41 protein-coding genes and 1 pseudogene are annotated in these 43,755 nt (G+C 63.5%); 16 read left to right on the top strand and 26 right to left on the bottom strand.

All coding sequences use genetic code 11. From position 1 onward, the window contains the following. Nucleotides 1-77: 77 nt before the first annotated feature. From QMX89_RS18145 to QMX89_RS18110, 8 genes are all read right to left on the bottom strand, one after another. Nucleotides 78-401 carry a DUF3392 domain-containing protein gene (locus QMX89_RS18145; protein WP_282349272.1) on the bottom strand — a complete coding sequence of 108 codons (324 nt, stop codon included), beginning with the start codon at nt 399-401 and terminating at the stop codon, nt 78-80. 11 nt (nt 402-412) lie between these two features. Then, nucleotides 413-1,600, bottom strand: coding sequence for a radical SAM family heme chaperone HemW (hemW, locus tag QMX89_RS18140; RefSeq protein WP_282349271.1), 1,188 nt, complete (start codon nt 1,598-1,600; stop codon nt 413-415). After that, on the bottom strand, nt 1,597-2,193 hold the full coding sequence (rdgB, locus tag QMX89_RS18135; RefSeq protein ID WP_282349270.1) for an RdgB/HAM1 family non-canonical purine NTP pyrophosphatase: 597 nt from the start codon (nt 2,191-2,193) through the stop codon (nt 1,597-1,599). Before rdgB ends, hemW begins: the two co-directional genes overlap by 4 nt. A gap of 168 nt (nt 2,194-2,361) precedes the next feature. Beyond that, nucleotides 2,362-2,982 (bottom strand): methionine biosynthesis protein MetW, encoded by a 621-nt coding sequence (metW, locus tag QMX89_RS18130; protein ID WP_043191520.1) that lies wholly within the window; start codon nt 2,980-2,982, stop codon nt 2,362-2,364. A 7-nt stretch (nt 2,983-2,989) separates the two neighbouring features. After that, nucleotides 2,990-4,129: a homoserine O-acetyltransferase gene (locus tag QMX89_RS18125; protein ID WP_049861692.1), complete on the bottom strand. Its 1,140-nt coding sequence runs from the start codon at nt 4,127-4,129 to the stop codon at nt 2,990-2,992. A 151-nt stretch (nt 4,130-4,280) separates the two neighbouring features. Further along, nucleotides 4,281-4,871, bottom strand: coding sequence for a YggT family protein (locus tag QMX89_RS18120; RefSeq protein WP_049861693.1), 591 nt, complete (start codon nt 4,869-4,871; stop codon nt 4,281-4,283). A 9-nt stretch (nt 4,872-4,880) separates the two neighbouring features. Next, complete coding sequence (gene proC / locus QMX89_RS18115; RefSeq protein WP_192068224.1) at nt 4,881-5,702, bottom strand: pyrroline-5-carboxylate reductase; 822 nt, start codon at nt 5,700-5,702, stop codon at nt 4,881-4,883. Beyond that, the gene (locus tag QMX89_RS18110) at nt 5,699-6,439 is read right to left on the bottom strand and encodes a YggS family pyridoxal phosphate-dependent enzyme (RefSeq protein WP_282349268.1); all 741 of its coding nucleotides are present in this window, start codon (nt 6,437-6,439) and stop codon (nt 5,699-5,701) included. Before QMX89_RS18110 ends, proC begins: the two co-directional genes overlap by 4 nt. A gap of 66 nt (nt 6,440-6,505) precedes the next feature. Here QMX89_RS18110 and QMX89_RS18105 point away from each other — a divergent pair, with 66 nt between their 5' ends. Further along, the gene (locus QMX89_RS18105) at nt 6,506-7,540 is read left to right on the top strand and encodes a type IV pilus twitching motility protein PilT (protein ID WP_043191513.1); all 1,035 of its coding nucleotides are present in this window, start codon (nt 6,506-6,508) and stop codon (nt 7,538-7,540) included. On the opposite strand, the gene QMX89_RS18100 is transcribed toward QMX89_RS18105, so the two are convergent. Next, complete coding sequence (locus QMX89_RS18100) at nt 7,541-8,176, bottom strand: C40 family peptidase (protein ID WP_049861696.1); 636 nt, start codon at nt 8,174-8,176, stop codon at nt 7,541-7,543. A gap of 249 nt (nt 8,177-8,425) precedes the next feature. On the opposite strand from QMX89_RS18100, the gene QMX89_RS18095 reads away from it, so the two are divergent. Then, a complete protein-coding gene (locus QMX89_RS18095) occupies nt 8,426-8,833 on the top strand; it encodes a TM2 domain-containing protein (protein ID WP_049861697.1) in 408 nt (135 codons plus the stop codon). Between the two features lie 119 nt (nt 8,834-8,952). Here QMX89_RS18095 and QMX89_RS18090 read toward each other — a convergent pair whose 3' ends face one another. From QMX89_RS18090 to gshB, 7 genes are all read right to left on the bottom strand, one after another. After that, nucleotides 8,953-10,224: a dihydroorotase gene (locus QMX89_RS18090; protein WP_282349267.1), complete on the bottom strand. Its 1,272-nt coding sequence runs from the start codon at nt 10,222-10,224 to the stop codon at nt 8,953-8,955. Continuing rightward, nucleotides 10,221-11,225 (bottom strand): aspartate carbamoyltransferase catalytic subunit, encoded by a 1,005-nt coding sequence (locus tag QMX89_RS18085; protein WP_282349266.1) that lies wholly within the window; start codon nt 11,223-11,225, stop codon nt 10,221-10,223. Before QMX89_RS18085 ends, QMX89_RS18090 begins: the two co-directional genes overlap by 4 nt. An 11-nt stretch (nt 11,226-11,236) precedes the next feature. Beyond that, a complete protein-coding gene (gene pyrR, locus QMX89_RS18080) occupies nt 11,237-11,755 on the bottom strand; it encodes a bifunctional pyr operon transcriptional regulator/uracil phosphoribosyltransferase PyrR (protein WP_049861700.1) in 519 nt (172 codons plus the stop codon). 217 nt (nt 11,756-11,972) lie between these two features. Further along, entirely contained in the window at nt 11,973-12,413 is a 441-nt protein-coding gene (gene ruvX / locus QMX89_RS18075; protein ID WP_282349264.1) for a Holliday junction resolvase RuvX, read from the bottom strand. Beyond that, nucleotides 12,413-12,982 (bottom strand): YqgE/AlgH family protein, encoded by a 570-nt coding sequence (locus QMX89_RS18070; protein ID WP_282349263.1) that lies wholly within the window; start codon nt 12,980-12,982, stop codon nt 12,413-12,415. The genes ruvX and QMX89_RS18070 overlap by 1 nt, the downstream gene beginning before the upstream one ends. A gap of 61 nt (nt 12,983-13,043) precedes the next feature. Then, a complete protein-coding gene (locus QMX89_RS18065) occupies nt 13,044-13,949 on the bottom strand; it encodes an energy transducer TonB (protein WP_049861704.1) in 906 nt (301 codons plus the stop codon). Nucleotides 13,950-14,038: 89 nt separating this feature from the next. Beyond that, the gene (gene gshB / locus QMX89_RS18060; protein ID WP_282349261.1) at nt 14,039-14,992 is read right to left on the bottom strand and encodes a glutathione synthase; all 954 of its coding nucleotides are present in this window, start codon (nt 14,990-14,992) and stop codon (nt 14,039-14,041) included. Nucleotides 14,993-15,211: 219 nt separating this feature from the next. On the opposite strand from gshB, the gene QMX89_RS18055 reads away from it, so the two are divergent. The 7 genes and pseudogenes from QMX89_RS18055 to QMX89_RS18025 all read left to right on the top strand — a co-directional run bounded on the left by QMX89_RS18055 (nt 15,212) and on the right by QMX89_RS18025 (nt 23,972). Continuing rightward, entirely contained in the window at nt 15,212-15,601 is a 390-nt protein-coding gene (locus QMX89_RS18055; RefSeq protein ID WP_049861706.1) for a response regulator, read from the top strand. A gap of 54 nt (nt 15,602-15,655) precedes the next feature. After that, nucleotides 15,656-16,021 carry a twitching motility response regulator PilH gene (gene pilH / locus QMX89_RS18050; RefSeq protein ID WP_049861745.1) on the top strand — a complete coding sequence of 122 codons (366 nt, stop codon included), beginning with the start codon at nt 15,656-15,658 and terminating at the stop codon, nt 16,019-16,021. Nucleotides 16,022-16,030: 9 nt separating this feature from the next. Further along, a complete protein-coding gene (locus tag QMX89_RS18045; RefSeq protein WP_056844460.1) occupies nt 16,031-16,570 on the top strand; it encodes a chemotaxis protein CheW in 540 nt (179 codons plus the stop codon). Nucleotides 16,571-16,628: 58 nt separating this feature from the next. After that, the gene (locus QMX89_RS18040; protein ID WP_049861708.1) at nt 16,629-18,686 is read left to right on the top strand and encodes a methyl-accepting chemotaxis protein; all 2,058 of its coding nucleotides are present in this window, start codon (nt 16,629-16,631) and stop codon (nt 18,684-18,686) included. Between the two features lie 23 nt (nt 18,687-18,709). Beyond that, nucleotides 18,710-22,678 (top strand): annotated as a pseudogene (locus tag QMX89_RS18035) (response regulator); the annotation flags it as partial. Then, entirely contained in the window at nt 22,671-23,126 is a 456-nt protein-coding gene (locus QMX89_RS18030; RefSeq protein ID WP_056844458.1) for a chemotaxis protein CheW, read from the top strand. The pseudogene QMX89_RS18035 and the gene QMX89_RS18030, both read left to right, overlap by 8 nt. Before the next feature lie 87 nt (nt 23,127-23,213). Further along, nucleotides 23,214-23,972, top strand: coding sequence for an ABC transporter substrate-binding protein (locus tag QMX89_RS18025; protein WP_282349259.1), 759 nt, complete (start codon nt 23,214-23,216; stop codon nt 23,970-23,972). A 16-nt stretch (nt 23,973-23,988) separates the two neighbouring features. Here the strand turns inward: QMX89_RS18025 and QMX89_RS18020 are convergent, their stop codons facing one another. The 4 genes from QMX89_RS18020 to gpmI all read right to left on the bottom strand — a co-directional run bounded on the left by QMX89_RS18020 (nt 23,989) and on the right by gpmI (nt 28,965). Then, entirely contained in the window at nt 23,989-24,720 is a 732-nt protein-coding gene (locus QMX89_RS18020; RefSeq protein WP_282349273.1) for a divergent polysaccharide deacetylase family protein, read from the bottom strand. A gap of 25 nt (nt 24,721-24,745) precedes the next feature. Further along, nucleotides 24,746-26,071: a S41 family peptidase gene (locus QMX89_RS18015; RefSeq protein ID WP_049861712.1), complete on the bottom strand. Its 1,326-nt coding sequence runs from the start codon at nt 26,069-26,071 to the stop codon at nt 24,746-24,748. A gap of 62 nt (nt 26,072-26,133) precedes the next feature. Then, nucleotides 26,134-27,426, bottom strand: coding sequence for a murein hydrolase activator EnvC (locus QMX89_RS18010; RefSeq protein ID WP_282349258.1), 1,293 nt, complete (start codon nt 27,424-27,426; stop codon nt 26,134-26,136). A gap of 3 nt (nt 27,427-27,429) precedes the next feature. Then, the gene (gpmI, locus tag QMX89_RS18005; RefSeq protein ID WP_282349256.1) at nt 27,430-28,965 is read right to left on the bottom strand and encodes a 2,3-bisphosphoglycerate-independent phosphoglycerate mutase; all 1,536 of its coding nucleotides are present in this window, start codon (nt 28,963-28,965) and stop codon (nt 27,430-27,432) included. Nucleotides 28,966-29,182: 217 nt separating this feature from the next. Here gpmI and QMX89_RS18000 point away from each other — a divergent pair, with 217 nt between their 5' ends. From QMX89_RS18000 to secB, 3 genes are read left to right on the top strand one after another with little or no spacing between them, the layout of a single operon-like run. Beyond that, nucleotides 29,183-29,596, top strand: coding sequence for a rhodanese-like domain-containing protein (locus tag QMX89_RS18000; protein ID WP_056844454.1), 414 nt, complete (start codon nt 29,183-29,185; stop codon nt 29,594-29,596). 1 nt (nt 29,597) lies between these two features. Further along, nucleotides 29,598-29,852, top strand: a complete 255-nt coding sequence (gene grxC, locus QMX89_RS17995) for a glutaredoxin 3 (RefSeq protein WP_056844453.1) — start codon at nt 29,598-29,600, stop codon at nt 29,850-29,852. A gap of 47 nt (nt 29,853-29,899) precedes the next feature. After that, nucleotides 29,900-30,382 carry a protein-export chaperone SecB gene (gene secB / locus QMX89_RS17990; RefSeq protein ID WP_049861717.1) on the top strand — a complete coding sequence of 161 codons (483 nt, stop codon included), beginning with the start codon at nt 29,900-29,902 and terminating at the stop codon, nt 30,380-30,382. A gap of 103 nt (nt 30,383-30,485) precedes the next feature. Here secB and trmL read toward each other — a convergent pair whose 3' ends face one another. Continuing rightward, nucleotides 30,486-30,941: a tRNA (uridine(34)/cytosine(34)/5-carboxymethylaminomethyluridine(34)-2'-O)-methyltransferase TrmL gene (gene trmL, locus QMX89_RS17985; RefSeq protein WP_049861718.1), complete on the bottom strand. Its 456-nt coding sequence runs from the start codon at nt 30,939-30,941 to the stop codon at nt 30,486-30,488. Here trmL and QMX89_RS17980 point away from each other — a divergent pair. After that, nucleotides 30,940-31,380: a hypothetical protein gene (locus QMX89_RS17980; protein ID WP_282349255.1), complete on the top strand. Its 441-nt coding sequence runs from the start codon at nt 30,940-30,942 to the stop codon at nt 31,378-31,380. The genes trmL and QMX89_RS17980 overlap by 2 nt on opposite strands. A gap of 716 nt (nt 31,381-32,096) precedes the next feature. Here QMX89_RS17980 and ntrC read toward each other — a convergent pair. The 5 genes from ntrC to glnA form a co-directional block, all read right to left on the bottom strand. Beyond that, on the bottom strand, nt 32,097-33,533 hold the full coding sequence (ntrC, locus tag QMX89_RS17975; RefSeq protein ID WP_049861720.1) for a nitrogen regulation protein NR(I): 1,437 nt from the start codon (nt 33,531-33,533) through the stop codon (nt 32,097-32,099). Then, the gene (gene glnL / locus QMX89_RS17970; RefSeq protein WP_043191452.1) at nt 33,530-34,615 is read right to left on the bottom strand and encodes a nitrogen regulation protein NR(II); all 1,086 of its coding nucleotides are present in this window, start codon (nt 34,613-34,615) and stop codon (nt 33,530-33,532) included. Before glnL ends, ntrC begins: the two co-directional genes overlap by 4 nt. 270 nt (nt 34,616-34,885) lie before the next feature. After that, nucleotides 34,886-35,485: a DUF4124 domain-containing protein gene (locus QMX89_RS17965; RefSeq protein WP_282349254.1), complete on the bottom strand. Its 600-nt coding sequence runs from the start codon at nt 35,483-35,485 to the stop codon at nt 34,886-34,888. Continuing rightward, on the bottom strand, nt 35,482-35,997 hold the full coding sequence (locus tag QMX89_RS17960) for a DUF4124 domain-containing protein (protein WP_049861722.1): 516 nt from the start codon (nt 35,995-35,997) through the stop codon (nt 35,482-35,484). The genes QMX89_RS17965 and QMX89_RS17960 overlap by 4 nt, the downstream gene beginning before the upstream one ends. Nucleotides 35,998-36,129: 132 nt before the next feature. Further along, nucleotides 36,130-37,536 (bottom strand): glutamate--ammonia ligase, encoded by a 1,407-nt coding sequence (gene glnA / locus QMX89_RS17955; protein WP_049861723.1) that lies wholly within the window; start codon nt 37,534-37,536, stop codon nt 36,130-36,132. Between the two features lie 420 nt (nt 37,537-37,956). On the opposite strand from glnA, the gene thiI reads away from it, so the two are divergent. From thiI to QMX89_RS17940, 3 genes are all read left to right on the top strand, one after another. Further along, entirely contained in the window at nt 37,957-39,411 is a 1,455-nt protein-coding gene (thiI, locus tag QMX89_RS17950; protein WP_049861724.1) for a tRNA uracil 4-sulfurtransferase ThiI, read from the top strand. A 128-nt stretch (nt 39,412-39,539) separates the two neighbouring features. Further along, complete coding sequence (typA, locus tag QMX89_RS17945; protein WP_049861725.1) at nt 39,540-41,360, top strand: translational GTPase TypA; 1,821 nt, start codon at nt 39,540-39,542, stop codon at nt 41,358-41,360. A 311-nt stretch (nt 41,361-41,671) separates the two neighbouring features. Beyond that, nucleotides 41,672-43,669, top strand: coding sequence for a methyl-accepting chemotaxis protein (locus QMX89_RS17940; protein WP_282349252.1), 1,998 nt, complete (start codon nt 41,672-41,674; stop codon nt 43,667-43,669). Nucleotides 43,670-43,755 lie beyond the last annotated feature (86 nt).

Genomic DNA, 43,755 nt, shown 5'->3' with positions numbered 1-43,755 from the left:
GGCAGAGCCCGCTCCCACAATACCCGCTTATTGTGGGAGCGGGCTCTGCCCGCGAAGAGGCCCGCATGGCTCACGCATCATTTGCGATCAGCGACGATTCCCAGCAATACCAGAACCACCAACAACACCGGCGTCAGGCTGTAGTTGTTGAACTGGCTCAACCCCTTCAGCACCCAGGGCGTGGCATAGATCAATGCCGCGCCACTGCCGATCACGCACATCAGGGCAATCAGTGGTACTCGCAGCGCGCCCGAAAGCGAGCCCAGACGGCCCTCGGCCCACGCCTTCACATCGGCGCCGAACAGCACCAGCACGCAGCCTACCAAGGCCAGGGAAATCTCCGAAAGGTTGCCTCGGCCCCAGCGTGACACGGTGGCGAGCAGATCGAGCACGAAATCCATCAGGACAATCCTTATACCAGGAAGTATTGCAGCAGGTCGTTGAGGAACAACTGCCCGCGGGCGGTGGCGACCAGACGCGTCGGTTCGACCTGTAAAAGGCCTTTTTGTTCGGCCTCGGCGCGTGCTGCGGCCAGGGTCTGCAAGGGCAGGCCGGTCCGCTGCGCGAACAGCTCGGCGTCGACGCCTGGCGTGAGGCGCAGCGCGTTCATCAGGAACTCGAACGGCAACTCGTCGGCAGTCAGGGTTTTCTCGCCCGCCTTGAACTGCTTGCCAGGGTTCAGGTAATCCTTGGGCAGACGGGTTTTCCAGGTGCGCACGATGCGGCCGTCGGGGTGGCTCAGCTTGCCGTGGGCGCCGGCGCCAATGCCGATGAAGTCGCCGAAGCTCCAATAGTTGAGGTTGTGACGCGCGGCCTTGCCCGACCGGGCATAGGCCGACACCTCGTATTGGCTGAAGCCATGCTCGGCCAGCAAGGCCTGGCCGGCTTCCTGGATGTCCCAGAGGATATCGTCCTCGGGGAGCTCGGGCGGCTGGTTCCAGAACACTGTGTTGGGCTCCAGGGTCAGCTGGTACCAGGACAGGTGCGTGGGCGCCAGAGCGATGGCCTGGCGCAGGTCGTCCAGGGCTTCTTCCAGGGACTGGTCGGGCAGGCCGTGCATCAGGTCCAGGTTGAAGTTGTCGAAACCGGCGCGACGCGCCATTTCAGCGGCGCGCAGCGCTTCGTCTCCGGTATGGATACGCCCGAGGGCTTCGAGCTTATTCGGCTGGAAACTCTGGATGCCGATGGACAGGCGGTTGATCCCCAGCTTGCGATAGGCGACGAACTTGTCCTGTTCGAACGTGCCGGGGTTGGCCTCCAGGGTGATCTCGATATCCGCCGTGAACGGGATGCGTTGTTCCACGCCCGCGAGCAGTCGGCCCAATGCCGCAGCACTGAACAGGCTGGGCGTGCCGCCGCCGAAGAAGATCGAGCTCAGTGGCCGTCCGTAGACCGCTGCCAGGTCCTGATCCAGGTCCGCCAGCAGTGCGTCGACGTATTCCTCTTCCGGCAGTACGGGACTGGCCGCGTGGGAATTGAAGTCGCAGTACGGGCATTTGCGCACGCACCAGGGGATATGGATGTACAGCGCCAGCGGCGGCAGCTGCGTCAGCACCTGGCTGGGAGGCGGCGCCGCTGGGTAGATCAGTGAATCGTTCATGCCAGGCTCAGGCGTTGACGCAGCAAGGCCATGGCGCGGGCGCGATGACTCAGTTGGTTCTTTTGCGTGGGGTCGAGCTCGGCGCTGGAGCAGTTGCGTTCGGGCACCCAGAACAGTGGGTCGTAGCCAAACCCATGGGCACCGCTGGCGGCGTGCAGGATGCGGCCGTGCCAGAGCCCTTCGCAGAGGATCGGCAACGGATCCTCGGCATGCCGGACCAGCGCCAGCACACAGACGAACTGCGCGCCGCGCTGTTCGTCCGGGACGCCCTGCAGGGCATCGAGCAGCTTGGCGTTGTTGGCGGCATCGCCCTGGCCATCGGCGTAGCGCGCCGAATAGATGCCGGGGGCACCGCCGAGAAGGTCCACGGCCAGGCCGGAATCGTCGGCCAGCGCAGGCAAACCTGAGAGACGCGCGGCGTTGCGGGCCTTGAGGATGGCGTTCTCGACGAACGACAGCCCGGTTTCCTCAGGCTCGACCTGGCTGAATTCGCCGACCGAACGCAGCTGCACCGCGCCGCCGAGCATGGCCTGGAGTTCCTTGAGCTTGCCGGCGTTGTGGCTGGCGAGGACGAGTTGAGTGAAATTGATCATGGTTGTGAATGGGTTCCGAAGAGTTCAAAGAGCCAGTTCATGCGGGCGGCCTGACGAATCGGGTCGCCTGCTTCGCGGGCAGGGCCCCGCTCCCACAAGGTGAGTTTTGCGCACGATCCTGTGGGAGCGGGGCTCTGCCCGCGAAGAAGGCGCCATGGTCGTCGAGTGTTACACCGCCACCCGATGCTCCTGCAGACCAGGGCTGCTGACCCGGTAGATGCCGATTTCACCCAGAAGGTTAGGCCATATCTTGCTCGCCCACCCGTGCCGGTGCTGTTGATCCACCGCCAGGCGATTGAGGACCTGCGCCCGGCGCTCGCTGCACAGGGCTTCGAAGTCGGCGAAGGTGCAGAAGTGGATGTTCGGCGTGTTGTACCAGGTGTACGGCAAAAACTCGGACACCGGCATGTGGCCCTTGCTGGCCAGGTACCAGCGGCAGCGCCAGTGACCGAAGTTGGGGAAGGTGATGATGCACTGCCGACCGACCCGCAGCATCTCGTCGAGAATGCGATCCGGGTATTCCACGGCCTGCAGCGCCTGGGTCATGACCACGATGTCGAAACTGTTGCTGGCGAAGTTACCCAGGCCCTTGTCCAGGTCCTGCTCGATGACGTTGATGCCCTTGCGCACGCACTCGGTGATGTTGTCGGCATCGATTTCCAGGCCGTAGCCGGTGACCTGCTTGTGGTCGCGCAGCCAGGCGAGCAATTCGCCGTTGCCGCAGCCCAGGTCGAGCACGCGGCTGCCGGCGGGGATCCAGTCCTGGATGATTTCTAGGTCAGCTCTCATGGATGCCTCACAGTGCAATGCGGTTCATGTAGCTGCTGAACGCCTGCAGATACCGTGGAATGGGGATCAGAAAGGCGTCGTGGCCCTGTGGTGCATCGATTTCCAGGTAGCAGACGTCTTTCTTGGCGGCCATCAATGCATCCACCAGTTCGCGCGAGCGGGCCGGCGAGAAGCGCCAGTCGGTGGTGAACGACATCACGCAGAACTTGGCCTTGACGTTGGCAAAGGTCGCGGCCAGGTCATCGCCATGGGCAGCGGCCGGGTCGAAGTAGTCCAGCGCCTTGGTCATCAGCAGGTAGGTGTTGGCGTCGAACCGACCGGAAAACTCCTCGCCCTGATAGCGCAGGTAGCTTTCAACCTGGAACTCGACGCTGTGGAAGTCGTAGTTGAGCTTCTCGCTCTTCAGGCCACGGCCGAATTTCTCGCCCATCGAATCGTCTGACAGGTAGGTGATGTGCCCGACCATGCGCGCGAGCATCAGGCCGCGTTTGGGAATCACGCCACGGGCCTGGAAATCGCCGCCATGGAATTCGGGGTCGGACAGGATGGCCTGGCGGGCCACTTCGTTGAAGGCGATGTTCTGCGCGCTGAGCTTGGGCGCCGAAGCGATCGCCAGGCAGTGGCGGACGCGGTCGGGGTAGGTGATGGTCCACTGCAGCGCCTGCATGCCGCCCAGACTGCCACCGACCACCGCCGCCCACTGGGCGATTCCCAGCGCGTCCGCCAGACAGGCCTGGCTGTGTACCCAGTCTTCCACGGTCAAGACCGGGAAATCGGCGCCGAACGGCTTGCCGGTCTCGGGATCGATGCTGCTGGGGCCGGTGGAACCGTTGCAGCCGCCGAGGTTGTTCAGGCTGACCACGAAGAAGCGGTTGGTGTCGATGGGCTTGCCGGGGCCGATGCAGCTGTCCCACCAGCCCGGCTTACGGTCTTCGGTGGAGTGATAACCGGCTGCATGGTGATGGCCCGACAGCGCGTGGCAGATCAGCACCGCATTGCTGGCGCTGGCATTGAGCTGGCCGTAGGTCTCGTAGATCAGGTCGTAGGCGGGCAGCGACCGGCCGCAGGCCAGGGCCAGGGGTTCGCTGAAGTGGGCAATTTGTGGAACGACCAGACCGACGCAATCATCGGGAAAGACAGTGGACATCGACCCTGCTCACGCTTGAATGAGGCGTAAGTCTAAAGAGCGCAGGGCAGAGGGGCAAGCAGCGCTTGGCGGGGGTACAGGCGAGTGTGCAGGCAGGCTTGCCAGCTGCGCCAGCGCTCGTAGGAGCGCTGGCGCAGCTGGCGTGCAGCGGTCAGATCAGCAGGCGCAGAATCTGCGGCATGCCGGTGGTCATGGCCAGGTTGTTGATGACCAGCATGTCCAGCAGTTTGAGCACCATGAAGGCCAGGATCGGCGAGATGTCGAGGCCGCCCAGGTTGGGCACGATGCGCCGGAACGGCGCCAGCGCCGGTTCGCAGATCTGGTTGACCAGCTCGGCGCCGGGGTTGTGGCTCTGCGGCGCGACCCAGGAGAGGATCACGCTGATGATCATGGCGAAGAAGAAGATCTTCAGGAACAGCGCCGTCACCCCGATGATCGCCCACACCAGCAACTGAAGGGGGTTGCCCGTGGTGCCGTAGGCCAGCAGCAGGGTCAGCGCCATGATGATCATCTGGATGACGATGGCCAGCAGCAGTGAGGACATGTCCAGCCCGAACAGGCTGGGAATGATGCGCCGCACAGGTTTGAGCAGCGGCTGCGTGGCGCGCACGATGAACTGGCTGAGCGGGTTGTAGAAGTCGGCACGCACCAGTTGCAGCACGAAGCGCAGCAGCATGATCAGCAGGTACAGACTGCCCAGGGTTTGCACGACATAGATTGCCGCGGTATTTAGACCGTACATGAAAGCTCCTTATTGACCCAGCTGTTCGGCCAGTTCGGCCGAGCGCCGGGCGGCGGCGTTCAGGGCGTTCTGCACCAGGGTTTCAAAACCCTCGGACTGGAATGACTGAATGGCCGCCTCGGTGGTGCCGGCGGGTGAAGTGACGCGACGGCGCAGCTCGGCGGCGTCGACATCGCTGGCAACCGCCATGTGTGCGGCGCCCAGCGCGGTCTGCAAGGTCAGCCGGGCTGCCGTCTCGTGGGGCAGGCCGAGTTTTTCCCCGGCGGCGGTCATGGCCTCGATCAGCAGGAAGAAGTACGCCGGGCCGCTGCCGGACACGGCGGTGACGGCATCCAACTGCTGTTCTTCGTCCAGCCACAAGGCCAGGCCGACGGCGCCCAGCAGGTCTTCGGCCTGTTGGCGTTGTTCGGCGTTGACGTCGGCGGTGGCGTACAGGCCGCTGGTGCCCTGGCGCAGCAGTGAGGGTGTATTGGGCATGCAGCGCACGATCGGCTGTTGCTCGCCGAGCCAGCGTTGCAGGCTGGCGCAGTTGATGCCAGCGGCAATCGAGACCACCAGTTGACCGGGTGCGAGGCTGGGCGCCAGTGCCTGGCAGACCTCTTTCATGCCCTGCGGCTTGACCGCCAGCACCACGACGTCGACCCCTTCGATCGCCTGGGCGTTGTCGGCGAACACGTCGATGCCGTGTTCGGCCGCGACCTTGTCACGCTGCTCGGCGCCGCGATCGCTGGCGCGGATGTGGCTGGCTTCGACACCCTGCGCACGCAGGCCGCCGATCAGGCTGGCGGCCATGTTGCCGGCGCCGATGAAGGCAATACGAGTCTTGCTCATGAAGGATCCTTGGTGAAAGGTGAAGGGGCCACGCTCGTGTCCGCTGGTGGAGTGTGCTGGCCGTAGTCGCGGGCGCCGAACAATGCCGTGCCGATGCGCACCCAGGTGGCGCCCTGGGCGACGGCAGCCTCAAGGTCGTGGCTCATGCCCATGGATAACGTATCCAGCGGCAATTGCAGGTCGTGTTGCAGCGCGCGAACGTGGGCAAAGGCAGCGTTCTGCGCCGCCGGATCATCGGTGGGTTCCGGAATCGCCATCAGACCACGCAGGTGCAGGTTCGGCAGCGCTGCAATGGCCGTGGCCAAGGCGTGCACATCGTCGGGCGCGCAACCGGACTTGCTGGCCTCGCCGCTGACGTTGACCTGAATGCAGACGTTGAGCGGCGCCAGCGTGCTCGGGCGCTGCTCGCTGAGCCGTTGGGCGATCTTGAGGCGGTCCACGGAATGTACCCAGGCGAAGTGTTCGGTGATGGCTCGCGTCTTGTTCGACTGAATGGGGCCGATGAAATGCCAGATCAAGGGCAGGTCGACAAGTTCTTCCTGCTTGCTCAGCGCTTCCTGCAGGTAGTTTTCGCCGAAATCGCGGACACCTGCAGCGAATGCCTCGCGGATGGCCGTGGCCGGTTTGGTCTTGCTGACCGCGAGCAGGCCGACTTGGCTCGGCTCCCGCTGCGCCTGCCGGGCAGCGGCTGCGATTCGGGCACTCACTTGCGAAATGTTGTCTGCTATCGTGGACATTGAATTCGTGCCGGCGGGTTTCAGGTCTGCGGCATTCTACCTGCTTGTCTGTATTTGGGGAGTCTCATGGACATTACCGAGCTGTTGGCCTTCAGTGCGAAACAAGGCGCATCCGATCTGCACCTGTCCGCAGGCCTGCCGCCGATGATTCGGGTGGATGGCGACGTGCGCCGCATCAACTTGCCGGCGCTGGACGACAAACAGGTCCAGGCGCTGATCTACGACATCATGAACGACAAGCAGCGCAAGGACTTCGAGGAGTTCCTGGAGACTGACTTCTCCTTCGAGGTGCCGGGTGTGGCGCGCTTTCGGGTCAACGCGTTCAACCAGAACCGCGGCGCCGGTGCGGTATTCCGGACCATTCCGTCCAAGGTGCTGAGCATGGACGACCTGGGCATGGGAGATGTGTTTCGCAAAATTACCGAAGTGCCGCGCGGGCTGGTGCTGGTCACCGGGCCGACCGGTTCGGGCAAGTCGACCACTCTGGCTGCCATGATTGACTACCTCAACAGCAACAAGCACCACCATATCCTGACCGTTGAGGATCCGATCGAATTCGTCCACGAGTCGAAGAAGTGCCTGGTCAACCAGCGTGAGGTGCATCGCGACACCCTGGGCTTCTCCCACGCCTTGCGCTCGGCGCTGCGCGAAGACCCGGACGTGATCCTGGTAGGCGAGATGCGTGACCTGGAAACCATACGCCTGGCCTTGACCGCGGCCGAGACCGGGCACCTGGTGTTCGGCACGCTGCACACCACGTCGGCGGCGAAGACCATCGACCGGGTGGTCGACGTGTTCCCGGCGGAAGAGAAGTCGATGGTGCGTTCGATGCTGTCCGAATCGCTGCAGGCGGTGATTTCCCAGACCTTGCTGAAGAAGATCGGCGGCGGGCGGGTGGCGGCGCATGAAATCATGATCGGTACGCCGGCGATTCGTAACCTCATCCGCGAAGACAAGGTCGCGCAGATGTACTCATCGATTCAGACGGGCGGGTCGCTGGGCATGCAGACGTTGGACATGTGCCTGAAGAACCTGCTCGCCCAAGGTGTCATCAGCCGCGACTCGGCCCGTGAAAAGGCCAAGTCGCCGGACAACTTCTGATCAGCGTTGCACGATACGCAGCGCAGGTTCCTTGGGCAGGACGCGCTTGGCGACGGCGTAGTGGGTGTTCCAGTACGGCTTCTTCAAGGTGTCGATGGTCACGGCCTTGCCGCGGCGCGGGGCGTGGATGAAGCGGTCGTTGCCCAGGTAGATGGCAACGTGGTTAACCTTGCGGCTCTTGATGTTGAAGAACACCAGGTCACCCGGCTTCAGGTCCTTGCGCTCGACCTTGATGCCGTGGCCAGCGGCCATGGCGTTGGACGTGCGTGGCAAGTCGACGGCCTTCACATCGTTGAAGGCATACTTGACCAGACCGCTGCAGTCGAAACCCTTGCTCGGGCTGCTGCCGCCCCAGCGATAGGGCGTGCCGAGCACGTTGACGGCGCGGCTGAGTACATCGCTGCTCTGCCTGGAGGCCGAGGTGCCAACCTTGACGGTGGTGACCTTGGCCAGGGCCTGGTTGTTACCGGCGGGGCGGGTCACGACGATGCGTGGCGCACGTTGCGATTGTTCGGAAGCGGGCTTGGCGGTGTAGCCATTGAAGCCAGCGGGAAGTCGTTGCTCACGATTGGTGGCGTGGGCGGCCAGGGGCAATAATAGGCAGATGGTCAGCCATGTCTTGAAAAATGGACGCATTCGGCAGGGCTCATATGGGTAGGCGCGCGACTTTATAACAGCTTTTTGTAGGGTTTTTAATCCGCTGGTCAAGGCTCGAAGGTCGCAAATGGCACCATTTCGGCGCAGAATTGTCTTTTGTGCGGCACGCAAGTCAGGTGCTGCAAGGGTTCAGCCGATGTCGGTCACAGAAATGCCATACGTCGGGACGGGACAAAAAAGTCACAAATTTGTTTAGAAAATTTTTATATCAGAGGACTTGCATCGAGAATGAACACCTATCGGATCCATGATACCCACAGCAAGATCATGGGCTATCTGCTGTGGATTTTGGGCTTCACCGGCGCTCATCGCTTCTATTACGGCAAGCCGGTCACCGGAACGATCTGGTTCTTCACCCTGGGCCTGTTCGGTATCGGCTGGATCATCGACCTGTTCCTGATCCCGGCCATGGACCGGCAGGCCGACATGCGCTTTCACAGCGGCGATACCAACTACAACGTGGCGTGGGTGTTGCTGACGTTCCTCGGTTTGTTCGGTGTGCACCGCATGTACCAAGGCAAGTGGATCACGGGTGTGATCTACCTGCTGACCGGGGGATTGTTTCTGGTGGGGGTGCTGTATGACTTCTGGACCCTGAATGATCAGGTGTCGATGAAGAACGCGCAGCGTCGGTAGCTGGTGCCAGGCCATGGGGCTTGTTTGTGATCCAGCAGATAGATTGCGGTGAGGCCTTCGCGGGCAGAGCCCGCTCCCACAGGGTACGCCGCCCTGCCCGCGAAGGGTGCGCTGTGGTATCAGTGACTGAAGCTGATATGCCCGTCCACCAGGGTGTAACGCACGGCACCCGGCAAGGTGTGACCGAGGAACGGGCAGTTGGCGCCCTTGGACAGCCAGCGCTCACCGGCCACCGTCGAGACGTTTTCATCGAACAGCACCAGATCCGCCGCCGCGCCCACTTGCAGGCGCCCTGCCGGTAGCCGCATGGCGTCGGCCGGGCCTTGACCCAGGCGCGCCAGCAGGGTCGGCAGGTCGAGCAGGCCGTCCTGTACCAGCGTCAGTGCCAAGGGCAACAACAGTTGCACGCTGCTGATGCCCGGCTCGGTCGCACCGAATGGCGCCAGCTTGGCGTCGCGATCGTGAGGCTGATGGTGGCTGGCAATCGCCTGCACCACGCCCTTCTTCACCGCCGCGCGCAGGCCTTCGCGATCCGCTACGGATCGCAGTGGCGGTTGCACGTGGTACAGGCTGGAAAATCCGGTCAGCGCTTCGTCGGTCAGAATCAACTGGTACAGCGCCACGTCAGCCGTGACCGGCAGCCCGCGTGCCTGCGCCTGTTCGATCAGCTCCACGCCGCGGGCGGTGGTCAGCTGGCTGAAGTGCGCGCGCACGCCGCTCTGCTCGACCAGCAGCAGGTCGCGCGCCAGGGCGACGGTTTCCGCGGTGGCGGGAATGCCCGCCAGGCCCAGAAAGGCAGCGGTCGGCCCGTCGTGGGCGAGCCCGCCCGCAGACAGATCACGGTCCTGAGAATGGAAGATCACCGTCAGGTCGAAGGTGGCGGCATATTCCAGCGCGCGGCACAGCGTGCGATTGTTGCCGAAGCTGTTCAGGCCGTTGCCAAAGGCGATGCAGCCGGCATCGCGCAGGGCAATCAGCTCGGCCAGTTGCTCCCCTTCCAGACCCTTGCTCAAGGCGCCGATCGGGAACACCTTGGCATGGCCGGCTTCGCGGGCGCGATCCAGGATCAGTTCGGCCACCGCCGAGGTATCCAGAATCGGTTTGGTCAGCGGCGGGCAGCATAGGCTGGTGACACCACCGGCCGCGGCGGCACGGGTTTCGCTGGCGATGGTGCCCTTGCGGCTGTAGCCGGGCTCGCGCAGCGACACGCTGAGGTCGACCAGGCCGGGGGCGGCGACCAGGCCAGTGGCGTCCACGCGCTGGCTGGCGGTGAAATCGGCGGGTGCGTCGCCGATCGCCACGATCCGGCCCTGGCTGATGTGCAGGTCGCTGATCTGGTCCAGGCCGCTGGCCGGGTCGATCACCCGGGCGCCAAGAATACTGAGGCTCACTGGGCGTTCTCCTGCTCGAATTGACGCTGGGCTGTCTGCCCGCTCATGGCCATCGACAGCACCGCCATGCGGACCGCGATGCCGTAGGTGACTTGATTGAGAATTACCGAATGGGGGCCGTCGGCGACGGCCGATTCGATCTCGACGCCGCGGTTGATCGGTCCGGGGTGCATGACGATGGCATCGGGCTTGGCGCCAGCCAGGCGTGCGGTGGTCAAGCCGTAGAGCCGATAGAACTCGCCTTCGCTGGGCAGCAGGCCGCCGCTCATGCGCTCACGCTGCAGACGCAGCATGATCACCACGTCGACGTTCTTGAGGCCCTGTTCCAGGTCGGTGAACACCTTGACGCCATATTGCTCGACGCCCACGGGCAGCAGCGTCTTCGGTCCGATCACGCGGATGTCCCGGCAGCCCAGGGTCTTGAGCGCGATCATGTTCGAGCGGGCCACGCGCGAATGCAGGATGTCACCAACGATCGCTACCGACAGGTTCTCGAAGCCGCCCTTGTGCCGACGAATCGTGAGCATGTCGAGCATGCCCTGGGTCGGGTGGGCGTGGCGGCCGTCACCACCGTTGATGATCGCCACTTCCGGGCTGACGTGCTCGGCGATGAAATGCGCGGCTCCGGAGTCGGCGTGGCGCACGACGAACATGTCGGCGGCCATCGCTTCGAGGTTGCGCAGGGTGTCGAACAGGGTTTCACCCTTGCTGGTCGAGGAGGTCGACACGTTCAGGGTGATCACGTCGGCCGACAGGCGCTGGGCGGCCAGTTCGAAGGTGGTTCGGGTGCGCGTGGAGTTCTCGAAGAACACGTTGCACACGGTCTTGCCGCGCAGCAGCGGGACTTTCTTGACCGCGCGCGCGCCGACTTCCAGAAACGAGTCGGCCGTGTCGAGCACTTCGGTCAGCAGTTCGCGGGACAAGCCGTCGAGGGAAAGAAAATGGCGTAGCTGGCCCTGGTCATTGAGCTGCAGCGGGCGCTTGGCGTCGATAGGCGTCATGGCGGGGGCTCTTAAAGGCTGGAGGCGGAAGCGAGGTCCTGGCGCTCGAGGGCGAGCGGGGACGGGCCGAGCAATTTTACCCGCTCATGGGCGGCGAGTGACAGGGTGGCGCCGACGATGTCGGGACGAATCGGTAGTTCGCCGGCGTCCAGGTCGAGCAGGCAGACCAAGGTCACGCTGGCGGGGCGCCCGTAGTCGAACAGCTCGTTGAGGGCTGCGCGGACGGTGCGGCCGCTCATCAGCACGTCATCGATCAGCACCAGATGCTGGCCCTCGATCTCGAAGGGCAGGGCCGAGGGGCGCACCTGTGGGTGCAGGCCGTTCTGGCTGAAGTCGTCGCGGTAGAACGATACGTCCAGGGTGCCCAGCGGTGCTTCGCTGTCCATGGCCTGCAGCAACGCTTGAGCGACCCACACACCGCCGCTGTGAATGCCGATGTAGCGTGGCTCGGCAATGGAGCGCCTGGCCAGATGGGCCTTGAGGTCGACTGCCATCGCGCCGATCAGCTCGGCCGGGTTGGGAAGGCTCATGTGTGCTCCTGTGGTTGAGATCGTCCGAAGAGAGGGGTGCAACGTGGCGCGGCTTGCACCGCACCTGTAGCAGCGGCGCGAGCCGCGTCGGCGGTCGTGCGGTGTATCTGGAAGAATGCGTCGAGGCCGGACGGGCGGTGTATCTGGAAAAATGCGTCGGGGCCGGACGCGGCTTGCGCCGCTGCTACAGGGGGCTGGGGTACGGCGGCTGTCATCTTCAGGCGTTGTCACCCAGCGCGTTGGCCTCCAGCCAGCCTTGCAACAGCAACTTGGCGGCGATGGCATCGACCGGGTCGTCACGGTAGCTGCCACGCTGGCCACCGCGGGCCATGCGTTCGCCCTTGGCTTCGAAGGTGGTCAGGCGTTCGTCGTGGGTGTGCACCGGGATGTTGAAGCGGCCGTTCAGGCGGCGGGCGAACTTTTCCGCGCGCTCGCTCATTTCGCTGGGGCTGCCGTCCATGTTCAACGGCAGGCCGACGACGATGGCGTCCGGCTGCCACTCCTTGATCAGCGCTTCGACACGGGTCCAGTCAGGCACCCCGTTCTGGGCTTTCAGGGTGCACAGTTCGCGCGCCTGGCCGGTGATCATCTGGCCCACCGCGAAGCCGATCTGCTTGGTGCCGTAGTCGACGCCGAGCAGCAGTCTGGGGGCGGCCATCAGGCGTGTCCCGCCTGGCTGGTGAGCAGGCTGAGATTGATGCCCAGGCGTGCCGCCGCGGCGCCAAGGCGCTGTTCGCTGTCGGTATTGAACAGGATGTCGGGGTCGAACGGACAGGTCAGCCAGGCGTTGTCGGCGAGCTCGGCCTCCAGCTGGCCGGCTTCCCAGCCCGCGTAACCCAGGGTGATCAGGCTTTGCGTGGGGCCTTCGCCGTCGGCGATGGCGAACAGGATGTCCTGGGAAGTGGACAGCGAAACTTCACCCAGGTCCACCGTGGCCTGGAACACCGGGCCGCTGGGGTGCAGGACGAAACCGCGGTCGGTCTGCACCGGTCCGCCATTGTAGATCGGTACCTGTTGGCAGGAGGCTGCGGGTTCGGTTTCCGGTCGCAGTTGCTCGAGTATGTCCGCCAGGTTCAGGTCCTGCAGGCGATTCACCACCAGGCCCATCGCGCCATTGGGCGTGTGCTCGACGATGTAGGTCAAGGTATGGGCGAAATTGGGGTCCGCCATGTGTGGCATGGCGATCAGGAACTGGTTCCTGAGGTAGCTGGTTTCGAGGTTTTTCATACTTTGTAGTGTGGCGTTGCCTCGTCGGCCTGACAAGCGTGGGGGTACAGTTTCATCCGCTTCAGTTGCTTTGCAGACGGTCGCCCTTGGCGAAGCGCCAGGTACGGATGATCTCCAGGCGATCGACGTCGGCCAGATCGCCGGTAAACGGTGCGAACGGCGCAGCCAGACGCACGATGCGCTGAGCGGCCTGGTCGAGCAGCGGCTGGCCGGACGACTCCAGCACCAGCACCTCGTAGAGCGACCCGTCGCTGTTGATCGAGACCATCAGGCGCAGACTGCCATAGATCTGCTGGCGCCGCGCTTCGTCTGGGTAATTGAGGTTGCCGATGCGTTCGACCTTCTTGCGCCAGTCGTCCTTGTACCAGGCGCCCTTGTCGCGCATGGTCGAGGCCGCACTCAAGCGGTGGATGCGCGGGCGCTTGGCGTAGGCCTGCTGTTCATGGGACAGCTCGGCTTCCAGGCTGGCGATCTCGCTGGACAGCTGCGAGCTGTCGAATTCGGGGGTGGCGGCCTTGGGCTTGGGCTCGGGCTTGACCGGCGGCGGTCGCGCCTCGGTCTTCACGGGCTTGGGCGCCGTGGTGGCGATGGCCTTCTTGACCGGCGCAGGCTCGGGCTGAGTGACCGGCTTGGGCGCGGGCGGTGGCGTCACCTTGTTGATCTTGTCGTCCTGGAAGGGCGCCACTTCGGTGGTCTTGGGCACCGCCTTCTTGTCCAGGGTGCCGCTGCCCTGTTGGTTGTCCTGGGCCAGAAAGTCCGCGTCCTTGGGCGCGGTCTGGCTCTTGAGCGGTGCCAGGGTCACTTCCAGCGTCTTGCTGATCTGGGTCGGTGGCTGGATGCCGAAGCCCACCCCGGCGATCAGGGCGACGTGCAGCAATGCCGCAAGAAACAGGGTAAAACCCAGCCGATCCGCAGGGCGAGCACCGATGCGGGTCAGTTCAGCAGGGAGGTCGGCGGGCAGCGTCATGAAGAATCCGGCAGGCATGCAACCCGGGCGACGATGCGCGCCCGGCAACTGAAAGGGCGTGCATCATAACCCGTAGCAGGGACGTAGGGTCAGCGTGCCTTGAGCTTGCGATCGATGGCTTCCATCAATTGGCCACCGATATCGGTGCCGAAAGCCGCGTCGATTTCGCGAATGCAGGTGGGGCTGGTGACGTTGATTTCGGTCAGGTGCTCACCGATCACGTCCAGGCCGACGAACAGCAGGCCCCTGGCGCGCAGCGACGGACCGACCTGTTCGGCAATCCAGCGGTCCTTGTCGCTCAGCGGGCGCGCTTCGCCGCGACCACCGGCGGCCAGGTTGCCGCGGGTTTCACCGCTGGCCGGAATGCGCGCCAGGCAGTACGGCACCGGCTCGCCGTCGATCATCAGGATGCGCTTGTCACCGTCCTTGATCGCCGGCAGGTAGCGCTGCGCCATGATCTGTTGGGTGCCCATGGCCGTCAGGGTTTCGAGGATCACCGACAGGTTCGGGTCGCCCACCCGATGGCGGAAGATCGAGGTGCCGCCCATGCCGTCCAGCGGCTTGAGAATGACGTCGCCATGCTCGGCAGCGAACTCGCGCAGGATGTCGGCGCGGCGGCTGACCAGCGTGGGCGGAGTCAGTTGCGGGAACAGCGTGGCGAACATCTTCTCATTGCAGTCGCGCAGGCTCTGCGGCTTGTTCACCACCAGCACGCCAGCGGCTTCGGCTTGTTCGAGCAGGTAGGTGCTGTAGACGAATTCGAGATCGAAGGGTGGGTCCTTGCGCATCAGGATGACGTCGAGATCGGCCAGCGGTGCGTCGAATTCCGACTCGAACTCGAACCAGTGCTGCGGATCGGCGAAGACCTTGAGCGGACGCATCCGGGCGCGGGCCTGGCCCCGGCCTTGATACAGGTCCTGGATTTCCATGTGGAACAGCGACCAGCCACGCGCCTGTGCGGCCAGCAGCATGGCCAGCGAGCTGTCCTTCTTGTAGGAGATGTTGGCGATCGGGTCCATGACAATGCCGAGGCGAACGCTCATGGGGTAGCTCCTGTACGCGGGACGTGCCGCTTGCGAATGGGTCTTGGAAAGTGGCGTCAGGGTGGCGCCGCGTGGCCCGCAGGTCAAGGGGCAGCGGCCATGGAACGCCGTGGGAGAGTGTGCTAAAAAGGCTCGGGCATCTCTATTGGCCGGATGGCCCTTTCGCGAGTCGTCTGCCCGCGAACGGGCCCATCTGAAAAATCGCACACCAGAGCCTCCATGAAAACGCCTGACGCCTTCAAGATCATGGTGATCGACGACTCCAAGACGATTCGTCGCACCGCCGAGCTGTTGCTCGAACAGGCAGGCTGCCAGGTGATCACGGCCCTCGATGGTTTCGACGCCTTGGCCAAGATCGTCGACGAGCGTCCCGATATCATCTTCATCGATGTCATGATGCCGCGCCTGGATGGCTACCAGACCTGCACACTGCTCAAGAGCAACAGTGACTTCAGTGCGATTCCGGTCGTGATGTTGTCGTCGCGTGATGGCCTGTTCGACAAGGCCTGCGGCCGCACCGCAGGCTCGGATCAATTTCTGACCAAGCCTTTCAGCAAGCAAGAACTGCTCGCCGCGATCCGTGCCCATGTGCCGGGTTTCGCCGCGTAGCGAACGATGTCCGGCCCTGGCGCGTGCCAGGGTCTTCACCGCATGGGGAACAGCATGGCTCGAATCCTGATCGTCGATGATTCGCAGACGGAAACCTACAAACTCACCGGCATGCTGGAAAAGCACGGTCATGAAGTGCTCAAGGCTCAGAACGGTGCCGATGGCGTGGCCCTGGCCCGGCAGGAAAAGCCCGACGCGGTCCTGATGGATATCGTCATGCCGGGCCTGAACGGCTTCCAGGCGACACGCCAGTTGCATAAGGATGAAGAAACCGTGGGCATTCCGGTGATCATGATCACTACCAAGGATCAGGAAACCGATAAGGTCTGGGGCACCCGCCAGGGCGCCAAGGGCTACCTGACCAAGCCGGTGGATGAGGAGACCCTGATCCAGACGTTGAACACCGTACTGGCCGGTTGACCCGCGCCGATGCTGGAGTCACGCACCGCATTCGACCTGCTGCTGGATATCGACCAGCGCTGCCGTTTGCTGGCCGCCGAATTGCCTTCTCAGGAACTGCGTCTGCAGACGTGGAGCGGCATTGGCTTTCGCCTGGCCGGGCACTGGTACGTCGCGCCGATGGGCGAGGTCGCCGAAGTGCTGCCCGAACCCCGCAGTACCCGCCTACCGGGCGTCAGGCCTTGGGTCGTGGGTGTGTCGAATCTGCGTGGGCGCCTGCTGCCGGTCATCGACCTGGGCGGCTTCTTTGGCCATGCCCTGTCGCCGCAGCGCAAGCAGCACCGGGTATTGGTGGTGGACCGCGCGGACATCTTCGTCGGCCTGCTGGTGGACGAAGTGGCCGGCCTGCAGCACTTCGGTTCGGCCAGCCACGAGCCTTCAGTGCCTGACACGGCACTCCCTGCGGCCGTGCCGTTCCTGCAAGGGCACTTCGTGCGTGAACACCGCTGGTGCGTGTTCAGCCCGGACCGCCTGGTACAAGCCCGCGTTTTTCTGGATGTAGCACTCTGACCATGCCTATGCGTATCTCCATCTTTTGCACCGAGTTCTTCATGCGCAGGCCCGCGCGATGATCAAGCGCTGGCCAGGCAATTCCCTGCTGGGCTCCCGAGCCGGTGCGCAGATCATCGGTCTGTTCGTGGCCCTGGTGATCTTCATCGTGTTGTTGTTCGCCAACTTCACCTACCTCAACACCCAGTCCACCTACGACAAGCAGTACATCGGCCATGCTGGCGAGTTGCGCGTGTTGTCTCAGCGCATCGCCAAGAACGCCACCGAGGCCGCCGCCGGCAAGACCGCAGCGTTCAAGCTGCTGGCGGATGCGCGCAACGATTTCGAGCGGCGCTGGGGCTTTCTCAAGGAAGGCGACAGCGCCACCGGGCTGCCTGCAGCCCCCGCGGCGATGCGTGAGCAGATGCGCCTGGTGCAGCGTGACTGGGACGAGTTGCGACAGAATGCCGATGCCATCCTGGCCAGCGAACAGACCGTGTTGTCGCTGCACCAGGTGGCCGCGACCCTGGCCGAAACGGTGCCGCAGCTGCAGGTCGAATACGACAAGGTCGTCGATACCCTGCTGCGCGGGGCAGCACCTGCCAGCCAGGTGGCCGTGGCGCAACGTCAGTCGCTGCTGGCCGAGCGCATTCTGGGCGCCGTCAATACGGTGCTGTCCGGCGATGAAAGCGCGGCCCAGGCAGCGGAGAGCTTTGGTCGCGACGCCAACCGCTTCGGTCAAGTGCTGGGCGGCATGCTTGACGGCAATGCTCTGATCCGGGTGACCCAGGTGCAGGACCCGGAAGCGCGTGCCCGCTTGCGGGAGATCGCCGAGCTGTTCCAGTTCGTCTCGGGCAGCGTCGACGAGATCCTGGAAACCTCGCCCGAACTGTTTCAGGTACGGGCTTCGGCCAGCAACATTTTCAACCAGTCGCAGACCCTGCTCGAAGAAGCCTCGCGCCTGGCCAGCGGCTTCGAGAACCTGGCCAACGGCCGTTCTGCCGGCACGGTCGGAGGCTATATCCTCGGCCTGTTGGCGCTGGCTTCGATCATTCTGATCGCGCTGGTGATGGTGCGTGAAACCAAGCGGCAACTGCGTCAAACGGCCGAGAAAAGCGAGCGCAACCAGGCCGCGATCATGCGTCTGCTCGACGAGATCGGCGGGTTGGCCGATGGCGACCTGACCGTGACCGCCTCGGTCACCGAAGAATTCACCGGTGCCATTGCCGACTCGATCAATCACTCCATCGACCAGCTGCGCGACTTGGTCGCCACCATCAACCTGACCGCCGAAGAAGTGGCGACTGCCGTCCAGGACACCCAGGCCACTGCCCACCAACTGGCACGTGCGTCGGGGCATCAGGCGCAGCAGATCAGCGACGCGTCGGTGGCGATCAGCGACATGGCCCAGTCGATCGACCGGGTGTCGACCAACGCCTGGGAATCGGCCAAGGTCGCCGACCGTTCGGTGACCATCGCCAACAAGGGCAGCGAGGTGGTGAACAACACCATCCAGGGCATGGACAACATTCGCGAGCAGATTCAGGACACGGCCAAGCGCATCAAACGGCTGGGTGAATCGTCCCAGGAGATCGGTCACATCGTCAGCCTGATCGACGACATTGCCGACCAGACCAGCATTCTCGCCCTGAACGCGGCGATCCAGGCTTCCATGGCGGGCGAGGCCGGTCGTGGTTTTGCTGTGGTGGCGGATGAAGTGCAGCGCCTGGCCGAGCGCTCGTCCTCCGCGACCCGGCAGATCGAGACGCTGGTGCGGGCGATCCAGGCCGACACCAATGAGGCGGTCACTTCCATGGAACAGACCACCTTCGAGGTGGTGCGCGGTGCGCGCCTGGCCCACGATGCTGGCATTGCCCTGGAAGAGATCGAAGGCGTATCCCAGGATCTGGCCGAGCTGATCCAGATCATTTCCAGCGCGGCCCAGCAGCAGACCAGTTCGGCAGGGCAGATCTCGCACACCATGTCGGTGATCCAGCAGATCACCGAGCAGACGTCCTCAGGCTCCAGTGCCACGGCTGAAAGCATTGGCAACCTGGCGCAGATGGCCAGCGAGATGCGCCGTTCGGTGTCCGGCTTCACCCTGCCTGCGCCCAGCCCCGATGCGAACCCGGAGTGATCATGGCTGAACGGCACGAATACGTACTCCCGGCCTTGTGCGAGGAGTTGCTCAAGGTCAAGTCGCAGCTGGACCTGTTCGTGCGCGGCGGGCGCGAGTACACCCAGGAACTGAACGCCCTGATGGCACCTTTGCGGCAGATTGCCGACGCCTTGGCGGTGCTGGGTTTCGGTCAGCCTCGCAAGGTGATCATCGATCAGTTGGCAGTCATTCAGGGTCTGGTGCAGGGCACGCGCGAACCCAACGATGCGGTGTTGATGGACGTCGCCGGAGCCCTGCTCTATGTCGAGTCCACACTGGCCGGAATGGCCGGCCCCAGCGATGCGCCCGGCCGCGACGAGCCGCAGGCGTCCAGCACCGACCTGACGCAGATTCGCCAGGTGGTGATGCGCGAAATTCGCTTCGGGCTGCAGGAGGCCAGGGACGTCCTGACCGACTCCACCGACGGGCAATGGGATCTGCCACGCCTGCGGACACTGGCCCCGCTGCTGACGCAGTTGCGCGGCGCCCTGGTCATGCTGGCGCTGCCCCGGGCGGCTGCCGTGCTGCAAGCCTGCAACCAGGCCGTTCAAGACAGCCTGCTGGCCGGCCCGCAGGCTTCCTGGGAACGGGTCGTGACCGGCCTAGCGGCCGTCGAGGACTATCTGCAACGCACCAGCGAGGCACCGCAACTGGCCCATGAGGCTGTGTTGGAAGTGGCTGAGACGGCGTTGGCAATGACGGCTCCGCAAGCCGAGCCACTTGCCACGCCAGCAACCAAGCGGGGCCTGGAGCCCGAGCCGCTGGATACGCAACTGCTGGAGATCTTTCACAGTGAAGCCCTGAGCCACCTGAGCGGTGTCGAGCGGTTTCTTGCGCTGGACGAGCAGGGCAACGATGTCGCGGTCACCGATGAGTTGCAGCGGGCCCTGCATACGCTCAAGGGCAGCGCGCTGGTGGCCGGGGTCACGCCGTTGGCCGAGCTGGCCACCGCGTTCGACGTCATGGCCCGCGAGCTGCGTGCCCATCGGCTGCCGTTCCAGGGCCAGGAATTGAGCCTGCTGGGCGACGCCCACTATCTGATGCGGCAGAAGCTGCTGCAGTTGCCCGCGCAGCCCTTGACACCCATCCCTGGCGCCGCCGAATTGATCCGAAGCGTGCAGGAATGCACCGCCGAGCGCCTGCAGGGCGTGCAGGCGCAAGGTGATGCCCGGCAGGTCCAGGCGCCGCAACTGATCGAGCGGCTGCTGGACGAGGGCATGGATATCCTCCTGGATGCCGAGCGTCTGCTGCAGCGCTGGCAGCAGCACCCGGACAGCCGTCAGGAGTTGCCGATTCTGCTCGACCAACTGACGCTGCTGGGCGAACAGGCGCAATTGACCGATGTGCAAGCGCTCGACGAGCTGTGCGAGGCCTTGCTCGACCTCTACGGTGCGGTCGAAGAAAGCAGCCTGAGCGTCAGTCCCGGCTTTTTCCAGGAAGCCGAGCAGGCCCAGGAAGCCATGATCGGCATGCTCGACCAATTGGCCGCAGGCCAGGAGGTCAAGGCGCAGCCCATCCACGTGCGGGCCCTGCGCACATTGCTGGAGGGGTCTCTGGACCCGCACGCCATGGGCGTGGTGCAGCGCGACGGCGGGGCGATGATCGATCTCGCCCGGCTTGGCAGCGGGGTTGCCAACGCTGGCGACGAAGAACCGATTGAACAGACTCAGCGGCGCTGGTTGAGCGAGTCGGACGCTGACAGCGAGGCCGAGGACGCCGACGACGGCGAGTTGTTGAGTATCTTCATCGAAGAAGGCCTGGACATCGTCGAAAGTGCCGGCGCTGCGCTTCTGCGCTGGCAGGCCGAGCCCGCCAACCACCTCGAAGCGGAAAACCTGCTGCGCGACCTGCACACACTCAAGGGCGGGGCGCGGATGGTGGAGATCGGTCCGCTGGGCGATCTGGCCCATGAACTGGAATCGGTCTACGAACGCATCTCTCAAGGCCAGCTGCAGGCCTCGACGCAGTTGTTCGGCTTGCTGCACAAAGGTCACGACCGTCTGGCGCAGATGCTCGATGCGGTTCGCTCCGGGCAACCCTTGCCGGCGGCCGGGAAGCTGATTGCCGCGATCGCCGAGTTCGCTACGGGCAGTGAGCCAGCGCCTGCCAACCTGCCCAAGCCTGCGGCTGCCGAACCGGTGGCGGCGGAGCGCGGTCCGGTCGATGTGATCAAGGTCGGCGCCGAGCTGCTCGACGAGTTGGGCAACCTGGCTGGCGAGACATCCATCTTTCGCGGGCGCATCGAACAGCAGGTCAATGACGCGCAGATGGCGTTGCAGGAAATGGAAACCACCATCGAACGCATGCGCGACCAGTTGCGCCGTCTGGACACCGAAACCCAAAGCCGCATCCTCAGCCGCCAGCAGGTGGAGGGCCAGGGTTACGAAGATTTCGACCCATTGGAAATGGATCGTCATTCGCAGTTGCAGCAGCTGTCACGTGCCTTGTTCGAATCCGCGTCGGACCTGCTCGACCTCAAGGAAACCCTGGCCGGTCGCAACCTGGAGGCGCAGACTTTGCTGCAGCAGCAGGCGCGGGTCGACAGCCAGTTGCAGGAAGGCCTGATGCGTACGCGCATGGTGCCGTTCGAGCGCCTGGTGCCGCGCTTGCAGCGGGTGGTGCGGCAGGTCGCCGAGGAATTGGGCAAGGAGGTCGAGTTCGAAGTCAGCGAGGCCCAGGGCGAGATGGACCGCAGTGTGCTGGAACGCATGATCGCGCCGCTCGAACACATGCTGCGCAACGCCGTCGACCATGGCCTGGAGCCGGTCGAGGTGCGGGTGGCGGCCGGCAAGCCCGCCGTGGGGCACATTCGCCTAGCCTTGCTGCACCAGGGCGGCGACATCGTCATCGAAATGAGTGATGACGGTGCCGGGGTGCCCCTGGCTGCGGTTCGGGCCAAGGCGGTCAAGCGCGGCTTGCTGGATCCGCACAGCGAGCTCAGCGATCACGACGTGCTGCAGTTCATCCTGCAACCCGGTTTCTCCACGGCCACCAAGGTCACACAGATTTCCGGCCGGGGCCTGGGCATGGACGTGGTCCATGAAGAGGTCAAGCAGTTGGGCGGCGCCATGAGTATCGACTCGCGGCCAGGGCAGGGCGCACGGTTCCAGATTCGCCTGCCGTTCACTGTGTCGGTCAATCGTGCCTTGATGGTGCAGTGCGGTGAGGAACAGTACGCGATCCCGCTGAACAGCATCGAGGGCATCGTGCGGGTCTTGCCCGGCGAGTTGCACGACGCCTACCAATCCGCTCCACCGCGCTACGGCTACGCCGGGCGGGTCTACGACCTGCGCTACCTGGGTACCTTGCTGCATGGGCTTGCCGTGCCCTCGCTGACCGCGCAAAGCCAGCCTTTGCCGGTACTGCTGGTGCGCGCCTTCGATCAGCAGGTGGCGGTACAGGTCGATGCCCTGGCCGGCTCCCGCGAAATCGTGGTGAAGAGCCTGGGCACTCAGTTCGCAGCGGTACCAGGCCTGGGTGGGGCGACCATTCTCGGCGATGGCAGCGTGGTTCTGATTCTCGATCTGCTGGCGCAGCTGCGGGCCCGCCAGGGGGTGCACGTGCCCCGTACCGGCTACCAGCACGGCGCGCAGGTGCGGCGCTTGCAGATACTGGTGGTGGACGACTCGGTGACCGTGCGCAAGGTCACCAGCCGCCTGCTGGAGCGCCACGGCATGCAGGTGCAGACGGCCAAGGATGGGGTCGATGCCATGGCGCTGCTGCAGGAGTACAGTCCCGACATTCTCCTGCTGGACATCGAGATGCCGCGCATGGACGGTTTCGAAGTGGCGCGCCGGGTTCGCCAGCATCCTACGCTCAAGGATCTGCCCATCATCATGATCACGTCACGCACCGGGCAGAAGCATCGTGAGCGGGCGATGGCCATTGGCGTCAACGAATACCTGGGCAAGCCCTATCAGGAGAATCAGTTGCTCGAATGCATCGAACGCTGGGGTGACTCCCATGCTTGACCGGGCGATCGGTCGCCGCGACAGCCTCACCGCGCTGATGCTGCCCCTTGCCGACCGCAATCTGCTGCTGCCCAACGTGGCGGTGGCCGAGCTGATCGACTACCTGCCCGGCGAGCCGGTGCTGGGAGCCCCGCGTTGGCACCTGGGGATGATCGAGTGGCGCAACCTGCGCCTGCCGCTGGTCAGCTTCGAGGCCGCCAGTGGCGGCGAGGCGGTGATCGGCGAGCGCGCACGCATCGTCGTGCTCAACGCCTTGGGCGAAACCTCGATGCGTTTCATCGCCGTGTTGATCCAGCACGTGCCTCGCTCGTGCCGGGTCGACAGTCAGTTGAGCTACGTGGACGTGCCGCTCAAGCCGCTGGAAATGGCCGCCGTGCAGGTCGGCGAAACCGTGGCCCGGGTGCCGGACCTGGCCGCTCTGGAAAACCTGCTGCACAGCGCGTTGTAGACACATTGTCGCGTAATCGTTGCAGCGCTTTACAGCGGTCGATGCGCCCGGCACTCTGGCCATTGTCATTGCTGCAGAGACCTCGTAATGCTCGACCGCACATTTCTCGCCTTCGCCTTCTGTGCTGCGCTGTTCAGTGGCAGTGCCGTGCGCGCCGAAGTTCCGGCGGGTTACTCGATGGTGTTGCTGACCGAGAATTTTCCGCCCTACAACATGGCCAGCAACGACAAGAACTTCGCTCAGGAAGACAACATTCGCGGGATCGCGACCGAGTTGGTGCAGGAAATGTATCGGCGTGCCGGGATTCCCTACAGTATGACCCTGCGCTTTCCCTGGGACCGTATCTACAAGCTGGCCCTGAACAATCCCGGCTATGGGGTATTCGTCACCGCCCGTCTGCCCGAGCGCGAACAGGCCTTCAAGTGGGTCGGTCCTCTGGGGCCGGATGACTGGATCATGCTGGCCCGGGCAGACAGCTCGATCACCCTGGAGAATCTCGACCAGGCCCGGCCCTATCGGATCGGCGCCTACAAGGGCGATGCCATCGCGCAAAGTCTGGCCGAGCGGGACATGCGTCCGATCCTCGCGCTGCGCGACCAGGACAACGCGCGCAAGCTGCTCGACGGGCAGATCGACCTGTGGGCCACGGGTGACCCGGCGGGTCGATACCTGGCTCGTCTGGAAGGGATCAATGGGCTCAAGACGGTGCTGCGTTTCAACAGCGCCGAGCTGTTTCTGGCGCTGAACAAGGAGACACCGCCGGAGGTGGTCGAGCGCCTGCAGCGAGCGCTCGATGACATACGTCGCGAAGGCGTGGTCGATCGGGTCTTCGCCAAGTATCTATGACACTCGGCAGCGTGGATCAGTGGTAGATCCCGCCCTTGCCGTGAGCGGCCGTCGCGCGGTTGCCGCGCTCGCCGATCATCTGCCGGACCGGTATCCACTCCACTCCCTTGGCCTTCAAGCGCGGTAGTTCGCGCTCCAGCACTTCCAGGGTCTGTGGATAAGGGTGGCCGATGATCACCACCGTGCCTTGCTTGTGCGCCAAGGCAATGGCTTTCTCCAGCTGGCCAGCGATGGCCTCGACGGTACGCGTGTCGTCCAGGAAGACATCCCGCGACAGGCTGGCCAGGCCAATGCTCTGGGCCTTGGCGGCGGCCACGGTGGCTGCGCTGGTACGGCTGTCGACGAAGAACATGCCGTGCTGCTGCAATTCGTTCATCAGCAGGGCCATGGCCTCGGGCTGCGACGTCATGCGGCTGCCCTCGTGGTTGTTCAGGCCGGCGGCATAGGGCACGGCCCGCAAGGCAGCCTGCAGGCGGCCGAGCAATTCACTGGCAGGCATGTCGGGACGCCAGGCAAACGGGCCAGCCGCGGGGTCCATGGGCATGTGCACCATCACGGTCTTGCCGGCTTTGTGCGCCTGACGAGCGAAATCGGCCGCATGCGGGGTATCGGGCATGATCGCCAGGGTCACCGGACCGGGCAGGGCCAGGGTGCGACTGTCTCGGGCTGGCGACTGGCCAAGGTCGTCGATGATCAGGCTCAGGTAAGCCGGACCGGCGAAGGCCGGTCCGGCCGTCAGCAGCAACATGGCCAGCAACAGAATGCGGCGCATGTCAGTTGCCGCGCGTCACGCTCAGGCCCTTGAGCAGGCTGAGGGCCTGGCTGATCTGGAAGTCATCGTCCTGCGGCCGCGCCTTGCGGGCGCCGATCGCTGTCTTGCCCGATGGCCGGTCGGCGCCACCGTTGCCGTTGCCAAGGTGACCCTGCAGGTCGGCTTCCTTGAAGCTTTCGGTATCGGCGTCGCGGGTCACCTTGCCCTGGCGCACTTCGACGTCCGGCACGATGCCCTGAGCCTGGATCGAGCGACCATTGGGCGTGTAGTACAACGCCGTGGTGATCTTCAGGGCGCGGTCGTTGTTGAGCGGCAGCACGGTCTGTACCGAGCCCTTGCCGAAGCTGTCGGTGCCCATGAGGATGCCGCGCTTCTGGTCCTGCAGCGCACCGGCGACGATTTCAGCCGCCGAGGCGCTGCCGCCGTTGATCAACACGACCAGAGGCACGCGCTCGCTGGCGTCTGCCGGGTCGGCGGAGAAGCGCAGTTCCGAGTTGGCGATACGGCCCTTGGTGTACACGATCAGGCCCTTGGTCAGGAAGTGGTCGGCCACTTCCACCGCGCTTTGCAGCACGCCGCCTGGGTTGTTGCGCAGGTCGAGGATCAGCCCCTTGAGCTTGCCGTTGTTGTCCTTGCGCAGTTTCGCCAGGGCCTTGCCGACTTCTTCGCCGGTCTTGACCTGGAACTGGGTGATGCGCAGGTAGCCATAGCCGTTTTCCAGCAATTGCGCCTTGACGCTCTTGACCTGGATGGTGGCGCGCGCAAGCGTCACGTCGAAGGGCGTGCCACCGTCGCGCACCAAGGTCAGGGTGATCTTCTCGCCGAGCTTGCCGCGCATCAGGTCGACGGCCTCGGTCATGCTCAGGCCCTGGGTGGGCTGGTTGTTGATCTTGACGATCAGGTCGCCCGCCTCGATGCCGGCCTTGGAGGCTGGCGTATCGTCGATGGGCGAGACCACCTTGATCATGCCGTTGTCGCTGCCCACTTCGATGCCCAGGCCGCCGAACTCGCCGCTGGTGCTTTCCTGCAGCTCCTGGAAGTCCTCGGGGCCCAGGTAGGCCGAGTGGGGATCCAGGTTGCTGAGCATGCCCTTGATGGCGTTCTCCAGCAGGGTCTTGTCATCCACGGGCTCGACATAGGCCGCCTTGATGCGGTCCATCACCTCGGCGAAGGTCCGCAGCTCGTCCAGCGGCAAAGGCGCGGCGGCTGGTGCCGCGCTCGCCGCCCGGGCGGGCTGGGGGGACAGATCGGCGGCGACCACCGCAGGGGCGGCGGTGGCCACGGCGATCGTCAGGGCCAGCGAGGTAAGGCGGGACAGATGCGGCATGTCTAACAGACTCCTGATACGGGTTCGCGCCTTTGAGGGCTGCTTTTGAACGACTGCGCCAGTCAACCGCGACACCACTGCGAAGGGTCGGTCGGTTTGCCTTGCTGGCGTATTGCAAAATACAGCGCTGGCGTGCTCTGCCCGCCGCTGGTTCCTACGGTGGCGATGGCATCACCGGCCTTGACCACGTCGCCGGCCGATTTGAGCAGGGTCTGGTTGTGACCGTACAGGCTGAGATAGCCATTGCCATGGTCGAGAATGACCAGAAGCCCGGCGCCGCGCAACCAGTCGGCGAAGACCACACGGCCACCATGCACTGCATGCACCTGGCTGCCGGCCGAGGCACTGATCATCACCCCATCCCATTTGGTACGAACGTCGTCACCGCGGGTTTCCCCGAAGCGTGCCAACAGTCGACCATCGACAGGCCATGGAAGTTTTCCCCGCGCGGAGGCAAATGCACCGCCGAAGCTCTCGCCGCTGCTGGACACCATCGGGCCCGACGGCGCACGAGGCGCCTGGGGCGCGGGTGTCGGGGCCTCTCGGGCGGCGGCTGCAGCCGCCTCACGCTGGCGACGCTGCTCGGCCTCCTGAGCGGCGAGCAGGGCCTTCTGCCGCGCTTCCTCGGCCTCGCGTGCCTGGCGAGCCAGGGTTTCCTCGATGGTCTTGAGCACCTTGGCCAGGTCTTCCTGATCCTGCTGGCGGGCTTGCAGTTTCTGATCGCCTTGCTTGTACTGGTCGTTGAGCTTGGCCAAGGCGACCTGGCGCTCCTTGCGCACCTTGTCGAGGTCTTCGCGCTGGCTGTCCAGGTTGCCTTGCTGCACCAACAGCTGCGCCTGCTGCAGGTTGATGTCCTTTTCCACACCGGCCAGCTTCTGCAGGGTCTGGTTGAAGCGTTTCAACTGTTCCAGGCGGGCCTGGCTCAGGTAGTCGTAATAGGTCAGGGTGCGGGCGAACTTCTCCGGGTTCTGCTGGTTGAGCAGAAGCTTGAGGTATTCCTGGCGCCCGCTCTGGTAGGCCGCACGGGCCTGGATGGCAATGAGGCGTTGCTGTTCGACCCGGGCGGCCTGGAGCTTGGCTTTCTCGCCATCGAGACGCTCCAGCTCGCCCTCAGTCTTTTTTAGTTCTTTCTGCAGGGCCTCCACCTGCTTTTCCAGCTTGCCCATCTCGGTTTCGGTCGTGCGCAGCTCTTTCTGCACCCCGGATCTTTCTGCCTGCAGCGTGCCAAGGGTTTTCTGCAGCTCGGCGATGTCCTTGCGGGTGGCATCGATCTGCTGCTGGGTTTGCGCGCGCTCGTCGGCGAAGGCCGGGCCGAGCAGGCAGGTCAGGGTCAGGAACGTCAGGGCGCGGAACATGGGTCAGCCTTGTACCAGGATCGAGGTGCCGGTCATTTCTTCGGGCTTGGGCAGGCCCATCAACCAGAGCATGGTCGGCGCCACGTCGGCCAGCACGCCGCCTTCGCGAACCTTGACGTCGCGCTTGCCGACGTAGATGAACGGCACCGGCTCGGTGGTGTGGGCGGTATGTGCCTGACCGGTGCAGACGTCTTCCATCTGCTCGCAGTTGCCGTGGTCGGCGGTGATCAACGCTTCGCCACCGACCTTGTCGAGTGCGGCGGTGATACGGCCTACGCAGGTGTCCAGGCACTCTACTGCCTGGATCGCGGCGGCCATGATGCCGCTGTGGCCAACCATGTCGCCGTTCGCATAGTTGACCACGATGACGTCATAGCGCTGCTGCTCGATGGCTTCGACGATGCGGTCGGTCACTTCCGGCGCGCTCATTTCCGGCTGCAGGTCGTAGGTTGCAACCTTCGGCGAAGGCACCAGAATGCGTTCTTCGCCGGCGAACTCTTCTTCGCGGCCGCCGGAAAAGAAGAACGTCACGTGGGCGTACTTTTCGGTTTCGGCGATGCGCAGCTGGGTCTTGCCGTTCTTCGCCAGGTATTCGCCCAGCACGTTGTTCAGGCCGGTAGCGGCAAATGCCGCCGGTGCCGGGATCTTCGCCGAGTATTGGGTCAGGCCGACATAGCCGGCCAGCTTGGGCTGGCGTGCGCGTGGGAAATCGTTGAAATCGTCTTCGACGAATACGCGGCTGAGCTCGCGCGCGCGGTCGGCGCGGAAGTTCATGAAGATCACGGCGTCGCCGTCTTCGACACGGACGGGCTCGCCTACCGTGGTGGCCTTGACGAATTCGTCGCTCTCGCCACGCTCGTAGGCGGCCTGCAAACCCTGCACGGCAGTGGCGGCATGGAATTCCGACGCGCCGTCGACGATCAGGTTGTACGCGGCGCTGACGCGATCCCAGCGGTTGTCGCGATCCATGGCGAAGTAACGCCCGATCAGGCTGGCGGTGCGGCCGTGGCCGAGACGGGCGAAGGTCGAGTCCATCAGTTCCAGCGAGGCCTGCGCGCTCTTGGGCGGTGTGTCGCGGCCGTCGAGGAAAGCATGCAGGTAGAGCTTCTGCGCGTCGCGACCGGCGGCCAGCTCGGCCATGGCGACCAGGTGGTCCTGATGGCTGTGCACGCCACCGTCGGACAGCAGACCCATGAAGTGCACCGCCTTGCCGGCTGCGACGGCCTTGTCCACGGCCGCGCAGATGGTGGGGTTGGTGAAGAACTCGCCATCGCGGATGGCCTTGGTCACGCGAGTGAAGTCCTGATACACCACACGCCCGGCGCCCAGGTTCATGTGGCCGACTTCCGAGTTGCCCATCTGCCCGTCGGGCAGGCCGACATCCATGCCCGAGCCCGAGATCAAGCCGTTGGGCTGGCTTGCCGTGAGTGCATCGAGCACCGGCTTGCGAGCCGAATAGACCGCGTTGTACTCGTGGTTTTCGCTGTGACCGAAACCATCGAGGATGATCAGGACCAGGGGTTTGGGCGTGGTTGTCATGGATCCCACTCGCTATGTCAGAAGAGCATTCAGGAGAAGCCCGGCATTTTAGGGCATTGCGGGGCTGTGTGACGAATCATGGCGGTTTATTTCATCGCGGACGCAAGAACAACAAGCACAGACCCGCAATGAGGCCGAGCGGTTCCGTCCGGCGGGCTTTGGCCGGACTTGGCGGCTGTGTATACTGGCCGACATTTTAACGCCCTGGAACCCGCTGATGGTTGCTCACCTGATTGAATTCGCCACAAATCACTATCTGCTCGTGACCGCGTTCGTGGTCCTGCTGGTCATGCTGATCATGCTGGAAATGAGCAAGGGTGCCAAAAGCCTCAGCCCCCGCGAGCTGACTGCGCTGGTCAACAGCGAGCAGGGCGTGGTCGTGGACATCCGCAACAAGAAGGAATACGCCGCCGGCCACATCGTCGGTGCCTTGAGCATTCCTCAGGACAAGCTGGCCAGCCGCGTCGGCGAGCTGGAGAAGTACAAGGGCAAGACCCTGATCGTGGTCGACGCCATCGGCCAGCACGCCGGCACTGCCTGTGCCGAGCTGGTCAAGGCCGGCCACACCGCCGCCAAACTGGCCGGTGGCGTATCGAGCTGGCGTGCCGACAACCTGCCGGTGGTGAAGTGACATGAAGCCGATCGTCGTTTACTCCAGTGACTATTGCCCCTACTGCTCGCGCGCCAAGTACCTGCTGGAAAGCAAGAAAGCGAAGTTCACCGAGATCAAGGTCGACGGCAAGTCCGAGCTGCGTCGCGAAATGGCCGCCAAGGCCGGCCGCACCTCGGTGCCACAGATCTGGATCGGCGACTTGCACGTCGGCGGCTGCGACGACCTGTTCGCCCTCGAGCGCGCCGGCAAACTGGACGCGTTGCTGGGGGCCTGATTCGGTCCCCTTTACCCCCACACCTCTGAAGATCACAAGGATCAGCGATGACCGATCAAGCGAACAATGGCGCTGCCGCCGAAAACGAACCGCAGTTCTCGCTGCAGCGCATCTACGTGCGTGACCTGTCGTTCGAAGCCCCGAAAAGCCCGGCGATCTTCCGCCAGCAGTGGGAGCCCAGCGTTTCCCTGGACCTGAACACCCGCCAGAAAGGCCTGGAAGGCGACTTCCACGAGGTCGTGCTGACCCTGTCGGTCACGGTCAAGAACGGCGAAGAAGTGGCGTTCATCGCCGAAGTGCAACAGGCCGGTATCTTCCTGATCAAGGGTCTGGACGAAGGCTCGATGAGCCACACCCTGGGTGCTTTCTGCCCCAACATCCTGTTCCCGTATGCCCGCGAGACCCTGGACAGCCTGGTGACTCGCGGTTCGTTCCCGGCGCTGATGCTCGCTCCGGTGAACTTCGACATGCTCTACGCGCAGGAACTGCAACGCATGCAGGAATCGGGCGAAGCTCCTTCGGCGCAGTAAGCATGGCCGTGCTGTGAACGAAAAGCGCCTTTCGGGGCGCTTTTTTGTGTGTGCGTGCTGCCTCTTTCGCGAGCCCTTTGCCCCGCTAAGAGGCCCTCAGGCCCTACTCAAACCCCAGCTGTCGCCAGGCCTCATAGACAGCCACCGCAACCGTATTGGACAGGTTCAAACTGCGGCACCCCTCGCGCATCGGCAGGCGCAACTTGTGCTGGCTGTCCAGCGCGTCCAGCACCTCGGCCGGCAGCCCACGGCTTTCCGGACCGAACAGGAACGCATCGCCCTTCTCGAAGCTGGCATCATGAAACGGTCGCGAACCCTTGGTGGTGAACGCGAACACCCGTGGCTGCCCCAGGCTTTCCAGGCAACTGGCCAGATCGGCATGGCGCTGCAGAGTGGCATATTCGTGATAATCCAGGCCGGCCCGACGCAAGCGCTTGTCGTCCAGCTCGAAGCCGATCGGCTCTATCAGGTGCAGGGCACAACCGCTGTTGGCACACAGCCTGATAATGTTGCCCGTATTGGGTGGAATCTCTGGTTGAAAAAGGATCACGTGAAACATGCGCGGCACCGAACTGAAGGACGGGCAGCATTCTACTCCTGATCCGAGCGAGCGTTCGCAACTGTGGCCACGGGTCTTGGGCTCGCTGGCCCTGTTCGGCCTGCTGATCGGCCTGATGATCGGCCGCCTGACCAATCCCGAGCCTGCTCGCCTGGACAACATCGAAGTGCACCGCGACCAGCTGGTGCTGTGGTTCAACGACGAGCCGAAGGTGCATGCCGAGGTGGTCGGAGGAACGGTGGCGATATTGTTCGACGCCACGGGTGCGCCGGCCAGCGGGCGGTTGCTGGTGGACGGCAAGCCGGTGACCTGGCGCATTCAGCGCAGTGAGGAGGGGTTGTTGTTGACCGCAGTGGCGGCGCGCCCCTTGCAGATGCAATGGCGCGCGGTACAGGTCGATGGACGTTGGCAAACCACCATCGAGCTGGGCGAGCAATAAAAGAGGGGACTCCAGCCTGCCTGTACCGGAGCCCCCCAAGCGGGGATGAAATACTTGGCGCGGGGCCAGGTGTTTCGGTGTAAAGAAGGGGAGTCCCGGCCTGCCTGTACCAAGGTCCCCAAAACAGTTGTGCGGTATTCCAGCCTTGGCTGGAGTCGCGGTGTAAAGAGGGAATCCCCGGCCTGCCTGTACCAAGGTTCCCGAAACTGGGTAATGATTAGTACATTGCAGCGCGCGTGCCAGTTTTTTTGCAGAAGCTTTCTGAACACCCAAAAATTTTTTACATGATTTCTATCTGATTGAAATATAAGAAAAAATAATTTTTTTCGGATATCGGTCTTTTAGCTCATTGAAACGAACGAGGTTTTATCCGAGCGGTCAGCGATGTTCAGCAGCGCATCGTGTGGGTGCACTGCACAAGGCCAATGCACAAAAGCGGAGAGTTTCTACAAGCCCCTGTAGCAGCGGCGCGAGCCGCGTCGGCGGTATATGCGGTCTATCTGACCCACCGCGGTGAGGCCGGACGCGGCTTGCGCCGCTGCTACAGGGATCGGGTATGCCATGGGGGGTGTGGAGGGCATCTGACGTACGCCTGTAGCAGCGGCGCGAGCCGCGTCGGCGGTATGTGCGGAGCATCTGACCCACCGCAGTGAGGCCGGACGCGGCTTGCGCCGCTGCTACAGGGATCGGGTATGCCCGTGGCGGTGTGCGCGACGTCAGGCTTCCTCGACTTCGTCCTCGTCGGCGCCATCGACCTTCATGCCCAGCTCCTTGATCTTGCGCGTCAGGGTGTTGCGGCCCCAACCCAGGAGCACGGCGGCGTCGCGACGGCGTCCGGCGGTGTGCTTCAGGGCCGTCTCGATCATGATCCGCTCGAAACTGGGCACGGCGCTGTCGAGCAGGCTCGACTGGCCACGTGCCAGGGCCTGGTCGGCCCACTGGCGCAGCGCCTGCTCCCAGTTGGTTACCGGTGCCGCGTCCTGCGGCAGGCTCAGCAGTTCGGGCGGCAGATCGCTAGTGTGCACTTCCCGACCCGATGCCATCACGGTGATCCAGCGGCAGGTGTTCTCCAGCTGACGCACGTTGCCGGGCCACGGCAGGTTCTTCAGGTATTCCTCGGTTTCGCTCTTGAGCAGCTTGGGCTCGACCGCCAGTTCCTGGGCGGCACGGCTGAGGAAATGGCGGGCCAGGGTCGGGATGTCTTCACGGCGGTCCGACAGGCGCGGGATGTGGATGCGGATCACATTGAGGCGATGGAACAAGTCTTCGCGGAACTTGCCGGCGTGCACCAGGGTTTCCAGGTTCTGGTGGGTGGCGGCGATGATACGCACGTCGACCTTCACCGGAATGTGCCCGCCAACGCGATAGAACTCGCCATCGGCCAGCACGCGCAGCAGGCGCGTCTGGGTATCGGCCGGCATGTCGCCGATTTCGTCGAGAAACAGCGTGCCGCCGTCGGCCTGTTCGAAACGGCCACGGCGCAGGTTGGCCGCGCCGGTGAAGGCGCCCTTTTCATGGCCGAACAGCTCCGACTCCATCAGGTCCTTGGGGATCGCCGCCATGTTCAGCGCAATGAAGGGAGACGCGGCCCGTGGGCTGTGCCGGTGCAGGGCGTGGGCGACCAGTTCCTTGCCGGTGCCCGACTCGCCGTTGATCAGCACGGTGATGTTGGAGTGGCTGAGTCGGCCGATGGCGCGGAAGACTTCCTGCATGGCCGGCGCTTCACCGATGATCTCGGGCGTGCGGGTCAATGCCGGGACTTCGGTCAGGCCCTGCTGTTCCTGGGCATGCTGGTTGGCGCGCTTGACCAGCGAGACCGCCTCGTCGACGTCGAACGGCTTGGGCAGGTACTCGAAAGCTCCGCCCTGGTAGGAAGCCACCGCGCTGTCCAGGTCCGAATGGGCGGTCATGATGATCACCGGCAGGCGCGGATGCTGTTCGCGAATGCGCGCCAGCAGGTCCAGGCCGCTGGCGCCGGGCATGCGGATGTCGGAGATGATCACGTCGGGCTGCTGGCGTGCCAGCCGGCTCATGACGCCATCGGCGCTGTCGAAGCTTTGGGTGGTCATGCCTTCTTGCTGCAGGGCCTTTTCCAGTACCCAGCGGATGGAACGGTCGTCATCGACGATCCAGACAGTTTCACTACGGCTCATGACGAAGCGGCTCCTTGTTCCAGCGGCAGGAAGATCGAAAAGGTGGTGTGGCCGGGGTGGCTTTCACATTCGATCAAGCCTTGGTGCTGACTGATGATGTTCTGGGTAATGGCCAGCCCCAGGCCGGTGCCGTCGGGACGGCCACTGACCATGGGGTAGAAGATGGTTTCCTGCAGTTGGGCCGGAATGCCCGGACCGTTGTCGGTGATCTCGATCTTGCTCACCAGGCGATGGCGCACGTGGCCGATGGTGAACTGGCGCATGGCGCGGGTGCGCAGGCTGATACGGCCCAGGCGCAGCTCGTTCTGGCCGCTGATGGCCTGCATGGCATTGCGCACGATGTTGAGCACCGCCTGGATCATCTGTTCGCGGTCGATCAGGACATCGGGAATGCTCGGGTCGTAGTCGCGCACCAAGGTGATGCAACCCTGGCTTTCAGCCTCGACCAGATTGGCCACGCGCTCCAATACCTCGTGGATGTTGGTCATGGCCAGCGAGGGCAGCTTGTTCGAGCCAAGCATGCGGTCGACCAGGTTACGCAGGCGGTCGGCTTCCTCGATGATGACGTTGGTGTAGTCCTTGAGGCTTTCCTCGGGCAGCTCGCGGGCCAGCAACTGAGCGGCGCCGCGGATGCCACCGAGTGGGTTCTTGATTTCGTGGGCCAGGCCGCGCACCAGCATCTTGGTGGTTTCCTGCTTGGACAGCTGCGCCTCCTCCTTGGTGATGCGCAGCAGGCGATCGCGCGGGTGCACTTCGAGCAGCAGCCAGGTCGCTCCGTTGCTGAGGATCGGCGTCACGGCATAGTCGACCGTCAGCGTCTGGCCGGCCAGCGCGGTCAGCATCGCTTCGCGCTTGGTGAAGGGATGAGCCTGCTCCACGGCCTGGCGCAGGGAATTCAAGGCTTCGGTCGATTCGGTGAACAGTTCGCTGATGAACTGACCATGGCTGCGCTGGCCACTGATCGCCAGCAACATCTCGGCTGCGGGGTTCATATACTCAAGGCGCAGGTCGGCATTGAGCAGAATGGTGGCAGTGGTGAGGTTGTCGAGTAACAGTCGGTGCAGGGCATCGCTGATGGTCATGGGGACAGGTGACCTCTTTTGGCACAGGGCGCCCGCGGCAATGCCCGGGTTCGCGCGCGAAACAAACTCGCTGGTGCAGGGAAAATGCAAGAACCAAACCAAGGCTCCGAAAAGAAGCGCCGATCGTACAAATGAGTGCCACAGGTGCTCAGCGTCTGCGCGAAAACCCGTGGCATGCCGCCAGGACGAACCAAAATGGCACGTTCCGACTTTCGGCAGTCCCGATAGTGCACCAATCGAGTGCGCCAGTGTTAGCCACCGGGTCGCGGCTCAGTTGTCTTCGGGTTTGTCTTTGAGCGGGCATTCCGGACGTACGCCGTAATCGGCAGTCCGGCAAGGATGGACACGGCGTTTCTGGATCAGCGAGATGCGCTGCAGATGGACCGGCTGTGCAGGCGTGCGCTCGATCACATGGTCGTCCTGATCGATGATCTCGGCAGCCAGGGTATGGGTGCCGCGGTCAACATTGCTCAGGGCGAATACCGGGCTGCGGCCCGGAGCCTGCGCGATTTCACCGTCCAGCAGCAGGCGGTAGCGATGGTTGGGCTGCAAAGCCGGCTCGCTGGTGAGGGTGACGATCAGTGAACCGTCTTCCTCGCGCACGGCGGTGTCCGGCAGCGGGCCGAGGATGCGCAGCATCTGATAGCGCATCACCGTCGATTTAGTCGGAACGGCCACCTTGCCGGTGCGTGGCGGTGTGGCGGTTGCCGGTGCGCTGGTGCCGGAGCGTGTCGGCATCGGCACGCGTTCGGCGCCTTTGCCGGGCTGGTCGGTGAACACCCGGTTGCCGTTGGCGTCGACGTAGGTGTACACCGCAGCCTGGGCCGACGCGGTGCTCAAGGCCAGCCAGAGCAGTGCCCAATACCTCATGGAAGGTGGACCCGCTGCACCGTGAAGGTAACGGTGGCGCTTTCTTGGATGACCGCTTCCTGGCTGTCGACCACTTGCACCGCCAGGCTGTGATCACCACGATCGACGTTCACCAGTTGCAACCGCGGCACGTTGGTCGGCTGGCCGTAGGGCTGGCCGTCGAGGACCAGGCGCAGCCGGTCTCCCGAGCGCAGGCGGGGCACGATCGCTACGCCGACGTCGAAGGTACCGTTGTTGGCGCGCAGGGCTTCGTCGCTCGGCAGGCCGGTCAGCTCCAATTGGCTGTACTGAGTCTGCGGCACCTGGACGGCCGTGCTGGGCAGCGTCACCGGCGCCGACTTGCGCGGCGACTCGACGCTGTTGAGCGGCGGCAGTTCGACCGTCTGGCTCGCGCGCCCCTCGGGAGGCTGGTTGCTGTAGGCGGTGTTGCCCTGGGCATCGGTGTACTTGTAGATCTGCGCGGCGGCAGGCAGCGAACACAGCAGTAAGAGCGAGGCTAGGGGTGAGCGCATGGAAACTTCTCTGAGTGGCGCTTGCATGGAGGCCAGCATAGAGCAAATGGCAGGTCGGGTGCATCGCGGCTGTGGCGACCGCGCAACGAAAAAAGGCCACCCGAGGGTGGCCTTTCTGTCACATCACAGGGATCAGACGCTGTAGTACAGGTCGTATTCCAGTGGGTGTACGAAGGTACGGACCTTGATTTCTTCTTCGCTCTTCAGAGCGATGAAGGCATCGATGAAGTCGTCGCTGAACACGCCGCCCTTGGTCAGGAACGCACGGCCCTTGTCCAGCTCTTCCAGGGCTTCCTTCAGGCTGCCGCAAACCTGCGGGATTTCCTTGGCCTCTTCAGGCGGCAGGTCGTACAGGTTCTTGTCGGCGGCATCGCCAGGGTGGATCTTGTTCTGGATGCCGTCCAGGCCAGCCATCAGCAGCGCTGCGAAGGCCAGGTACGGGTTGGCTGCCGGATCCGGGAAGCGGGCTTCGATACGACGGCCCTTAGGGCTGTTGACGTAAGGAATGCGGATCGAAGCGGAACGGTTGCGAGCCGAGTAGGCCAGCATCACTGGGGCTTCGAAACCTGGGACCAGACGCTTGTAGGAGTTGGTCGACGGGTTGGTGAAGCCGTTCAGTGCCTTGCCGTGCTTGATGATGCCGCCGATGAAGTACAGGGCGGTATCGGACAGACCGGCATAGCCTTCGCCAGCGAAGGTGTTCTTGCCTTCCTTGGAGATCGACATGTGCACGTGCATACCCGAGCCGTTGTCACCGTACAGTGGCTTGGGCATGAAGGTAGCGGTGCGGCCGTAGGCGTCGGCAACGTTGTGCACGACATACTTCAGGGTCTGCACTTCGTCGGCCTTGGCGACCAGGGTGTTGAACTTGACGCCGATTTCGTTCTGGCCGGCAGTCGCCACTTCGTGGTGGTGAACTTCGACGACCTGACCCATCTCTTCCAGTGCGTTGCACATGGCAGTACGGATTTCGTGGTCGTGGTCGACCGGTGGCACTGGGAAGTAGCCGCCTTTCACGCCTGGACGGTGGCCCTTGTTGCCGCCGTCGACGTCCTGGTCGGTCATCCAGGAAGCCTGTTCCGAGAAGATCTTGAACATGGAGCCGGAGATGTCCGACTTGAACTTCACTTCGTCGAAGATGAAGAACTCAGGCTCGGGACCGACGAACACGGTGTCACCGATACCGGTCGACTTCAGGTATTCCTCGGCACGGTGGGCAATGGCGCGCGGGTCGCGATCGTAGCCTTGCATGGTCGACGGTTCGATGATGTCGCAGACCAGAATCAGGGTCGGCTCTTCGGTGAACGGGTCGAGCACGGCGGTGCTGTCGTCGGGCAGCAGGATCATGTCGGAGGCTTCGATGCCTTTCCAGCCTTCGATGGAGGAGCCGTCGAACATCTTGCCGACTTCGAAGAAGTCGTCGTCCAGTGCATCGCGCGCCGGCATGGTCACGTGCTGCTGCTTGCCTTTGGTATCAGTGAAGCGCAGATCAATCCACTTGACGTCATGATCTTTGATGAGTTGAACCGACTTCGACATGTTGTCCTCCGGGGTGGAATAGGGCCGATTATGGTGAGGGCCCCAAATATGAGTGATGCCGGGCCCGATAGTCGGCCAAGGCAACCTGCCTCACAAGGGAGCAATTTGCATGCCAGTGCCCCGTGATGGGCGCAATGCCGCTGTGCACGATCCCTATGTTCGAGCACATTCCCCCGTAGCAGCGGCGCAAGCCGCGTCATGCTTTGTTTCAGGCATCGATGCGTATAAAGGCGGGATGCGGCTTGCGCCGCTGCTGCAGGGGGCTGTGGTGAATGGGGGTGCGCTGGTTTGGTGCGGGGTGTTTGTGGGTGGTCCAGAATGGTGCGTTCGGCCGTTCGTACGATAACTGGTCAAACCTTGAGCAATTTCCGCTATAATCCGCGCCCCTCTTTTCAGGCTGGCATTTCGCGCGCTGTTTTCATGAAACTTATCGTAAAAGTCTTCCCAGAGATCACCATCAAGAGCCCGCCGGTGCGCAAGCGTTTCATCCGCCAGCTCGCCAAGAACATCCGCATGGTGCTCCGTGACCTGGACCCGCAGCTGGTGGTCAATGGCGTGTGGGACAACCTTGAAGTCCAGACCAAGCTGACGGACGCCAAGGTGTTGCGCGAGATGACTGAGCGCCTGAGCTGCACGCCAGGTATCGCGCATTTCCTGCAAGTGGACGAATACCCGCTGGGCGATATGGATGACATCGTGGCCAAGTGCAAGGCGCACTTCGGCCCGCTGCTGCCTGGGAAGATCTTTTCGGTACGTGCCAAGCGTGCCGGCAAGCATGCCTTCAGCTCGATGGACGTGGAACGCACCGTCGGCAGTCAATTGCGCCGTGAGTGCGGCGCTGCCGGCATCGACCTGAAAAAGCCCGACGTCGTGGTGCGCCTGGAAATCCGTGACCAGCGCCTGTTCGTCATCCATGACCAGCACGATGGCCTGGGCGGTTACCCGTTGGGTGCTCTGGAACAGACCATGGTTCTGATGTCCGGTGGTTTCGATTCCACTGTCGCGGCCTACCAGATCATGCGTCGCGGCCTGATGACCCATTTCTGCTTCTTCAATCTGGGCGGTCGTGCCCATGAACTGGGCGTGATGGAAGTCGCTCACTTCCTGTGGAAGAAGTACGGCAGCTCCCAACGCGTGCTGTTCATCAGCGTGCCGTTCGAAGAAGTGCTGGGCGAGATTCTCGGCAAGGTCGACAACAGCCACATGGGCGTGATCCTCAAGCGCATGATGCTGCGTGCCGCCACGCGCCTGGCCGACCAGTTGAAGATTCCTGCGCTGGTCACCGGCGAGGCCATCTCCCAGGTCTCCAGTCAGACCCTGCCCAACCTGTCGGCGATCGACAGCGCCACCGACAAACTCGTGTTGCGTCCACTGCTGGCCAGCCATAAACAGGACATCATCGATCAAGCAGTTGAAATTGGGACTGCCGATTTTGCCAAACACATGCCAGAATATTGCGGCGTGATTTCGGTCAACCCGACCACCAGCGCAAAACTGCCGCGCGTTGTCCATGAAGAGAAGTCTTTCGACATGGCCGTGCTCGAGCGAGCGCTGGAGCGTGCCAAGCTGGTGTCCATCGATGAAGTCATCGACCAGCTGGGCCGGGATATCGAAGTCGAAGAGGTCAGCCAGGTGCTGCCCGGACAGGTCGTCATCGATATCCGCCACCCCGATGCCCAGGAAGACCAGCCATTGTCACTGGCCGGCATCGAGGTCAAGGCAATGCCTTTTTATGCCCTGAACAACCGCTTCAAGGAACTGGACTTCACACGCCAGTACTTGCTGTATTGCGACAGGGGCGTCATGAGCCGACTGCATGCTCACCATTTGTTGAGTGAGGGACATGCCAATGTGCGCGTTTATCGTCCGACATAGAGTTCCGGGGTTGAATGGCGGATCCATCCGCCATCGCCCCCCCGACCACAGGGTCGGTTGCAACATCGTTGATTAATATTCGCCACGTAGAATGCGCGGCAACCGAATCCTCTGATCGAGATACACAAGTGATCGAAAATCTACGCAACATCGCCATCATTGCTCACGTTGACCATGGTAAAACCACCCTGGTAGACAAACTCCTGCGTCAGTCCGGCACTCTGGAGCGCAACGAGCTCAACGACGAGCGCGTGATGGACTCCAACGACCAGGAAAAAGAGCGCGGCATTACCATTCTGGCGAAAAACACCGCCATCAACTGGAACGGCTACCACATCAACATCGTGGACACCCCGGGCCACGCCGACTTCGGTGGTGAAGTAGAGCGTGTGATGTCGATGGTCGACTCCGTGCTGCTGCTGGTCGATGCCCAGGACGGCCCTATGCCGCAAACCCGTTTCGTGACCAAGAAGGCGTTCGAAGCCGGCCTGCGTCCGATCGTCTGCATCAACAAGGTCGACCGTCCGGGCGCGCGTCCTGATTGGGTTCTGGACCAGATCTTCGATCTGTTCGACAACCTGGGTGCCACCGAAGAACAGCTGGACTTCAAAGTCGTCTACGCCTCGGCCCTGAACGGCATCGCCGGTCTGGACCACAACGACATGGCCGAAGACATGACCCCGCTGTACCAGTCGATCGTCGACAACGTTCCAGCGCCAGCCGTGGACCGTGAAGGTCCATTCCAGATGCAGATCTCCGCTCTGGACTACAACAGCTTCCTGGGCGTCATCGGTGTTGGCCGTATCGCTCGTGGTTCGGTCAAGCCGAACACCCCGGTTGTGGCCATCAGTGCCGACGGCAAGAAGCGCAACGGCCGTATCCTGAAGCTGATGGGTCACCACGGTCTGCACCGTGTGGACGTCGAAGAAGCCGCTGCTGGCGACATCGTCTGCATCAGCGGTATGGACTCGCTGTTCATCTCCGACACCCTGTGCCACCCGGACACCGTCGAGGCGATGAAGCCACTGACCGTCGACGAGCCGACCGTTTCGATGACCTTCCAGGTCAACGACTCGCCTTTCTGCGGTAAGGAAGGCAAGTTCGTCACCAGCCGTAACATCAAGGACCGTCTGGACAAGGAACTGCTCTACAACGTGGCTCTGCGCGTTGAAGAAGGTGACTCGGCCGACAAGTTCAAGGTCTCCGGCCGTGGTGAGCTGCACCTCTCGGTACTGATCGAAACCATGCGTCGCGAAGGCTTCGAAATGGGCGTCGGTCGTCCGGAAGTGATCATCCGCCAGGTTGACGGCGAGAAGCAGGAACCGTTCGAGAACGTCACCATCGACACCCCTGAAGAATCCCAGGGCAAGGTCATGGAAGAAATGGGTCTGCGTAAAGGCGACCTGACCAACATGGTGCCGGATGGCAAGGGCCGTGTTCGTCTGGAATACAACATCCCTGCTCGTGGTCTGATCGGTTTCCGTAACCAGTTCCTGACCCTGACCAACGGTGCTGGCATCCTGACCTCGATCTTCGATCGCTACGCTCCGATGAAGTCGGGCCACATGTCCGGCCGTCAGAACGGCGTACTGGTTTCGGTCGAAACCGGCAAGGCGCTGACCTACTCCCTGGAAACCCTGCAAGCGCGCGGCAAGCTGTTCGTCGAGCACGGTCAGGAGATCTACAACGGTCAGATCGTCGGCCTGAACAGCCGTGACACCGACATGGGCGTCAACCCAACCAAAGGCAAGAAGCTGGACAACATGCGTGCCTCGGGTAAAGACGAGACCATCGCTCTGGTTCCGCCGGTTCGCTTCACTCTGGAACAGGCCCTGGAATTCATCCAGGACGACGAGCTGTGCGAAGTCACGCCGAAGTCGATCCGTCTGCGCAAGAAGATCCTGGACGAAGGCGAGCGCACCCGCGCTGCCAAGAAAGCCAAGAACTGATTCGTAGTTCCGGTTGATTGAAAAGCCCCCGGCGCGAAAGCGTTCGGGGGCTTTTTTATGGCTGTGGGTGCTAGCAGGTCTGGCCTCTTCGCGGGCAGAGACCCGCTCCCACAGGGGGCTTGGGTGTGTCAGGGAGGCCTTCGCGGGCAGAGGGCTCGCCGCCCACGGATGATCGCCACCACTGTGGGAGCGGGTCTCTGCCCGCGAAGACGCCGGCTTTGGCACTGCAAAGCCCTCTATCGCTCGTCCTCCAGTTTTCCACCCCCAGGCCGATAGCGCAGGCAATATCGATTCCCTCCGAAGGGGGCCCCATGCGCCTGCTACCCACCAAGATCATGTCCCGCTTCAGCCTGGGCATCGTGTTTATCCTGCTGGTAACTGCGGCCGCCATCTATGCGGTCATGGTGCTCAGCGGCGAGCCCAAGCTGATCCAGTCCAACACCAAGAGCGCCGAGCAGTCGGCCACGGCCATCGCACGGCAACTGTCGGTCGAACTGGCCGAGATCGAAGGCCGCGTCGCTGCCTTGGCGAGCCTGGGAGCGACGCTGCCAGCGGATGTCGAGCTGGTGAAAGGTACCTTGGCTCCAATCATCGATTCCCAGGGCAATACCGCCATCGCCGGCGGTGGCCTGTGGCCCGAGCCGGACGCATTCAGCGCAGGCGTGGCCCGTCGCAGTTTCTATTGGGCGCGCAGCGGCCAGAGCCTGGGGTATTCGGAGGAGTACAACGCCAGCACTGTGGATGACTATCACACCGCCGATTGGTACGTGCAGGGCAAGGCCTCCACGCCCGGTCGCTGCGCCTGGTCGGATGCCTACGAGGACCCGGTCAGCAAGATTCTGATGACCACCTGTACCGTGCCCTACAGCCGCGACGGCCGTTTCGCCGGTGTGGCGACCATCGACCTGACCCTCACGGGCCTGGCCGACTTCCTCAAGTCCAATGGGCAGGTCACCGGTGGCTATGCCTTTGCGATCGATCCGTCCGGCAAGGTCCTGTATTTCCCGGCCACCGGCGAGCAACCGGCGCCTGCTGACGAAACGGCACTGCTCGCCGCCTATCCCTGGTTCAAGGCCGTCACCCAGTGGCGCAGCAGCGGCCAGCGTGAGGCGCAGACCTTTCAGGTGGATCATGATGCGCAGCTGGGTGGGGCAGGTTACATCAGCCTCACGCGGGTTCCGGCCAGTGGCTGGACAGTGGGCCTGGCCACGCCCCAGGCACACATGACCGGCATTGCCAGCAAGTTGACCATCGATATCCTCACCACCCTGCTGCCGATCCTGGCACTGGTGTTTGGCCTGGCCTGGCTGGCCGGACGCGCGGTGTTCAGTCAGATCAACGAAACCACGGCACAGATCGACAAATTGGGCGAGCAGGGCGGTGGCACCAGCGCAGAACTGGACGTGGCACGGGCCGATGAGATCGGCCAGTTGCGCGGAGCGGTCAACCGCTACGCCGGCAACCTGCGCAACATGCTCAAGGCGATTGCCGATGAGGCGCTGCGCTTGCAGCAGCAGTCCGATGATGTCGCGCGGCTGTCAGTGATCATGGCCGAGCGCGCGGAAACCCAGCGCCAGGACAATACCTTGCTGGCCACCGCGATCACCGAGATGTCGTCCAGCGCCCAAGAGGTTGCCTCCAACACCACGGAGTGTTCCGACACCGCGCAGCTGTCGCTGTCGACGGCGCGCGAGAGTCAGGGGCATGTGCAGCAGAACAGTCAGACGATCGATTCTCTGACCGGCGATATTGCCAGCGTGGCTCAGGCCATCACCCGCTTGGGTCAGGACATCGAGAGCGTCAGCGGTGTGCTCGACGTGATCAAGTCGATTTCCGCGCAGACCAACCTGCTGGCGCTCAACGCCGCCATCGAAGCGGCTCGCGCGGGCGAGCAGGGCAGAGGCTTTGCGGTGGTCGCCGATGAGGTGCGCACCCTCGCCGGGCGCACCCAGACGTCGGCCGACGAGATTCAGCAGATGATCGGCGAGCTGCGTCAGGCGTCGGTAAAGGCGGTCGATACCATGGTGGCGGGCGAGGACCGGACGCGCACCGTGGCGCAGCAGGCCGGTGTGCTGAGCGTATCGCTGGGCAGCACGGTGGTGGGTTTCGACGACATCGTCCAGCGCACCCAGCAGATCGCCGTGGCGGCCCAAGAGCAGAGCCATGTCACTCAGGAGATCACCGAGCTGGCGGTGCGCATTCACGCGGCCAGTGAGGACGGCGCGCGTGACGCGTCCAGTCTCAGCGAACTGAGCCAGGGCATGCAGGCGCTGTCGACGCGGCTGGCGGGGTTGAGTCGGCAGCGGTGACCGGTGGTCATTCGGCGGCGCGTCCTTCGCGGGCAGAGACCCGCTCCCACAGATGATCACCGCCTCTGTGGGAGCGGGTCTCTGCC

The sequence above is a fragment of the Pseudomonas sp. PS01301 genome (assembly GCF_029960215.1).
Taxonomy (GTDB): domain Bacteria; phylum Pseudomonadota; class Gammaproteobacteria; order Pseudomonadales; family Pseudomonadaceae; genus Aquipseudomonas; species Aquipseudomonas coleopterorum.
Note: the sequence above shows the minus strand (reverse complement) of the source record. Positions and strands in the feature narration are given on the sequence as shown.

Coding starts and splice junctions, on each gene's coding strand:
- QMX89_RS18145 (WP_282349272.1), bottom strand. CDS start 401: ATGGATTTCGTGCTCGATCTGCTCGCCACCGTGTCACGCTGGGGCCGA.
- hemW (WP_282349271.1), bottom strand. CDS start 1,600: ATGAACGATTCACTGATCTACCCAGCGGCGCCGCCTCCCAGCCAGGTG.
- rdgB (WP_282349270.1), bottom strand. CDS start 2,193: ATGATCAATTTCACTCAACTCGTCCTCGCCAGCCACAACGCCGGCAAG.
- metW (WP_043191520.1), bottom strand. CDS start 2,982: ATGAGAGCTGACCTAGAAATCATCCAGGACTGGATCCCCGCCGGCAGC.
- QMX89_RS18125 (WP_049861692.1), bottom strand. CDS start 4,129: ATGTCCACTGTCTTTCCCGATGATTGCGTCGGTCTGGTCGTTCCACAA.
- QMX89_RS18120 (WP_049861693.1), bottom strand. CDS start 4,871: ATGTACGGTCTAAATACCGCGGCAATCTATGTCGTGCAAACCCTGGGC.
- proC (WP_192068224.1), bottom strand. CDS start 5,702: ATGAGCAAGACTCGTATTGCCTTCATCGGCGCCGGCAACATGGCCGCC.
- QMX89_RS18110 (WP_282349268.1), bottom strand. CDS start 6,439: ATGTCCACGATAGCAGACAACATTTCGCAAGTGAGTGCCCGAATCGCA.
- QMX89_RS18105 (WP_043191513.1), top strand. CDS start 6,506: ATGGACATTACCGAGCTGTTGGCCTTCAGTGCGAAACAAGGCGCATCC.
- QMX89_RS18100 (WP_049861696.1), bottom strand. CDS start 8,176: ATGCGTCCATTTTTCAAGACATGGCTGACCATCTGCCTATTATTGCCC.
- QMX89_RS18095 (WP_049861697.1), top strand. CDS start 8,426: ATGAACACCTATCGGATCCATGATACCCACAGCAAGATCATGGGCTAT.
- QMX89_RS18085 (WP_282349266.1), bottom strand. CDS start 11,225: ATGACGCCTATCGACGCCAAGCGCCCGCTGCAGCTCAATGACCAGGGC.
- pyrR (WP_049861700.1), bottom strand. CDS start 11,755: ATGAGCCTTCCCAACCCGGCCGAGCTGATCGGCGCGATGGCAGTCGAC.
- ruvX (WP_282349264.1), bottom strand. CDS start 12,413: ATGGCCGCCCCCAGACTGCTGCTCGGCGTCGACTACGGCACCAAGCAG.
- QMX89_RS18070 (WP_282349263.1), bottom strand. CDS start 12,982: ATGAAAAACCTCGAAACCAGCTACCTCAGGAACCAGTTCCTGATCGCC.
- QMX89_RS18065 (WP_049861704.1), bottom strand. CDS start 13,949: ATGACGCTGCCCGCCGACCTCCCTGCTGAACTGACCCGCATCGGTGCT.
- gshB (WP_282349261.1), bottom strand. CDS start 14,992: ATGAGCGTTCGCCTCGGCATTGTCATGGACCCGATCGCCAACATCTCC.
- QMX89_RS18055 (WP_049861706.1), top strand. CDS start 15,212: ATGAAAACGCCTGACGCCTTCAAGATCATGGTGATCGACGACTCCAAG.
- pilH (WP_049861745.1), top strand. CDS start 15,656: ATGGCTCGAATCCTGATCGTCGATGATTCGCAGACGGAAACCTACAAA.
- QMX89_RS18045 (WP_056844460.1), top strand. CDS start 16,031: ATGCTGGAGTCACGCACCGCATTCGACCTGCTGCTGGATATCGACCAG.
- QMX89_RS18040 (WP_049861708.1), top strand. CDS start 16,629: ATGATCAAGCGCTGGCCAGGCAATTCCCTGCTGGGCTCCCGAGCCGGT.
- QMX89_RS18030 (WP_056844458.1), top strand. CDS start 22,671: ATGCTTGACCGGGCGATCGGTCGCCGCGACAGCCTCACCGCGCTGATG.
- QMX89_RS18025 (WP_282349259.1), top strand. CDS start 23,214: ATGCTCGACCGCACATTTCTCGCCTTCGCCTTCTGTGCTGCGCTGTTC.
- QMX89_RS18020 (WP_282349273.1), bottom strand. CDS start 24,720: ATGTTGCTGCTGACGGCCGGACCGGCCTTCGCCGGTCCGGCTTACCTG.
- QMX89_RS18015 (WP_049861712.1), bottom strand. CDS start 26,071: ATGCCGCATCTGTCCCGCCTTACCTCGCTGGCCCTGACGATCGCCGTG.
- QMX89_RS18010 (WP_282349258.1), bottom strand. CDS start 27,426: ATGTTCCGCGCCCTGACGTTCCTGACCCTGACCTGCCTGCTCGGCCCG.
- gpmI (WP_282349256.1), bottom strand. CDS start 28,965: ATGACAACCACGCCCAAACCCCTGGTCCTGATCATCCTCGATGGTTTC.
- QMX89_RS18000 (WP_056844454.1), top strand. CDS start 29,183: ATGGTTGCTCACCTGATTGAATTCGCCACAAATCACTATCTGCTCGTG.
- grxC (WP_056844453.1), top strand. CDS start 29,598: ATGAAGCCGATCGTCGTTTACTCCAGTGACTATTGCCCCTACTGCTCG.
- secB (WP_049861717.1), top strand. CDS start 29,900: ATGACCGATCAAGCGAACAATGGCGCTGCCGCCGAAAACGAACCGCAG.
- QMX89_RS17980 (WP_282349255.1), top strand. CDS start 30,940: ATGCGCGGCACCGAACTGAAGGACGGGCAGCATTCTACTCCTGATCCG.
- trmL (WP_049861718.1), bottom strand. CDS start 30,941: ATGTTTCACGTGATCCTTTTTCAACCAGAGATTCCACCCAATACGGGC.
- ntrC (WP_049861720.1), bottom strand. CDS start 33,533: ATGAGCCGTAGTGAAACTGTCTGGATCGTCGATGACGACCGTTCCATC.
- glnL (WP_043191452.1), bottom strand. CDS start 34,615: ATGACCATCAGCGATGCCCTGCACCGACTGTTACTCGACAACCTCACC.
- QMX89_RS17965 (WP_282349254.1), bottom strand. CDS start 35,485: ATGAGGTATTGGGCACTGCTCTGGCTGGCCTTGAGCACCGCGTCGGCC.
- QMX89_RS17960 (WP_049861722.1), bottom strand. CDS start 35,997: ATGCGCTCACCCCTAGCCTCGCTCTTACTGCTGTGTTCGCTGCCTGCC.
- glnA (WP_049861723.1), bottom strand. CDS start 37,536: ATGTCGAAGTCGGTTCAACTCATCAAAGATCATGACGTCAAGTGGATT.
- thiI (WP_049861724.1), top strand. CDS start 37,957: ATGAAACTTATCGTAAAAGTCTTCCCAGAGATCACCATCAAGAGCCCG.
- QMX89_RS17940 (WP_282349252.1), top strand. CDS start 41,672: ATGCGCCTGCTACCCACCAAGATCATGTCCCGCTTCAGCCTGGGCATC.